This is a genomic window from Roseomonas sp. CAU 1739 (genome assembly GCF_039839775.1).
Classification (GTDB): Bacteria; Pseudomonadota; Alphaproteobacteria; order Acetobacterales; family Acetobacteraceae; genus Neoroseomonas.
The window spans coordinates 1-55,330 of the sequence record NZ_JBDOQQ010000005.1; the positions used below are offsets into that span (position 1 = coordinate 1).

51 protein-coding genes and 1 tRNA gene are annotated in these 55,330 nt (G+C 70.4%); 35 read left to right on the forward strand and 17 right to left on the reverse strand.

Annotation, left to right across the window (positions count from 1 at the left end; translation table 11 throughout):
- Positions 1–156: 156 nt before the first annotated feature.
- Positions 157–627, reverse strand: coding sequence for a hypothetical protein (locus AAFN86_RS10165; RefSeq protein WP_347543195.1), 471 nt, complete (start codon positions 625–627; stop codon positions 157–159).
- Between the two features lie 58 nt (positions 628–685).
- Positions 686–1,915, reverse strand: a complete 1,230-nt coding sequence (locus tag AAFN86_RS10170) for an AMP-binding protein (RefSeq protein ID WP_347543196.1) — start codon at positions 1,913–1,915, stop codon at positions 686–688.
- A 78-nt stretch (positions 1,916–1,993) separates the two neighbouring features.
- On the opposite strand from AAFN86_RS10170, the gene AAFN86_RS10175 reads away from it, so the two are divergent.
- The 4 genes from AAFN86_RS10175 (at position 1,994) to AAFN86_RS10190 (ending at position 7,699) form a co-directional block, all read left to right on the forward strand.
- A complete protein-coding gene (locus tag AAFN86_RS10175) occupies positions 1,994–2,848 on the forward strand; it encodes a branched-chain amino acid aminotransferase (RefSeq protein ID WP_347543197.1) in 855 nt (284 codons plus the stop codon).
- A 517-nt stretch (positions 2,849–3,365) separates the two neighbouring features.
- Positions 3,366–4,745 (forward strand): LLM class flavin-dependent oxidoreductase, encoded by a 1,380-nt coding sequence (locus AAFN86_RS10180; RefSeq protein WP_347543198.1) that lies wholly within the window; start codon positions 3,366–3,368, stop codon positions 4,743–4,745.
- Positions 4,742–6,313: an ABC transporter substrate-binding protein gene (locus AAFN86_RS10185; RefSeq protein WP_347543199.1), complete on the forward strand. Its 1,572-nt coding sequence runs from the start codon at positions 4,742–4,744 to the stop codon at positions 6,311–6,313. The genes AAFN86_RS10180 and AAFN86_RS10185 overlap by 4 nt, the downstream gene beginning before the upstream one ends.
- Before the next feature lie 18 nt (positions 6,314–6,331).
- Entirely contained in the window at positions 6,332–7,699 is a 1,368-nt protein-coding gene (locus AAFN86_RS10190; protein WP_347543200.1) for an LLM class flavin-dependent oxidoreductase, read from the forward strand.
- A 12-nt stretch (positions 7,700–7,711) separates the two neighbouring features.
- Here the strand turns inward: AAFN86_RS10190 and cls are convergent, their stop codons facing one another.
- The 4 genes from cls to AAFN86_RS10210 all read right to left on the reverse strand — a co-directional run bounded on the left by cls (position 7,712) and on the right by AAFN86_RS10210 (position 14,435).
- A complete protein-coding gene (gene cls, locus AAFN86_RS10195) occupies positions 7,712–9,163 on the reverse strand; it encodes a cardiolipin synthase (RefSeq protein ID WP_347543201.1) in 1,452 nt (483 codons plus the stop codon).
- Positions 9,164–9,313: 150 nt separating this feature from the next.
- The gene (locus tag AAFN86_RS10200) at positions 9,314–9,541 is read right to left on the reverse strand and encodes a hypothetical protein (RefSeq protein WP_347543202.1); all 228 of its coding nucleotides are present in this window, start codon (positions 9,539–9,541) and stop codon (positions 9,314–9,316) included.
- Between the two features lie 100 nt (positions 9,542–9,641).
- Positions 9,642–10,967: a FliI/YscN family ATPase gene (locus tag AAFN86_RS10205; protein WP_347543203.1), complete on the reverse strand. Its 1,326-nt coding sequence runs from the start codon at positions 10,965–10,967 to the stop codon at positions 9,642–9,644.
- A gap of 129 nt (positions 10,968–11,096) precedes the next feature.
- On the reverse strand, positions 11,097–14,435 hold the full coding sequence (locus tag AAFN86_RS10210; RefSeq protein WP_347543204.1) for a hypothetical protein: 3,339 nt from the start codon (positions 14,433–14,435) through the stop codon (positions 11,097–11,099).
- Between the two features lie 200 nt (positions 14,436–14,635).
- Between AAFN86_RS10210 and AAFN86_RS10215 the strand changes: the two genes are divergently transcribed.
- The 4 genes from AAFN86_RS10215 to AAFN86_RS10230 all read left to right on the forward strand — a co-directional run bounded on the left by AAFN86_RS10215 (position 14,636) and on the right by AAFN86_RS10230 (position 17,840).
- Positions 14,636–15,592, forward strand: a complete 957-nt coding sequence (locus AAFN86_RS10215) for an acetyl-CoA carboxylase carboxyltransferase subunit alpha (protein WP_347543205.1) — start codon at positions 14,636–14,638, stop codon at positions 15,590–15,592.
- Between the two features lie 176 nt (positions 15,593–15,768).
- Complete coding sequence (gene proC, locus AAFN86_RS10220) at positions 15,769–16,581, forward strand: pyrroline-5-carboxylate reductase (RefSeq protein ID WP_347543206.1); 813 nt, start codon at positions 15,769–15,771, stop codon at positions 16,579–16,581.
- A gap of 25 nt (positions 16,582–16,606) precedes the next feature.
- Positions 16,607–17,218, forward strand: a complete 612-nt coding sequence (locus AAFN86_RS10225) for a TetR family transcriptional regulator (protein ID WP_347543207.1) — start codon at positions 16,607–16,609, stop codon at positions 17,216–17,218.
- 193 nt (positions 17,219–17,411) lie between these two features.
- Complete coding sequence (locus AAFN86_RS10230; protein WP_347543208.1) at positions 17,412–17,840, forward strand: TIGR01841 family phasin; 429 nt, start codon at positions 17,412–17,414, stop codon at positions 17,838–17,840.
- A 129-nt stretch (positions 17,841–17,969) separates the two neighbouring features.
- Here AAFN86_RS10230 and AAFN86_RS10235 read toward each other — a convergent pair whose 3' ends face one another.
- Complete coding sequence (locus AAFN86_RS10235; RefSeq protein WP_347543209.1) at positions 17,970–18,428, reverse strand: type IV secretion protein Rhs; 459 nt, start codon at positions 18,426–18,428, stop codon at positions 17,970–17,972.
- A gap of 140 nt (positions 18,429–18,568) precedes the next feature.
- Between AAFN86_RS10235 and AAFN86_RS10240 the strand changes: the two genes are divergently transcribed.
- Both AAFN86_RS10240 and AAFN86_RS10245 read left to right on the forward strand, forming a co-directional pair.
- Positions 18,569–19,501: a ribose-phosphate pyrophosphokinase gene (locus tag AAFN86_RS10240; RefSeq protein WP_347543210.1), complete on the forward strand. Its 933-nt coding sequence runs from the start codon at positions 18,569–18,571 to the stop codon at positions 19,499–19,501.
- Between the two features lie 316 nt (positions 19,502–19,817).
- Complete coding sequence (locus AAFN86_RS10245; protein ID WP_347543483.1) at positions 19,818–20,369, forward strand: class I SAM-dependent methyltransferase; 552 nt, start codon at positions 19,818–19,820, stop codon at positions 20,367–20,369.
- 217 nt (positions 20,370–20,586) lie between these two features.
- Here the strand turns inward: AAFN86_RS10245 and AAFN86_RS10250 are convergent, their stop codons facing one another.
- Positions 20,587–20,877, reverse strand: coding sequence for a CsbD family protein (locus AAFN86_RS10250; protein WP_347543211.1), 291 nt, complete (start codon positions 20,875–20,877; stop codon positions 20,587–20,589).
- A gap of 133 nt (positions 20,878–21,010) precedes the next feature.
- Here AAFN86_RS10250 and AAFN86_RS10255 point away from each other — a divergent pair, with 133 nt between their 5' ends.
- The 4 genes from AAFN86_RS10255 to AAFN86_RS10270 all read left to right on the forward strand — a co-directional run bounded on the left by AAFN86_RS10255 (position 21,011) and on the right by AAFN86_RS10270 (position 23,346).
- Positions 21,011–21,628, forward strand: coding sequence for a glutathione S-transferase N-terminal domain-containing protein (locus AAFN86_RS10255; protein WP_347543212.1), 618 nt, complete (start codon positions 21,011–21,013; stop codon positions 21,626–21,628).
- The gene (locus tag AAFN86_RS10260) at positions 21,625–22,017 is read left to right on the forward strand and encodes a RidA family protein (protein ID WP_347543213.1); all 393 of its coding nucleotides are present in this window, start codon (positions 21,625–21,627) and stop codon (positions 22,015–22,017) included. The genes AAFN86_RS10255 and AAFN86_RS10260 overlap by 4 nt, the downstream gene beginning before the upstream one ends.
- Before the next feature lie 103 nt (positions 22,018–22,120).
- Positions 22,121–22,768, forward strand: a complete 648-nt coding sequence (locus AAFN86_RS10265) for a glutathione S-transferase family protein (RefSeq protein ID WP_347543214.1) — start codon at positions 22,121–22,123, stop codon at positions 22,766–22,768.
- Positions 22,765–23,346, forward strand: coding sequence for a histidine phosphatase family protein (locus AAFN86_RS10270; protein WP_347543215.1), 582 nt, complete (start codon positions 22,765–22,767; stop codon positions 23,344–23,346). Before AAFN86_RS10265 ends, AAFN86_RS10270 begins: the two co-directional genes overlap by 4 nt.
- A 345-nt stretch (positions 23,347–23,691) precedes the next feature.
- Here the strand turns inward: AAFN86_RS10270 and AAFN86_RS10275 are convergent, their stop codons facing one another.
- Positions 23,692–26,442: a DUF2339 domain-containing protein gene (locus tag AAFN86_RS10275; protein ID WP_347543216.1), complete on the reverse strand. Its 2,751-nt coding sequence runs from the start codon at positions 26,440–26,442 to the stop codon at positions 23,692–23,694.
- A gap of 175 nt (positions 26,443–26,617) precedes the next feature.
- Here AAFN86_RS10275 and AAFN86_RS10280 point away from each other — a divergent pair, with 175 nt between their 5' ends.
- The 5 genes from AAFN86_RS10280 (at position 26,618) to AAFN86_RS10300 (ending at position 30,096) form a co-directional block, all read left to right on the forward strand.
- Positions 26,618–27,292, forward strand: coding sequence for a 50S ribosomal protein L25/general stress protein Ctc (locus tag AAFN86_RS10280; RefSeq protein ID WP_347543217.1), 675 nt, complete (start codon positions 26,618–26,620; stop codon positions 27,290–27,292).
- 138 nt (positions 27,293–27,430) lie between these two features.
- On the forward strand, positions 27,431–28,024 hold the full coding sequence (pth, locus tag AAFN86_RS10285) for an aminoacyl-tRNA hydrolase (protein ID WP_347543218.1): 594 nt from the start codon (positions 27,431–27,433) through the stop codon (positions 28,022–28,024).
- Positions 28,024–28,530, forward strand: coding sequence for a hypothetical protein (locus tag AAFN86_RS10290; RefSeq protein ID WP_347543219.1), 507 nt, complete (start codon positions 28,024–28,026; stop codon positions 28,528–28,530). Before pth ends, AAFN86_RS10290 begins: the two co-directional genes overlap by 1 nt.
- Positions 28,520–29,614 (forward strand): redox-regulated ATPase YchF, encoded by a 1,095-nt coding sequence (gene ychF / locus AAFN86_RS10295; RefSeq protein ID WP_347543220.1) that lies wholly within the window; start codon positions 28,520–28,522, stop codon positions 29,612–29,614. Before AAFN86_RS10290 ends, ychF begins: the two co-directional genes overlap by 11 nt.
- Positions 29,611–30,096 (forward strand): MgtC/SapB family protein, encoded by a 486-nt coding sequence (locus AAFN86_RS10300; protein ID WP_347543221.1) that lies wholly within the window; start codon positions 29,611–29,613, stop codon positions 30,094–30,096. Before ychF ends, AAFN86_RS10300 begins: the two co-directional genes overlap by 4 nt.
- On the opposite strand, the gene AAFN86_RS10305 is transcribed toward AAFN86_RS10300, so the two are convergent.
- Positions 30,097–30,273 (reverse strand): hypothetical protein, encoded by a 177-nt coding sequence (locus AAFN86_RS10305; RefSeq protein ID WP_347543222.1) that lies wholly within the window; start codon positions 30,271–30,273, stop codon positions 30,097–30,099.
- A 66-nt stretch (positions 30,274–30,339) separates the two neighbouring features.
- Here AAFN86_RS10305 and AAFN86_RS10310 point away from each other — a divergent pair, with 66 nt between their 5' ends.
- The 4 genes from AAFN86_RS10310 (at position 30,340) to ltnD (ending at position 34,041) form a co-directional block, all read left to right on the forward strand.
- Entirely contained in the window at positions 30,340–31,218 is an 879-nt protein-coding gene (locus AAFN86_RS10310; RefSeq protein ID WP_347543223.1) for an S-methyl-5'-thioadenosine phosphorylase, read from the forward strand.
- Between the two features lie 217 nt (positions 31,219–31,435).
- Complete coding sequence (locus AAFN86_RS10315; RefSeq protein WP_347543224.1) at positions 31,436–32,377, forward strand: ketopantoate reductase family protein; 942 nt, start codon at positions 31,436–31,438, stop codon at positions 32,375–32,377.
- A gap of 164 nt (positions 32,378–32,541) precedes the next feature.
- Positions 32,542–32,997: a MarR family transcriptional regulator gene (locus AAFN86_RS10320; protein WP_347543225.1), complete on the forward strand. Its 456-nt coding sequence runs from the start codon at positions 32,542–32,544 to the stop codon at positions 32,995–32,997.
- 153 nt (positions 32,998–33,150) lie between these two features.
- Positions 33,151–34,041: an L-threonate dehydrogenase gene (gene ltnD / locus AAFN86_RS10325; protein ID WP_347543226.1), complete on the forward strand. Its 891-nt coding sequence runs from the start codon at positions 33,151–33,153 to the stop codon at positions 34,039–34,041.
- Positions 34,042–34,155: 114 nt separating this feature from the next.
- Here ltnD and AAFN86_RS10330 read toward each other — a convergent pair whose 3' ends face one another.
- Positions 34,156–34,488, reverse strand: coding sequence for a cupin domain-containing protein (locus tag AAFN86_RS10330; RefSeq protein WP_347543227.1), 333 nt, complete (start codon positions 34,486–34,488; stop codon positions 34,156–34,158).
- Positions 34,485–35,831 (reverse strand): amidase, encoded by a 1,347-nt coding sequence (locus AAFN86_RS10335; protein ID WP_347543228.1) that lies wholly within the window; start codon positions 35,829–35,831, stop codon positions 34,485–34,487. Before AAFN86_RS10335 ends, AAFN86_RS10330 begins: the two co-directional genes overlap by 4 nt.
- A 169-nt stretch (positions 35,832–36,000) precedes the next feature.
- Here AAFN86_RS10335 and AAFN86_RS10340 point away from each other — a divergent pair, with 169 nt between their 5' ends.
- The 3 genes from AAFN86_RS10340 to AAFN86_RS10350 all read left to right on the forward strand — a co-directional run bounded on the left by AAFN86_RS10340 (position 36,001) and on the right by AAFN86_RS10350 (position 39,435).
- Positions 36,001–36,558: a hypothetical protein gene (locus tag AAFN86_RS10340; protein ID WP_347543229.1), complete on the forward strand. Its 558-nt coding sequence runs from the start codon at positions 36,001–36,003 to the stop codon at positions 36,556–36,558.
- Positions 36,559–36,945: 387 nt separating this feature from the next.
- Positions 36,946–38,361 (forward strand): DEAD/DEAH box helicase, encoded by a 1,416-nt coding sequence (locus AAFN86_RS10345; RefSeq protein ID WP_347543230.1) that lies wholly within the window; start codon positions 36,946–36,948, stop codon positions 38,359–38,361.
- A gap of 378 nt (positions 38,362–38,739) precedes the next feature.
- On the forward strand, positions 38,740–39,435 hold the full coding sequence (locus tag AAFN86_RS10350; protein ID WP_347543231.1) for a carbonic anhydrase: 696 nt from the start codon (positions 38,740–38,742) through the stop codon (positions 39,433–39,435).
- A gap of 365 nt (positions 39,436–39,800) precedes the next feature.
- Here AAFN86_RS10350 and lipB read toward each other — a convergent pair whose 3' ends face one another.
- A complete protein-coding gene (lipB, locus tag AAFN86_RS10355) occupies positions 39,801–40,460 on the reverse strand; it encodes a lipoyl(octanoyl) transferase LipB (RefSeq protein ID WP_347543232.1) in 660 nt (219 codons plus the stop codon).
- A gap of 30 nt (positions 40,461–40,490) precedes the next feature.
- On the opposite strand from lipB, the gene AAFN86_RS10360 reads away from it, so the two are divergent.
- Positions 40,491–40,576: transfer RNA gene (locus AAFN86_RS10360), tRNA-Leu, on the forward strand.
- Positions 40,577–40,996: 420 nt separating this feature from the next.
- Positions 40,997–43,270, forward strand: a complete 2,274-nt coding sequence (locus AAFN86_RS10365; RefSeq protein ID WP_347543233.1) for an NADP-dependent malic enzyme — start codon at positions 40,997–40,999, stop codon at positions 43,268–43,270.
- 477 nt (positions 43,271–43,747) lie between these two features.
- On the opposite strand, the gene AAFN86_RS10370 is transcribed toward AAFN86_RS10365, so the two are convergent.
- Positions 43,748–45,295, reverse strand: coding sequence for a hypothetical protein (locus AAFN86_RS10370; RefSeq protein WP_347543234.1), 1,548 nt, complete (start codon positions 45,293–45,295; stop codon positions 43,748–43,750).
- Between the two features lie 135 nt (positions 45,296–45,430).
- Between AAFN86_RS10370 and AAFN86_RS10375 the strand changes: the two genes are divergently transcribed.
- Both AAFN86_RS10375 and AAFN86_RS10380 read left to right on the forward strand, forming a co-directional pair.
- Positions 45,431–46,141, forward strand: a complete 711-nt coding sequence (locus AAFN86_RS10375) for a VWA domain-containing protein (protein ID WP_347543235.1) — start codon at positions 45,431–45,433, stop codon at positions 46,139–46,141.
- The gene (locus AAFN86_RS10380) at positions 46,138–46,827 is read left to right on the forward strand and encodes a hypothetical protein (protein ID WP_347543236.1); all 690 of its coding nucleotides are present in this window, start codon (positions 46,138–46,140) and stop codon (positions 46,825–46,827) included. The genes AAFN86_RS10375 and AAFN86_RS10380 overlap by 4 nt, the downstream gene beginning before the upstream one ends.
- A 367-nt stretch (positions 46,828–47,194) precedes the next feature.
- Here AAFN86_RS10380 and AAFN86_RS10385 read toward each other — a convergent pair whose 3' ends face one another.
- Entirely contained in the window at positions 47,195–48,124 is a 930-nt protein-coding gene (locus AAFN86_RS10385) for a LysR family transcriptional regulator (RefSeq protein ID WP_347543237.1), read from the reverse strand.
- A gap of 146 nt (positions 48,125–48,270) precedes the next feature.
- Here AAFN86_RS10385 and AAFN86_RS10390 point away from each other — a divergent pair, with 146 nt between their 5' ends.
- From AAFN86_RS10390 to AAFN86_RS10400, 3 genes are all read left to right on the forward strand, one after another.
- Positions 48,271–49,434 carry a mandelate racemase/muconate lactonizing enzyme family protein gene (locus AAFN86_RS10390; protein WP_347543238.1) on the forward strand — a complete coding sequence of 388 codons (1,164 nt, stop codon included), beginning with the start codon at positions 48,271–48,273 and terminating at the stop codon, positions 49,432–49,434.
- Positions 49,435–49,661: 227 nt separating this feature from the next.
- Entirely contained in the window at positions 49,662–50,069 is a 408-nt protein-coding gene (locus AAFN86_RS10395; RefSeq protein WP_347543239.1) for an META domain-containing protein, read from the forward strand.
- 228 nt (positions 50,070–50,297) lie between these two features.
- The gene (locus AAFN86_RS10400) at positions 50,298–51,245 is read left to right on the forward strand and encodes a hypothetical protein (RefSeq protein ID WP_347543240.1); all 948 of its coding nucleotides are present in this window, start codon (positions 50,298–50,300) and stop codon (positions 51,243–51,245) included.
- Between the two features lie 304 nt (positions 51,246–51,549).
- On the opposite strand, the gene AAFN86_RS10405 is transcribed toward AAFN86_RS10400, so the two are convergent.
- Both AAFN86_RS10405 and aroB read right to left on the reverse strand, forming a co-directional pair.
- Positions 51,550–52,116 carry a DUF2889 domain-containing protein gene (locus AAFN86_RS10405; protein ID WP_347543241.1) on the reverse strand — a complete coding sequence of 189 codons (567 nt, stop codon included), beginning with the start codon at positions 52,114–52,116 and terminating at the stop codon, positions 51,550–51,552.
- A gap of 141 nt (positions 52,117–52,257) precedes the next feature.
- Positions 52,258–53,955, reverse strand: coding sequence for a 3-dehydroquinate synthase (gene aroB, locus AAFN86_RS10410; RefSeq protein WP_347543242.1), 1,698 nt, complete (start codon positions 53,953–53,955; stop codon positions 52,258–52,260).
- Positions 53,956–54,096: 141 nt separating this feature from the next.
- Between aroB and AAFN86_RS10415 the strand changes: the two genes are divergently transcribed.
- Complete coding sequence (locus tag AAFN86_RS10415) at positions 54,097–54,246, forward strand: hypothetical protein (protein WP_347543243.1); 150 nt, start codon at positions 54,097–54,099, stop codon at positions 54,244–54,246.
- The gene (locus AAFN86_RS10420) at positions 54,243–55,145 is read left to right on the forward strand and encodes a tyrosine recombinase (protein ID WP_347543244.1); all 903 of its coding nucleotides are present in this window, start codon (positions 54,243–54,245) and stop codon (positions 55,143–55,145) included. Before AAFN86_RS10415 ends, AAFN86_RS10420 begins: the two co-directional genes overlap by 4 nt.
- The last annotated feature ends 185 nt before the right edge of the window (positions 55,146–55,330 follow it).

Sequence of the window (55,330 nt, forward strand, 5' to 3'; positions counted from 1 at the left end):
GGAATTCGATCATCCGGTCCTGGTCCATGATCCAGCCATTCAGCGTCTGGCCGGACTTGATCCCCTCGACGACCACGACGCCGGCGGAATCGCCTTCGTCGTGTACGCAGAAATGCACGGTCATTGTGTGCCCTCCCCTTAGTACTGGCGGCGACGCTAGGGCGATGGGGTGGGGTGGTCAACGCGGGTCGGGTCTGTTGTGGAGCCGGCGTTCTTCTTGCGGTCGGCGTCGTGCAAAAAAAGCCCGGCCGTGAACAGGGCGCCTCCGACAGCCAGGCTGGCGCCAGTGACAAGCGATGCCCCGGCGGTGAGAAGCAGCCGTGCCAATGGCTCGAACACTGCTGGCCATAGGGCCAGGAGCGGTATCATCGCAAAGCTGGCGATCAGCGGGCCGAAGCTGAGTAGCGCGCCGACAATGATGGCCTTTCCCCTCAAATGAGGCGGGCGCCTGGCCAGCCAAGGGTGAAGGATGTTGAGCAACACGAGGCCCGAGATGAAGCTAATGAACTGATCCCATGGGAAGCCGTTGAACTCGACCGGTACGACGAAATAGGCGATGACGTGCAAGGCCACGTACGGGATCAGCAAGGCGAGCGTCAATCGCTGGACGAGCGGCAGCTTCCTCAACAGCGGCACATCCCTGCTCCTGGCGGGGGCTCGGGGGGCGGCGCCCCCGCTTGCAGCCTCACCCAACCGGCCGCTCATCCGCAATGACTTTCCCATCATTCGGCAGGCTTCCCGGCGGCACCACCTCGACCGCTCCGCGCAGCCGCGTCACGGCCTGCAACGACGCCGCGAGCGCGTCGAGCAGCCCATCCGATGCCGCCGCTTCCGCGCACAGCGTCATCGCGTCCTGCTCGCCATCCCGCGTCACCACCAGCCGCAAGCGGCCGACGCCCGGATGCCGCTGCGCGATCTCCGCCACCTGTTCCGGCCGCACGAACATCCCCTTCACCTTGGCCGTCTGGTCGGCGCGGCCGCGCCAGCCGACGATGCGCGTGTTCGTCCGCCCGCAGGCCGACACGCCCGGCAGCACCGCCGACAGGTCGCCCAGCGCCAGCCGCAGGATCGGATGCGCCGGATCCGGCACGGTGACGACCACCTCGCCGATCTCGCCATCCGGCACCGGGTCGCCGGTGCCGGGGCGGACGATCTCGACGATCACCTGCTCCGCCACCACGCGCCCGTCGCGCGCCGGCGTCTCGTAGGCCACGCAGCCGAGATCGGCCGTTCCGTACATCTGGAAGGCATCGATGCCGCGTGCCTTGACCTCCGCCTGGAGCGACGGCGGGAAGGCGGCGCCGGAGACCAGCGCGCGGCGGATCGACCGCGCATCCCGCCCGGCCTTCTCCGCGGCATCGAGCAGGATCTTCAGGAAATCCGGCGTGCCGGTATAGCCGGCGGGGCGATACGCCTCGATCAGGTCGAGCTGCGCGTCGGTATTGCCCGGCCCGGCCGGGATCACCGCGCAGCCGATCGCCTGCAACCCGTGGTCCATCATCCAGCCGCCGGGTGTCAGGTGATAGGCGAAGGTGTTCAGCGCCACGTCGCCTGCCCGGAAGCCGGCCGCGAAGAAGGCCGACGCCAGGTGCCAAGGGTCGGGCTTGCGGGCCTCGCCCTCGAAGATCGGCCCGGGGGACAGGAACAGCCGGCCGAAGGACCCGGGGGCCGCCGCGACGAAGCCGCCGAAGGGCGGGGCCGCCTTCTGCGCCGCCGGCAGATCCGCCTTCCGCAGCACGGGAATCCGCGCCAGCGCCCCCCGCCCGGTCACCGAAGCCGGGTCGATCCCCGCCAGCCGCGCCGCCTGGGCCGGGGCGCGGGAAGCAGCCGCGACGACAGCGGGCAGCAACCCCGCCAGCTCCGCGTCCCGCGCATCGGCGCTGCGCGTCTCTCGCGCGTCAAAAAATTCTCCCATGGCGTCCTCTCCTGGCAGGCTCTTCTCCGGATGCTGCCTTCGTGGCACATCCTCCGTCACACGGACCTGGAGGAAAAGATGGCCGGCGTGTTCTGGTACGATGGCACATGGACCACCGAGGAGCCGAAGATCGTCGGCCCGATGGACCACGCCTTCTGGCTCGGCTCGGTGATCTTCGACGGCGCGCGGGCCATCAAGGGCTGGGCACCTGACCTTGATCGCCATTGCGCCCGCGCCGTCGCCTCGGCCAAGGCGATGCTGATGAAGCCCACCAAGACGGCGGCCGAGATCGAGGCGCTGTGCCGCGAGGGCATCCGCCGCATGGGGCCTGACGCGGAACTCTACGTCCGGCCGATGTTCTTCATCCGCAAGGGCCTGGGCGCGGCGCGGCCGGACCCGGACAGCACCGACTTCATCCTGTCGATCTATGACAGCCCGATCCCGCAATGGGGCGGCTTCTCCGCCGTGATGGCGCCCTTCCGCCGCCCGACGCCGGAAATGGCGCCGACCGATGCCAAGGCCGCCTGCCTGTATCCGAACGGCGCGCGCGCGTCCGCCTTCGCCGCGACGCAGGGTGCGGACAACGCCGTCATGTGCGACGCGATCGGCCATGTGGCCGAATTCGCCAGCGCCAACCTGTGGTTCGCCAAGGATGGCAAGGTCATCACGCCGGCGGTCAACCACACCTTCCTGAACGGCATCACGCGCCAGCGCGTGATCGGCCTGTTCCAGGATGCCGGCGTGGCGGTCGAGGAACGCTCGGTGAAGCCCGCCGACCTTGAGACGGCAGACGAGATCTTCTCGACCGGCAACTACGCCAAGGTGCAGCCCTGCACGCGCTACAACGGTCGCGACATGCAGATCGGCCGTTTCGCGACGCAGGCGCGGGAGATGTACTGGCGCTGGATGGAAGCGGCACCGAAGGTCGTCTGATACCGACGGTCGCATGACGGCCCGCTGGTGTGCGGATCTTTGTGCTCGATACCAGTCGTGAGGTGATGCGCATCGGTCGAACCGAGAGGGGCCTTGCCCCTCTCGGGCTCTCCCCACCAAAGGCCAGCTCTCCCCACCAAAGGCCAGTGGGCCTTTGGAAACCGATTTCGGGCGCCCGGCATCGCGGTCCATATCGGCGCCGAGACCCAGCCTTGCGCAGGAGCGAGTGTTGAGGCGTAGCCCGGCCACCGTGCCCGGCACCAAGTCCCCGCGGTCCAGGGGGCCGTAGCCCCCTGGTGGGGTGGTCCGGAGGGGCAAAGCCCCTCCGGTCTCTGCCGCATCACCGCTTGCGCACTGCCCACCCCGCACGCATCCTGCACGCCGCACTGCTCACGACTCAATCGCTCGCGTTGTCGCAGCGCATTCTGGGGTCTCGCGGCGGATTGCGCCGTGCCGCCGGCGGGACTTTGCTCTGCGTCACGCAGTGAGTCCGCCTCGCGGCCACGGAGGCTACCGCATGCCCGCTCCACGCAAGATCCGTCTTGGTGTCTCCATGATCGGCATGGGGTATCACCTCGCCGCCTGGCGACACCCGCAATCCTCGGCTGGCGGCAATATGGAATTGCAGCACGCCGTGCGCGTCGCGCAGGTCGCCGAGCGCGGCCTGCTCGACATGGCGTTCCTCGCCGATGGCGTGGGCATCCGCTTCAACGACGTGCCCACCGGCGCGCTGTCGCACACCTGCAAGAATGTGCAGTTCGAACCGCTGACGCTGCTGTCCGCGCTGGCGATGGTGACGCAGCATGTCGGCCTCGCCGCGACGGCATCGACCACCTACAACGAGCCCTATCACATCGCGCGCAAATTCGCCTCGCTGGACCACATCAGCGGCGGGCGCGCGGCGTGGAACGTGGTGACCAGCGCGACCGACATGGAGGCGCAGAATTTCGGCCTGGTCGGCGCCCCGCCCAAGACCGGCCGCTACGACCGAGCCATCGAATTCGTCGATGTCGTGAAGGGGCTGTGGGAGTCCTGGGAGGACGACGCCTTCATCCGCGACAAGGCGGCGGGCCTGAACTACGACCCGTCCAAGGTGCATATGCTGGACCACGAAGGCGCGCATTTCCGCGTGAAGGGCCCGCTCAATGTCGCGCGCACGCCGCAGGGGCGGCCGATCATCATCCAGGCCGGCGCATCGGATCAGGGGCGGGAACTCGCCGCCGCAACGGCCGATGTGATCTATGCCGCGTCACAGACGCTGGAGGATGCGCGCGCCTACTACAATGATGTGAAGGGCCGCATGGCGAAGTATGGCCGCGATCCTGACCAGTTGAAGATCATGCCCGGCATCATGGCGGTGCCCGGCCGCACGCGGCAGGAAGCGCTCGACCGCTACCAGGTGCTGCAGGATCTGGTGCAGCCCATCGTCGGGCTCGGCGCGTTGGCGAACTACCTCGGCGATCTGTCGGACTACGACCTGGATGGCCCGGTGCCGGAACCGGACCCCGCCGACCGGCGCGACCACAGCCGCGGGCAGATCTTCCTGGAGATGGCGCGGCGCGGGAACCTGTCGATCCGCCAGCTCTACCTGTCGATCGCCGGCGGCAACGGGCATCGGCTGGTGATCGGCACGCCCGCGGATATCGTCGATGCCATGGAGGACTGGTTCCATGGCGGCGGCGCGGACGGCTTCAACCTGCTGCCGACCTGGCTGCCGGGTGGGCTTGAGGAGGTGGTCGAGATGGTGATCCCCGAGATGCAGCGGCGGGGGCTCTACCGCACCGCCTATGAGGGGAAGACGCTGCGGGAGAATCTGGGGCTGGCCTGGCCGGAGCATCCGGCGGCCGCGGCGAAACGCGCCGGCATGGCGCAACTGCTCGGGAGTGCCGCACAATGAAGCGCCTGATCCTCGCCGCGCTGGTCGCGCTGGCGGCCCTGCCGGCTGCCGCGCAGACGCTGCGCATTGGCATGAAGGCCACGATCGACGGTTCCGATCCGCATCAGAGCTACAGCCCGAACCGAAACGTGCAGATGCATGTCTATGAATCGCTCGTCTTCCAGGACGCGACGATGCACGCGGTCCCGGGCCTCGCGGAATCCTGGCGGGTGGTCGATGACAACACCTGGGATTTCCGCCTGCGCGAGGGCGTGACCTTCCATGACGGCTCGCCGCTGACCGTCGCCGATGTCGCCTTCTCGATCCGCCGCGCGGCCGATGCGCGGGGCCTGCGCACCTACAGCGCCCAGCTGCGCGCCGTGGCCGGGGTGGAGGAAGTGGACGCGCGCACCGTGCGCATCCGGACCAACGGGCCGTCACCGCTGCTGCCGAACAACCTCGCCTCGGTGATGATCGTCTCCGCCGCCGCGGTCGGGCCGAATGCCACCGAGGATGATTTCAACGGTGGCCGCGCGGCGGTCGGCACCGGCCCCTATCGCTGGGTGCGCTATTCGCCCGGCCAGGATGTGACGCTGGAACGTGCGGCGCGCCACTGGGCGCCGCCGGAACCCTGGCAGCGCGTTGTCTTCCGCTTCATCCCGAACGACAGCGCGCGCGTCTCCGCCCTGCTGGCCGGCGACGTCGACGTGGTGGATGCCGTGCCGCCCGCGCTCTACGGCCGCGTGCGCACCGACTCGCGCAGCCGGCTGGTGACCGACACCTCCGGCTTTAATTTCTACATCTACATCGACAGCGGGCGGGACCGGTCGCCCTTCGTCACCGGCGTGGACGGACAGCCGCTGGACCGCAACCCGCTGAAGGACCCACGCGTGCGGCAGGCGCTGTCGATCGCCATCAACCGCGTGGCATTGGCCGAACGCGCCATGGAAGGCGGTGCGGAACCGGCGGGGCAGATCGCGCCCCCTGGCTATATCGGCAACGTGCCGGACCTCGCCATCCCGCGCTACGACCCGGCACGCGCCCGCGCGCTGTTGGCGGAGGCCGGCTATCCGCAGGGCTTCGGCCTGACGATCCACTGCACGGGCGACCGTTTCGCCGGCGATGCGCGGAGCTGCCAGGCGATCGGCCAGATGTTCACCGCCATCGGCATCAAGACCGAGGTGGAGACGCTGCCCTCCGCCATCTTCTTCCGCCGCGCCAATCGCGGCCCGCCGGGCGAGCCGGAATTCTCCGCCTCCCTGTCGATGTTCTTCACCACCACCGGGGTCGCGCCGGAGGGCATGAGCACCATCCTGCGCACCTGGAATCCCGCGCTGAATCATGGTGCGTCCAACCGCGGCCGCTATTCGGACGCGCTGCTCGATCGCCTGCTGGGTGAGATCGAGACGACGCTGGACGACTCGCGGCGCGAGGCCTTGACGGAACAGGCGGTTCGGCGCGCGATGGAGGATGTCGCGATCATTCCGGTCTTCTTCGTCCGGTCCGCCTGGGGCACGGCGCGCAACATCACGCTCACCCCGCGCGGAGACCAGTACACCATGGCGACGGGCATTCGCGTCGCGCGCTGATATCGAAGGGGGAAACCCATGAAGAAGAAACAGATCAAGCTCGGCGCCTTTCTTTCGGTGCCGGGCAATCACCTCGCCGGCTGGCGGCACCCCGATGCGGTGGCCGAGACGGACATGGATTTCGGCTGGTACATGCGCCTCGCGCAGATGGCCGAGAAGCACCTTTACGACACCATCTTCTTCCAGGACACGGTGGCGGTCGGCGGGTCGGATGCGCTGAAGGCCGGCGACATGACACGCACGCGGCTGTCGCGCATCGTCAAGCTGGAACCGACCGCCTGCCTCGCCGCCATGGCAGTGGGCACGTCGCATATCGGCCTGGTGGCGACGGCGACGACGACCTTCAACGAGCCCTACAACATCGCCCGCCGCTTCGCGACGATCGACCACATCTCCAACGGGCGCTGCGGCTGGAACCTGGTGACGTCACAGATCGAGGACGAGGCCGGCAACTTCAACCTCGACACCCATGTCGACCACGCCGCGCGCTACGAACGCGCCATCGAATTCTACGAGGTCGTCGCCGGGCTGTGGGATTCCTGGGAGATCGACGCCTTCCTGCGCGACAAGGACAGCGGCATCTGGTTCGACTACGACAAGATGCATTTCCTCGACCACCACGGGAAACACTTCAACGTGCGCGGGCCGCTCAACGTCTCCCGCACGCCGCAGGGGCGGCCGGTGGTGGCGCAGGCGGGGTCGTCGGAACCGGGGCGGGAACTGGCTGCGCGCACGGCCGATGTGGTGTTCACCGCGCAGACCGAATTGCAGGCGGCGCGCGAATTCTTCGCCGACGTGAAGGGCCGCACGGCGAAATACGGCCGCCTGCCGGACGACATCAAGATCATGCCCGGCATCACCCCCGTCATCGGCCGCACGATGGAGGAAGCGCAGGAGAAGTACGACCAGCTCCAGGCGCTGCTGCCCGATGACGTCGCACTCGCCGCGCTGGCGCGCTTCACGCGCGGCATCGACATCTTCTCCTACCCGCTCGACGGCCCGATGCCCGACCTGCCGGAAGCGAATTCCGCCAAGTCGCGCCAGAAGCTGATCATGGACATGGCGAAGAAGAACAACATGACGCTGCGCCAGGTGGCGCGGTCGGTCTCCGCCGCACAGGGCCATCGCGTGCTGGTCGGCACCGCCGAATACATCGCCGACGAGATCCAGGAATGGCTGGAGAAGGACGCCGCCGACGGCTTCAACATCATCTGCAACTACTACCCGAAGCCGTTCGAGGATTTCTCGAACCTGGTGATCCCCGAGCTGCAGCGGCGCGGCATCTTCCGCACGGAATACGAAGGCAAGACGCTGCGGGAAAACCTCGGCCTGCGGGTGCCAGAAAACCGCTACACCGCGGCACGGCGGGCGCAGGCGGCGGATTGAGCGTGGCCGGCGCTACAGCACCGGGCTGAACATCGTCAGCGTGTTCTCCCACAGGCGGCGCGGCATGGTCCGGTGCCGCATGCTGTCGGGCAGGATTTCCGTGGCGGCACGCAGATAGGTCTCCTGCCGCTCGCGGATCTGCCGCGCCATGGCCTCCGAGCACAGCAGGATGTTGTTCTCGAAATTCAGGTCGATGCTGCGACGATCCATGTTCGCCGAGCCGACCAGCGCGGCGGCGCGGTCCGACACCAGCGTCTTGGCGTGCAGCAGGCCACCGTGGAATTCGAACACCCTGACGCCGGCGCCAAGCAGTTCGGCATAATACGCACGGCTGATCGCACCGACCGCCCAGGAATCATTGCGGGCGGGCAGGATCAGCATCGTCTCGACCCCGCGCCGGCCGCAGGAAACAAGCGCCGCGAGCAGCGGCGCGTCGGGCACGAAATAAGGGGTGGAGACCACCACCTCCCGCTCCGCCCCGCCAAGCAGCGCGATGAACACATCCGACATCGCGCCGCGCGGCGAATTGGGTCCGGTGCCGAAGGCGATGGCGGGGAAGCCTCCGGGCAGCGCCGCCGGTGCCGGGCCGGCCAGCACCGGGCGCAGATCCTCCCCGGTTTCCGCCATCCAGTCGGTGGCGAACAGCAACTGGTTCTGCACCACCACCGGCCCTTCGAAGGACAGCATGATGTCCACCCAGGGCGCGAAGCGCGCCTTGACGCGGAATTCCGGATCCGCGCAGTTCTGGCTGCCGCAGAAGGTCAGGCGATTGTCGATGACGACGATCTTGCGGTGATTGCGCAGATCGACGCGGCTGCCGAGCAGCGCCAGCGCGCCACGGGCGACGGGCAGCGCGCTTTGCAGGCGTACCCCCGCATCACCCATCTTGCGCCAATGCGATGACCGCACCAGCGGCCGCGACCCGATGCCATCGGCCATGACCCGACAGGTCACGCCGCGCGCCGCGGCCCGGCACAGCGCCTCGACGACCCGCAGCCCGTTGGTGTCCGCCAGCCAGATGTAGAAGGCGATGTGGACGCTGTCGCGCGAGGCGTCGATCGCCTCGACCATCGCGGCGATGGCCGCGTTGGAATCGGTGGCGAGGTGCGCGGCGTTGCCGTCCACGGTCGGGCACAGCGCCAGCGCCTCGCACAGCCGGAAGGCCGGCCGGAAGCGTTCCACCACGACGTCATGCGCCGCCGCCGCGTCCCGGCAGCCGGCCTGCGCCTCGCCGGCGAGCAGTTCAGCCGCGGCAACAGACCGGTGGCGCAAGCGGCTGGCGAGCCGGGGTTCGCCCACAAGCAGGTACAGGCCAACGCCGACGCCCGGCAGCAGCAGCAGCGCGAGCACCCAAGCGGCGCGCGACATCGGGTCCCGCCCGTCCACCAGCAGCGCGCGCAGGATGACCAGGAGGTGGACAATCGCGAAGGCCGCGACCACGAGGAGATGGACCGAGATCAGCATGCCCGTCCCGCGTGCCCGGGATCGGCCGAATTGTCCATCGGTTCCGCCGCGACACCAGCGGCCGGGGCGCCCTTGCGAGGTCCGGCACCACGGCGCGCCGGCCGTAACTGGCCGGCATCGGAATGGCCCGCCGGCATGGGGCCTGGCGCCTCAGCCCACGACCGTCGCCAGCAGCGATCTCAGCGGACCACGCAGGCTCAGCGCGGCGACCAGCGCGACCGCGGTCAGCACGAAGACCGCCAGGCGGCGGACCACGACGTCCTCGTAAAGGTCCTCGATATCGCCGTCCCAGCAGTTGCGGATGGTCCGCGCCAGGCGCCACAGGTTCAGCGCGACCAGTATCGCGAGGCACAGGATCAGGATGGTGTCGGCGTCCATCGGGGCTCCCGGTCACGCATCTGGTCGCCTGGGCCCAGGCCCCGCGGCGTCGCGCGTTCGTGATGCCATCATGGCCCGATCCGCTGGACTCTTTCCAGCATCAGGTGGCCAGCGCCGCGGCCAATGCCCCGAAAGCCTGGTCGGGGTCGCTCGGCTCGGTCCTGGCCTGGGCCAGCACGGCCTCGATCGCCGGGGCCAGGCGCACCGCCTCATCCGCCTGCAGGTCATGGCCGGTGCGATAGGCGCCAAGCCGCACCAGGTCGCGCACCTCGGCATAGGTGGACAGCAGCCGCCGCGCCTCGGCCACCAAGGGGCGTTCATGCGGGTCGAGCACCCCGGGCGCGGTGCGCGACAGCGACCGCTGCACATCGACCGGCGGGTACCGTCCGGACTCCGCGATGCGGCGATCGAGCACGACATGGCCATCGAGGATGCCGCGCACCGCGTCGGCCACCGGCTCGTCATGGTCGTCACCTTCGACCAGCACGGTGAACAGCGCGGTGATCGCGCCCCCGCACCCCTCCGGCCCCGGACCCGCGCGTTCCAGCAGGCGCGGCAATTCGGTGAAGACGGATGGCGGGAAGCCGCGCGTCGCCGGCGGTTCGCGCACCGCCAGGCCGATCTCCCGCAAGGCCAGGGCGAAGCGCGTCACGCTGTCCATCAGCAGCAGAACTTGGCGGCCCCGGTCGCGGAAATGCTCGGCGACGGTCATGGCGGCATAGGCCGCTTCCCGCCGCATCGGCGCCGCCATGTCCGAGGTGGCGCAGACCACCACGGATTTCGCCAGCCGCTCCGGTCCCAGGTCGTCCTCGATGAATTCGCGCAATTCCCGGCCGCGTTCGCCGACCAGCGCGAAGACGATGATATCCGCCTCCACGCCGCCGGCCAGCATCGCCATCAGCGTGGACTTCCCCACGCCTGATGCGGCGAACAGTCCCAGCCGCTGCCCCTGCCGCACCGGCGCGAACAGGTCCAGCGCGCGGACGCCGAGCGCCAGGCGCGGCCCCAGCCGCGCGCGCCGGCCGGCCGGCGGGGCAGGGGCATGCGTCACCCGCGGCGCCGCGCCCGGCGCGGGCGGCGGGCCGCCATCCATCGGCAATCCCATCGGGTCCAGAACCCGGCCCAGCCAGGCATCCGACACCGCCAGCGCCGGGCGCGGCGCGAGCACCGCGCGCACCCCATCCGACAGCCCGGCCAGCGGGCCCATGGCGATCGCCTCCGCCCGTCCGTCGCGGAAGGCGGCGATCTCGGCCAGGGCGGTGACGCCGTTCGGGCCCTCCAGCCGTACCCGGTCGCCGATGGCCGCCAGCGGGCCGAATCCCTCAAGCGTGACGCCAAGGCCACCCAGCCCGGCGACCGACCCGTGGATGGTCTCCCGCGGCAGGAGGTCGATGGCGGCAGCGGCGGCGAGCAGGTCGGCGGGCATCGGGTGGATGATGCACCGCGAGGGCTTGGCGGGGCGTTAATCCCCGGCGGCCAAGGACCCGACCCTTGCCCCGCGCCCGCCACGCCGCATCGGGCCGGACCGGCGCGGCCAGCAAGACCGGCGGGCGGCCTATCCGATCAGCAGGTGGAAATCCGCGACGGTCGCGCCGAACACATGCGCCGTCTCGGTCGTCGAGCCGTCGGTGAAGGCGAAAAGCCCGCCGCCCAGGTCGCTCACGCCGACCGGGCGAACGCCCAGGACCAGCAGCCGATCCCCTTCGGCGGCATCGAAGCCGAGGATGGTATCCCCGTTGATGTTGCCCATCGCCAGGCGGAAGACGTCGGCGTCCGCCCCCCCGCGCATCAGGTCCGCACCCGCCCCGCCATCGATGATGTCCCGCCCGGCGCCGCCCTCGATCGTGTCATTGCCCGCGCCGCCATACAGGCGGTCCGCGTCGCGCCCGCCGACCAGCAGGTCGTTGCCCGCATGACCGAACAGGAAGTCGTTCCCGTCGCCGCCGAACAGGGAATCCTGCCCGCCCTGGCCGGTCATGGTGTCGCGGCCGGCGCCGCCAAGCAGGCGGTCGTCGCCGGCCCAACCGGCGATCAGGTCGTCCCCGGCCTCGCCCCATACCGAATCATTGCCGGCCCCCGCATCGACGCGATCATTGCCCGTGCCCGCGATGACACGGTCGCCATCGCGCCCGGCATGGATGGTATCGTCACCGGTGCCGCCATTGATGGTGTCGGCGCCATCCCCGCCCAGCAGGCGGTCGCCGCCATCGTCGCCGCGCAGGTGGTCGTTGCCGCGGCCGCCATCGACCAGGTCGGCGCCGGCCAGGCCGGCGATCACGTCGCTGCCGTTGTTGCCGAACAGGAAATCCTCGCCGGACTGGCCGACCAGGATGTCGTCGCCGCCGCCGCCGGACAGCGCCCCCCCGGCCGCGTCGGCGCGCCCCGCGCCCGAGACGCTGGCGGCGAACAGCACGTCGGCGACGTTCAGCGTGCCGGTGAAGTTCGCAAGACTGACCTTGATCGTCGTCGACGAACCCGCCGGATCGCTGACGAGGAGGTAGTCGCTGCCGAACTGCGTGTTCGACGCCGTGCCCCCGATCAGCCGAAGGTCGATCAGGTCGCCATCGGCCTGGGTGAAGTCGGTGATGGTGTAGTTGGCGACCTGCGACGACGGCGTGATGGCCAAGATCTGGAACAGGTCCGCCCCGCCCAGGCCGGTGAAGGTGAACGCGCCGGTCGAGATGCCGCCGAGCACATCGGCATTCGGCGATCCGATGAGCCCCGCGGGATAGGCGCCCGCATACTGGAACACGTCGCCCGCCGCGTCGCCGCCGCGCGTCAGCGCGTCATTGACGAACAACTGGACGGTCACGCCTTCGGCCGAGCCGGCGTAGCTCAGGGTCACGCCGCCGGCCGTCGCGTCGATGTAGTCGGCACCCGCCGCGCCTTCGACCGTGCCGCCGGCCGCCGCGCGGATCCAGTCGTTGAGCGAGCCGCCGATGACATTCTCGAAGCCGGTCAGCGTATAGGTATGGTCGGCCGCCGGGCTGAAGGGCGGGTTGCTGCCGACGGGCGGGGACGGGTCGGACGGGGCGGCACGTTCGCCGGCGATGCCCGCGATCAGGTCCACGAAAAGCTGCATGGGTGCGAGGACGTTGCCGTAGAACACGCCGAAGGTGTCCGACCCGGCGCCGCCGTCGAAGATCCCGAAACTGCCGCCGCCCAGGATGGTGTCGTTGCCGTTGCCGCCCGAGAGATCCTCACCGAGGCCGCCGGCCAGGAAGCTGTAGAGCAGGTCGTTGCCGTCACCGCCGCGCAGGATGTCGGCGCCGGCGCCGCCATAGATGATGTCGTCGCCTCCCAGCCCATGCACTTCGGACTGCGTCGTGGTGAAGTCGGTGGCGTTGTTCTCGAGCGTGGACGGGTCCTGGATGACCGGATTGATCGTCAGCACATCGGCGTATTGCGTGCCGACGATGAAGGAGTTGGCGTATTCGCCCGGTTCGCTGTGATAGATCAGGCCGCCGACCGCGCCGAACATCACCACGTCGGTTCCCGTGGGCAGTTGCGCCCCTTGGGGCGGGGTGAAGCCGCCATCCGACATGTAGGCCGACAGGTTGGACAGGGAGGTCAGGTTGCCGGTGTTCGCCTCGATCCTGGTCTTGTTCGACCGCACGAAGTTCAGGATGCGCGTGATGTCGTCGCTGTCCTGTTGCGTCAGGCCGACCGAGGCGAGGAAGTCCGTGCTGAGCGTGACCTCGGCGTAGACCTTCTGGGTATTGTTGTCCGCGAATTCGAGCCCCATCCAGAAGTCGCCGGCGGCGTCGGGGTTGAAGGGCATCGGCGCCGGTTCCGACAGGTCCACGCCCGGTGCCGTCGGCAGCACCAGGACATCCTGGCTCGGGTCGAAGTCGCGGACGACGAGCACATCCTCCTGCGGCGTCACGACGGGCCCCAGGCTTTCGATCCAGCTGAGGAAGCCGGTGACCAGCACCTCGCCCACGCCGCCCAGCGCCGCGGCGACGAAGCCGGTGCCGATCGCCTCCGACCCGTCCTTGAAGATGTTGGCCAGGCCCGTCTTCACCGAACCGCCGGTGATCGTCGACACGTCCGCCTCGAAGAACTTGCCCCAGAAGCCCGACCCGTCATTGGCGGCTTCGGTGTAGCTCAGCATGAAGATGTCGGCGCCGCCGCCGCCCGACAGGATATCGAGGTATCCGGTGCCGCGCGGGCCGCCATACAGAAAGTCCGACCCCGTGCCCCCGGTGACGGTGTCGGACCCGTCGCCGCCGAACAGCTGGTTGCTGCCGGCGCTGGCGGCGATCGAATCGTTGCCGTCGCCGCCGGACAGGATGTTGTTGCCGCCGCCGCCGATGATGGTGTCGTTGCCGTCGAAGCCCGCGATCGTGTCGTCGCCGTCGGTGCCGCTGTAGGGCGCGGGGATGAAGCCGTTGATGGTGGGCCACAGGTAGAAGTAGTCCACCTCGTCGCCATAAAGCAGGTCGTCGAAGGGGGTGGCGTTGATGGAATCGTCGCCGGAGCCGCCATAGGCCGCGATCGCGTTCAGCGATGCGCCGGTGGCGGAGATGACGTCATCGCCGGGTCCACCAAGAAAATACGGAAGCTGGGCGGGTGACGGCGGGGCAAGTTGCTGGGCCACGCTGGCGGTCATCGTATCGTTGCCGCCACCCATCTCGAAGGTGCCGTAGATCTCCGTGAACAGCGTGTCGTTCTGGTCGACCCCGGAATCGACCGTCCAGACGTACCAGTACTGGTAGAAGGTCTCGTAGGGGAACGAGATGTTCTTGATCTGGATGTCGTAGGCGTTGTCGGTTCCCTGCAGGAAAACGGTGGTCAGCCCGCCGCCGGGATCCTCGGACTGAACCTGCTGCCAGTCCCGCGCGGAGATGCTGATGGCCCCAAGAATGGAGGCCTGCGTTTCACTGGCTGGCATGAACGCCTCATTTTTGGATAAATTCGACAATCGTTACTAATAAGTAAACAATATCCCAGCGGCGCCGTAAAGCCGATACGACGCCGCACCAGTCACGCGGTCCGCCAGGCCTTGGCGGTCCATGGGGCGCGGGGCCTCCCCCGCGGCCCCGCGCCAGGGGGGTCGCGCCCGGCGCTGATTTCCGCTAACCCCCCGCGGCCATGCGTCACTTCCTGGACTTCGAAAAGCCGATTGCCGAGCTGGAAGGCAAGATCGAGGAGCTGCGTCGGACCACCGACGCCGGCGGCATCGATGTTGCCGATGAGGTCGGCCGCCTGCGCGACAAGGCGCAGGCGCTGCTCAAGGCCACCTATGCCAAGCTCACGCCCTGGCAGAAGGCGCAGGTCGCCCGCCATCCCGAACGCCCGCATTGCTCCGACTTCATTGCCGCGCTGATCGACGACTACACCCCGCTGGCCGGCGACCGCGCCTTCGCCGACGACGCCGCGGTGATGGGTGGCATGGGTCGCTTCCGCGGCCGTGCGGTGATGGTGCTGGGCACCGAGCGCGGCCACGACACCGACAGCCGGGTGAAGCACAATTTCGGCATGGCGCGGCCCGAGGGCTACCGCAAGGCGCGCCGGCTCATGGAACTGGCCGGCCGCTTCGGCCTGCCGATCCTGTCCTTCGTCGACACCGCCGGCGCCTTCCCCGGCATCGAGGCCGAGGCGCGCGGCCAGGCCGAGGCCATCGCCCGGTCGATCGAAGCCGGCCTCGAAGCCCCGGTGCCCTTCATCGCCACCATCATCGGCGAGGGCGGGTCGGGCGGGGCCATCGCGCTGGCCGCAGCCGACCGCATCATCATGCTGGAACATGCCATCTATTCGGTGATCAGCCCGGAGGGCTGCGCCTCGATCCTGTGGCGCGACGCCGCCCAGGCCTCGACGGCGGCCGAGGCGCTGAAACTCACGGCCGATGACCTACGCCGGCTGAATCTCGTCGACGCAATGGTGCCCGAACCGCTGGGCGGGGCGCATCGCGATGCCGAGGCGACGATCGCCGCGCTGGGCGACCGCATCGCCGAGTTGCTGGCGCCGTTGGTCGAGTTGGACGGTGCGACGCTGCGGGCGCGGCGGCGCGAGAAATTCCTGGAAATGGGACGCAGCGGGGCGCTTTAGGCGGCCCGTGGCTCCTCCCGGGAGGAGACCCCAGCATCGGGACGCAGGCGGCGCCTGCCAAGCCGTCATCGGCGCGGCCCGGCGCCCAACCCCCGCGCGACGGCGGACCAGCAGGGTGCGCCCGGCGGTGCGGTTGAGTCTGGCGGGTTTGTGCCTGTGCTTCTACCGTTCGCCCCATGACCGAGACCCTCCCCGACCTCCTCCTCATCGGCTGTGGCAAGATGGGTGGCGCCATGCTGTCCGGCTGGCTGGAGCGCGGCCTGTCCCGTGCCGTGGTGGTGGAACCCCACGCACCGGCAGCGGCCGCCTTCGCCGGCCGTGCCACCATCGTCGCCGATGCCGCGTCGATCCCGGCCGATTTCCGTCCCGCCGCGGTGATCCTCGCCATCAAGCCGCAGGAAGCGCCGGCGACCCTGCCCGCCTTCGCGCGCTTCGCGACGGGCGACACGTTGTTCGTCTCGATCATGGCCGGCCGATCCGTCGCGTCGATGCGCGCCGCGTTGGGGGACCAAGCGGCGGTGGTCCGCGCGATGCCCAACACCCCCGCCGCGGTGCGTCAGGGCTTCACCGCCGCCTTCGCCGCCCCTGGCGTGACGGCGGCGCAGCAGGCGCTCGCCGATGCCCTGTTACAGGCGGTGGGCGAGGTCGCCTGGGTGACCGAGGAGGACCAGATCAACCCGGTCACCGCCGTCTCCGGTGGCGGCCCGGCCTATGTCTTCCTGCTCGCCGAGGTCATGGAGAAGGCGGCGATCGAACAGGGCCTGCCGGCCGACCTCGCGCGCCGCATGGCCCGCGCCACGGTGGCCGGGTCGGGCGCGCTGCTCGCTGCCAGCAGCCAGGATGCGGCCGACCTGCGCATCGCCGTGACCAGCCCCAAGGGCACCACGGAACGCGCCCTGGCGGTGCTGATGCAGCCCGATGCCTGGCCCGCGGCGATGTCGAAGGCGATCCAGGCCGCGACGGATCGCGCCCGCGAACTGGCGGGCTGACCGTGTCGCCCCATATCCTGCCGTCATGAGCGAGTCCGACGACGAAGCCTTGATTGGCGCGCTGTGGCGCGTCATCGCGGAACATGGCTGGGCCGGCCTGACCATGGGCCGCCTCGCCGCCGAATCCGGCCTGCCGCTTTCGCTGCTGCGCAGGCGCCTGCCCAGCCGGCTCGACGCCTTGCTGCTGCATGGTCGGGTGGTCGACCAGGCCGTGCTGGCCGGCACCATCGCCGGGCAGGGTGGGCTGGCGCGCGACCGGCTGTTCGACGTGCTGATGCGCCGGCTGGATGCGCTCCAGCCGCACCGCGCCGGCATCCTGCGCTTCCTGAAGGACATGCCGCGCGACCCGGGCCTTCTGGCGCTGCTCGCCCCGCCGCTCGCGCAATCCATGCGATGGATGCTCGATGCGGCGGAGATCGAGGCGGATGCCGGGCTGCGCCGCCTGCTCGCACTCGGCCTCGTCGGCGTCTGGCTCGGCACGCTGCGCGCCTGGGCCGAGGATGAGAGCGAGGATCTCGGCCACAGCATGGCGGCACTTGACCGCCTGTTGGACCGTGCCGGGCAGATCGGGCGGACCTTCCGCCTGTTCCCGGCGGCCGCCGACGAACCGGCCGCGACGCCGCCGCCGGACGCCTGAGGGCTGGCTCGGCGCCGGTCCATGATGCCGGCGCGCGGGTCGCACCGGCCGGTGCCGGGTCATGGATCGCGCCGCGGGGCCCATGGTCGGATGGCCGCCGTACCGGCTGCGCGGTGCCAAGCCTTCCGCTGTTCATGATGCGGTGCGGCGGATTTGGGTCTAGGCTGCATCGCGCAACGCTGGGGAGCAGGCGATGTCAGACCATTTCAAGTTCAAGCCCGATTTCGACATGATGAAGGTCCTCGGCGAGTTCCGCATGCCGGCGATGCCCGACATGGAAGCCCTCGCGGCGGCGCAGCGCCGCAACATCGAGGCGCTGTCCACCGCCAACCGCGTCGCCCTGGAAGGGGCGCAGGCCGTCGCCCGCCGCCACATGGAGATCATGCAGGCCTCGGTCGCCGAGATGACCGAGGCGATGCGCGCCTTCTCCGCCACCGATGCACCGCAGGAAAAGGCGGCGAAGCAGGCCGAGATGGCCAAGGCCACCTATGAGAAGGCGGTCGGCAACCTGCGCGAGATCGCCGACCTGATCCAGAAGTCGAACAGCGAGGCGCTGTCCGTGCTGAACAAGCGCTTCGCCGAGGCGATGGACGAGGTGAAAGGCCTGGTTGCGAAGGACTGAACGCCTTTCGCGACGCTGGAGCATGCCGCGTTCGCATGCGCTCGCGGCACATGCTCCAGCCTATTGTTTTGGGAACATCTTCACCCGATCAGGTGATTCCACCTGCCCGGGTTCTGCGCCGGCCACTGCCTATCGGGCCGGTGCCGGCCCGGTGCCGCGCCCGATCAGGCGGCCCTGCGCGTCGTAGCGGCGCCAGCCATCGCCGCTGCGCTCGATCCGTCCGGTCGAGCGGCCCGATGCATCGTACAGCCGCGCCCGGTCGCCCGACCATTCGGTGCGCCCGGTCGCCCGGCCCGAGGCATCGTAATGGCGCAGCGTATCGCCGCGTTGCTCGCTGCGCCCTTCGGACCGTCCGGCGGAATCCATGTGGCGCGTGGTTCCGCCCCTTGTTTCCGATCGTCCCGTGAACCGCCCCGAGGCATCGTAGTGCCGCTGCGTGACCTGGCCTTCCGTACGGCCCACGGAACGTCCCGACGAATCGTATTGCCGCGCGGTCTGCGCGGTGGCGCCGGCGTGGCCCAGCACCGGCGGAAACAGCAGCGCAGCGAAGGCCAGGGCGGATACGGATCCGGCACGGGAAGCGGGCATCAATGGGTCTCCAGGGTGCCAGGATCACAGCGATCTGCGGCAAGCCTGCGGCCATCTGATTTACACAATCGCGTCACGTTGCTACCAACCGCCCGCCTTCCTGCCACCGTCGCCCAGCGGCGCCCGGAGCCCCCCCGGCCATGAAAATCGTCGCCTGCAACAGCAACCGGCCTCTGGCCGAGGCGGTCGCCGCCGCCTGCGGCATTCCGCTGACCAATGCCTCGGTCCGCCGCTTCGCGGATATGGAGGTGTTCGTCGAGATCCACGAGAACGTCCGCGGCGAGGATGTGTTCGTGGTGCAATCCACCTCCTATCCCGCCAACGACAATCTTATGGAGCTTCTGATCACGCTGGATGCGCTGAAGCGCGCCAGCGCGCGGCGCATCACGGCGGTGATCCCCTATTTCGGCTATGCCCGGCAGGATCGGAAGTCGGGCAGCCGCACGCCGATCAGCGCCAAGCTGGTGGCCAACCTGATCACCGCGGCCGGCGCCAACCGCGTGCTGACGATGGATCTGCACGCCGCGCAGATCCAGGGTTTCTTCGACATCCCCGTGGACAACCTGTTCGCCGCGCCGCTGTTCTCGCATGATATCCAGGAACGCTATGCGGGGCGCGAGCTGATGATCGTCTCGCCCGATGTCGGCGGCGTGGTGCGCGCGCGGGCCATCGCGGCACGGCTTGGCGTCGATCTCGCCATCATCGACAAGCGGCGCCCACGCGCCGGCGTGTCCGAGGTGATGAACGTGATCGGCGAGGTCGAGGGCCGCCATTGCCTGCTGGTGGACGACATCGTCGATTCCGGCGGCACGCTGTGCAACGCGGCCGAAGCCCTGTTGAAGGACGGTGCGCAGTCGGTCGGCGTCTATGTGACGCATGGCGTCTTCTCGGGCGGCGCCGTCGCGCGCATCGGCGCCGCGCCGATCGAGATGATGACGGTGACCGACTCGATCCAGGCGACCGAGGCGGTGCGCGTGTCGCGCAACCTCCGCCAGTTGACCATCGCGCCGCTGCTCGCCGAGGCGATGAAGCGGATCAGCGAGGAATCGTCGGTGAGTTCGCTCTTTAATTGACCCTCAGGCGGCGGGCGGCCGGCATCCACCGGCCTGGCCTTCGCGGGCCGATGCCCCTTGCACCGGACTGTTCGGTATGGGTTCAGGCATCGTCGGCAGGCGGGCGGCGGCACCTGCAGACCTTGCCTTCGCGTCCTGCGCCGGGGCATCGGCGGCGAATGACGACCTGGGCGCGGTCGCGCGGTGCGCCCGCGAATCATTCCGTATTGGTTGAGGATCTTCGATCGATCCGGCGGACGCCATCATCGGCCTGTACACTCGCCACGGCCTGGCCTGGGCCGCGGATCGCGGCACCGCGCCGGCCGAAGGCGACTGGATCGCGCGCTTCGCGGCCTGTCTGCCGCCCGGCGGCCATGTGCTCGATATCGGCTGCGGCGGCGGGGCGCCGATCGCCGCGTCCCTGACCGCGCAGGGCTTCGCGGTGACCGGGATCGACGCCTCGGCGCCGCTGCTCGGCCTGTGCCGTGAACGCTTCCCCGATGGCGAGTGGATCCTGGGCGACATGCGGCAGATGGCGCTGGGCCGCACCTTTGACGGGCTGATCGCCTGGGACAGCTTCTTCCACCTGAACCATGACGATCAGCGCGCCATGGTCCCACGTCTCGCCGCCCATGCCGCACCCGGCGCCGCGCTGATGTTCACCAGCGGCCCCGGCCATGGCGTCGCCCTCGGTCGCTATGCCGGCGAGATCCTGTTCCATGCGAGCCTGGACGCCCGGGAGTATCGGGCATTGCTCGCCGCGCAGGATTTCCTCGTCACAGGCCATGCGGTTGAGGATGCAACCTGCGGCGGCCGGACCGTGTGGCTGGCACGCCGCGCCGCCGATGGCCGGACATGTGGCCCGGCACCTGATCGCGGCGACGCCTGAACGGTCAGCCCCGCTGATCGACCCTGCACGCCGCGATGCCGGCAACCGGCGGTGCGCAGCGCGCCGGGCAGCTTGGCGGCGCCGGCCCCGCCGGCGATGCTGCGCGCCGCCCGTGCGGCGCGTCCCGAAAGCGCCGTCGGCAATGACAGCGCTGATCGCCTTTCCCGCCGCGCCGTCCTGCGCCGCGCATGCGGGTTATCGTGAACCCGCTGCCCGCCTACGGTTTGCGAACCGCATCGCGCACCGCATCCTTGGCGCCGCCGATCGCATTCTGCACCTTGCCTTCGACCTGGTCCGCCTGTCCTTCGGCCTGCAGCTTGGCGTCGCCCAGCACCTTGCCCACGACTTCCTTGACCGTGCCCTTCGCCTGCTTGGCGGCGCCCGCGATCCGATCCTTGTCCATAGGGTACCCCTGGTTCTGCCGGCGCCCGGAATGGGCGCCGTTGCCGATGGAACGCCCGAGCCCGATGCGGGTTGCGCCATGGCGCGGCGGCCGGGCGTCGATCATGCGTGTTGCGCCCCCGTGCCCAACGTCGCCCGTCGGCAGGCCGGGCGCGCCCGGCCGGCTTGCCAAGCCCCCCGGGCGGCCCGATCTTCCCGCCGGGCCGCCCTTCCGGCGGCAATGCGGAAGGACACGCGGCATGAAGCTCTACTATTCCCCGGGCGCCTGCTCGGTCGGCATCCATGTGCTGCTCGAGGAAATCGGCGCGCCGTATGAAGCCGTGATGGTCAACCTGCGCGAAGGCGCGCAGTTCAAGCCCGAATTCACCGGCGTGAACCCGAAGTCCAAGGTGCCGACGCTGGAACGCGACGACGGCTCGGTGATGACCGAATACCCCGCCATCGCCTTCTGGCTCGCCTCCCGCTTCCCCACCGCCCAGCTCATGCCGGTCGGCATGGACGCCCAGGCGCGCGCGCTGGAACTCGCCGACTATTGCGTCGCCACGCTGCACATGCAGGGCTTCTCCCGCATGTTCCGCCCGGTCAATTTCGCGCCCTCCGAGGCCGACCATGACGCGGTGAAGGCGCGCGGCGCCGAGATCTTCTCCAAAGGCCTCGCGCTTCTGGACAAGGCGCTGGAGGGCAAGGACTGGCTGGTCGGCAACTACTCCTTCGCCGACAGCGCGCTGTTCTATGTATCCTTCTGGTGGAACGGCCGCATGGGCAAGGAATTGCCGGCCAATATCGCCGCGCACTATGCGCGCATGAAGGCCCGCCCGGCGGTGCAGCGCGTGATGGCGGCCGAAGGCCTGACGTGACCGCCCCCTTCGCCATCATCGGCCACCCAGCCCCCGGTGAGCCGCGCCCATTCAGCCGGGCGACGCGCGCCGGTGGTCTGGTCTACGTGTCGGGGCATTCCGCCCCGCACGATCCGGCCGCCGGTATCCACCGGGGCGCCACCGCCGCCGAGCAGACGCGCAACGCGCTCGCCATGGTCGATGCCATCCTGCGGGAGGCCGGCAGCAGCCTGGACCGCGCCGTGCAGGTGACGATGCTGATCACCGACCCGGCCGACTACGCCGAATGCAACGCGGAATACGTGAAGCACTTCCCGAATGGCCTGCCGGCGCGGCACACCGCGCGCTTCGGCGTTCCCACCGAGGCGAAGGTCGCCTTCGCCTGCATCGCCCTGGACGGGGCCGCATGACCATGGGTCCGCGCGGTCCCGCCCATGCCGTTTTTCAAGCGAGCATCGTTCCCCGTCCGGGTGGTTCCATCCGGACGGCATCTACCCTGGCCGGAGACGCATCATGACCAAGCCGATTCTGTGGACCTCGACCCAGACCAGCGGGACCATCGTTCACCACATGGCAGCGGTGAGCGGGCTCGACCTCGACATCCGCTTCATCAGCCTCCGCAAGGGCGACCACAAGACGCCCGACTACCTCGCCATCAATCCGAAGGGAGAGGTCGCGGCGATCCAGATCCCCGATGCCGGCGTGACGATCACCGAGATCCCGGCCATGGCGCTGTGGCTCGCCGAGGCGGCGCCGGACTCGGGCCTGCTGCCGCGCGACGCGATCGGCCGCGCGAAGGGAATGGAATGGCTCGCTTGGTGCCATTTCCGCATGGCCAACACCTTCTACGTCGCCTTCCAGGCGAAGCGGCTGTTCGCGGATGACGAAGCCGCCGCCGCCACGCTGCGCGCCGCCGCGTCCGCTCGCGCGGGGGAAGCGCTGGCCTTCGCCGACGCAGTGCTGGCGAAGCAGCCGAACGGCACGCTGCTGGGCACGGCGCAGGTCACGGCGCCGGACATCTTCCTCGCCGCGCTGCTCGGATTCGCCGGCTTCCTCGGCCTGCCGACGGAAGGGCTGGTTCACCTGAAGGCGCTCGGGGCAAAGGTCGCCGCGGTGCCCGCCATCGCCGCCGCGACCGCGCGGGAAAAGGAAATCGGATGACCCTCGCGCTGAATCCCATTCCCTTCTGGTTCCTCCGCCACGGGGAGACCGACTGGAACGCCGAGGGCCGCAGCCAGGGGCGCACCGACATCCCGCTGAACACGGTGGGCCTGGCGCAGGCACGCCGCGCGGCGCTGGCGATGGTCGACCGCGACATCGTCACCATCGTCGCATCCCCGTTGTCGCGCGCACTCCGCACGGCGGAGATCGTCGCAGAAGCGCTGAACCTGCCGGTCGGCACCGATGTCGAATTGCAGGAAGTCTGCTTCGGCACCGAGGAAGGCAAGCCGATGGGCGACTGGTACGACGACTGGGTCGCCGGCACCTACACGCCGGACGGCGCGGAAACCTTCAACGGGCTGCACGACCGCGCGGTCGCGGCGATCAACCGCGCGACGGCGCTGCCCGGGCCGGTGCTGGTGGTGGCGCATGGCGCGCTGTTCCGCGCACTGCGCCGCGCGCTGGGGCATGCGCCGAATGTGCGCACGCCGAATGCGCTGCCGACCTTCTGCTCGCCGCCGGCGAGCGGCGCGGTGTGGGAGATCAGCCCGGTGACGCTGCCGCATCTGCCGGCGTGACGGGCGGATGGAGAGGGGCGTCGCCCCTCTCCAGACCTCACCCCACCAGGGGCCAGCGGGCCCCTGGACCGCGGGGAATTGGTGCCCTGCGCGGCGGCAGAGCGGTCATGGCACGGGCCCGGTGCCGGAATTGGCTGTCTCGGCGCTTCGACGCTTCTGCGTAGGCCCTGGGCATCGCGCCTGTTGAAGGTCGATTCCCGGCGCTGGGCCCACTTGGCGCACGGCGTGCCCGAAGGCGGCCCTCGGCGCCGATCCCGACATCCCCGCCCCATACCAGGTGCCGGCATTCCAAAGGCCCCCAGGCCTTTGGCGGGGTGGCTTGGAGGGGCGGTGCCCCTCCAACCTTCAAGCGCCCGCCGGCCGTCCCATCACGAACCGCCGGTAGATCGCCCCCAGCGCGATCAGCGCCAGCCCCAGCCCGAGGAAGGACAGCACGCGCCACAGCCCGACCAACGCGTCCATGTCCACCAGGAACACCTTGAACGTCACCAGCGCGATCACGGCGAGCGCCGCCAGCCGGATTTCCTTCCGCCCGCTGCGGATGCCGATCGCCACCATCACGGCGCCGAGCAGCAGCCAGGCGCCGGAATAGGCGTACATTTCCGCCTCGCCGATCGGCAGCACGCCAATCTTCTCGGGGTGGAAGGCGCGGCGCACTTCCAGCGTCACCCAGGCGAAGGCCGAGACCAGCGCATAGCCGGCCAGTACCTGCGCAGCGCCTGGCGGTTGGCGGGCTTCCGGCGCGCGCGCGATCGCCCAGGCGGCCAGCAGCGCCGGCAGCAGATAGGCCGGCGCCAGCGCATTGAGCAGCGGCCACGCGCCGACATCGCGGTTGGTGGTCCAGGGATTGGCCGCGAGCAGGATCAGCCCGACCAGCAGCCCGACCAGCCCCGCTGCCCGCGCCGCCCACAGCATCGCCGCCCGCCCGCTGCGCCGGTGCAGCAACAGTGCGACGGCGGCGCAGGCGAACAGCGCGCTGCATTGCCAGGCGGCTTCCGCGAAGTCCCAGCGTTCGGCCGCCAGCGCGCCCGGATGGAAGGCGTGGCGGATCTCCAGCAGCACCAGCAGCGTTGCGAACAGCGCCGCGCCGCATTCCAGCAGCCGCACGACGATGCCGTCGCGCTGCCGCAGGAAGATCCGCGCCGCCCACCAGAAGCAGATCGCCGGCACGCCATAGGCCAGCAGCAGCCCGTTCAGCAGCGGCGTCTCGCCCCAGTCATAGCCGAGCACGAAGCCGTTCAGCGTCAGCCGCACCAGCACCAGCGCCGCGACCACGGCGGCGACCCGGCGCAGCGCATCGAGCCCCGTCCGCGCGCAGATCATCGCCAGCGGCGGCAGGAACAGTGCGACGGCGAGCGTCAGCCACTGGTCCCGCAGCACCATCGCGAAACCGAGCGCGAGCGCCGCCGTCGCCGCCGCCGCATGGGCGCCGGCACGCTGCGGGTCCGCCGAGCGCATCCCGCGCGCCGCCGCGCCGACATGCACGGCGGCGAGCGCCGCCGCGACCAACGCCCAGGTCGGATCGGTCGCGAAGCCCCGCACGCGGCCATAGGCGACCAGCAGCGTGACCACCGGCACGGTGGCGGCCAGGCCTGCCCAGGCCAGCGCGCGTGTCTCCAGCACCAGTCCCGCCAGCAGGTGCATCAACGCCAGGATCAGCGCGATGGTCAGGTACCGCGTCAGCGCCTCCGGCACCCAGGCGCCGGGAATGAAGGCCTGCGTCACGCCCTCGACCGTAACCGCCTCCCCAGTGGGCGACCATGGCGGCACCAGCCAGACCAGCAGCATGACCAGGCCGAGTATGGCAGCGATCCAGGGAAGCCGGACCAACCGCTGGTCACGCAGGCCGGCGAGGATGGCGACAGGCGATACCAACAGAATGCCGGCCGCCGAGGCGAGATCGGTTTCGAACATCGCGAGCGGCAGCAGGGCGGCACCGAGGAAGGCCGGCGGCAGATGCGCAAGCCGCCGGCCAAGTGTGCCGGCCAACGCTTCCCGCGGCAGCAGGAACAGGAAGCAGGCCGCCGCCGCCGGCACGAAGATCGCCGGCGCCCAGAGGTCGAGCCCCTTGCCGATCGCCGTGCCTGCCACCACCCAGAGCGCCCCGGCCACCGTCGCGGACCAGCCGAGCCAGCCCCAGGCGGTGGCCCGCACCACCATCATCGCCGCCGCCACGACCACCAGCAGATAGGCGAAGAGGCCGGGCAGGGAGGGGTCGTCGGTGGCGACCAGGGCGGGGGTGAGGAAGGCGCCGACCAGCCCGACCACGGCGACCAGCGGGCCGCGCCGCAGCGACAGCAGCATGCCCAGCGCGCCCGCCGCGGCCATGCCGATGAAGCCGAGCAGCGGCGGCAGGAAGGTGTAGAGCGACGTCGCGGCATAGGTCGCGCCAAACAGCATGGCGACGCCGCCGGCGGCGAGGGCGGGCGGCGCGTAGTCCGGCATCGCGCCCACAGGCGCGTGGTCCGATATTGCGCCGGTGGGCGCGTCATCCGGCGAACCGCCGGCGGGCGCGGGGGCCGTGGACCGCTTCGCCAGCCATTCCCCGGCCAGGATCAGCGCCACGCCGAGCAGTCCGGCCAGCGCGCAGCGCATCGCCGGCCCGAGCCAGCCTTCCTCCACCGCGAAGCGGATCAGGAAGACGCCAGCCAGCAGCAGCGCCCCGGCACCGAGCCAGACGCCCCAGCGTTGGGTGATCAGCTCCTCGAGGTTGCGCTGCGGGCGCGCGCCGCCTGGCCGCGACCAGGGCGGCAATGCGGCGTCCGGGCCGGCGTCGGCCTCGACGGCCTGCGGCGCCTGCTCCTCGGTCGGCGTGCCATCGGCCGCCGGCGCGGGTTCGGGGGGCGGTGCGAAGGTGGGCGCCGCATAGGGCGACGGTGCGTAGACCGGCGATGGCGCGGCGGCAGCCTCGGGCGGGCGGAAGCCGGCCGCGACCAGGGCGCCGGCCATGCCACTCACCTCCGCCCGCAGGGCGGCGAGTTCGGCCCGCAGCGCCTCTGCGTCCCGCCGGGCCCGCCCGGCACGGGCGAAGGCGGCGACGCCCAGCCCCCAGCCGCCGAAGAAGATGATGCCGAGGAGAAGTGCGAGACCTTCCATGCCTGGAACGCTTCCGCGCCGCGCCGCGCCGCGTCAAGGGTTCCGGTGCTTGCGCCTGTGACCCGCATCGCCTAGAAGCGGCCCGCGTCGGCACCCCTGGAGGCCGGCGCTTGTCGTGCTGGCATGTCCGCAAGGCCCCGGCACGGCGACAGCATCAACCTGAAGGAACACGACCATGGTCCAGACCATTCGGATCGAGGCCGAAGCGCGCGAGCAGGCAGGTAAGGGGGCAGCCCGCGCAACCCGGCGTCAGGGGCTCGTCCCCGCTGTCATCTACGGTGCCAAGGCCGAAGCGCAGCTTGCCGCGCTCGACCCGCGCGTGGTGATGAAGGAACTGCACAAGGGCGGCTGGCAGTCGCACCTGTATGAGGTCGCGGTGAAGGGAGGCGCCACCGAGCGCTGCCTGATGCGCGACGTGCAGTTCCACCCGGTCACCGACCGCCCCATCCATGTCGACTTCCAGCGCCTGGCGCCGGGTTCGCGCATCCGCGTGAAGGTCGCCGTGCACTTCCTGAACGAAGAGACCTGCCCGGGCATCAAGGCCGGCGGCGTGCTCAACGTCGTGCGCCGCGAGATCGAGGTGATGGCCGATCCGGAGAACGTGCCGGAAGCCTTCGAGATCGACCTGGGTGAAGCCGCCATCGGTGACGGCATGCGCTGGTCCGCCGTGAAGGACCAGTTCGGCGCCAAGCCGGCGATCGTCGGGCGCGACTTCATGGTCGCTTCGATCGCCGCCCCGACCGTGGTCGAGGAAGCCCCCGCCGCGGCCCCTGGCCCGGTCGAGGCGATCAAGCAGAAGGCGCCCGCCGCCGGTGCAGCCGCGCCGGCCAAGGGCGGCAAGAAGAAGTAAGGAAGTCGGGGGAGGAACACCTCCCCCGAATCCCCCTCCGTTTTTTGATCTCTGGCGCCGGCCCCGCCGGTCAGTCCCCAAAAGACAGAAAAAGGAGGGGGATCGGGGGAGTTCTCTCCCCCGACCTTTCTTGTTCCCATGCCTGCATCTGACGGACCGCTGCTGTGGGTCGGCCTCGGCAATCCGGGGAGCGAATACGCGCGCCAGCGCCACAACATCGGCTTCATGGCGGTCGATGCCATCGCCCGCCGCCATCGCTTCTCCCCATGGCGTAAGCGCTTCAAGGGTGAGGTGAGCGAGGGCACGATTGCGGGGCGTCGCGTCTGGGCGCTGAAGCCCATGACCTACATGAACGCCAGCGGCGACGCCGTGCAGCAGGCCGCGTCCTTCCTGAAGATCCCGCCCGAGGATGTGACCGCCTTCCATGACGAGCTCGATCTCGCGCCCGGCAAGGTGCGGGTGAAGAAGGGCGGCGGCGTGGCCGGGCACAATGGGCTGCGCGACATGCGGCGTGCGTTCGGCAGCCCGGACTACTGGCGCGTACGGATGGGCATCGGGCATCCGGGCCACAAGGATGCGGTGACCGGGCATGTGCTCGGCAACTTCGCCAAGCAGGACCAGCCCTGGCTGGAAAAGTTGCTGGATGCGGTGGCGGATTGCGCGCCGATGCTGGCCGAAGGCAAGCCTGAGGACTTCATGACGCGCGTCGCGCTGCTGACGCAGGAGGGGTGATGGAAGACGAACCACATCCGGATTTCGATTTCACCGGCCCCGGCCCGCAGGACATGGCGAACGGCACGGCGATCCTCGCCGCCGCGTTGGTGCGCGAGGCGGAATGCCTGGCGAGTGCCGCGGCCGGGCTGCGCGCGACGCTCGACCTGTTCACCATCGACGGCTTCTCGCCGGAAGCCGAGGACCGCCGCGTGATGCGCGAGGGCACGCGCGACGCGGCCGCCTTGGCCGGTGCGCTGGTGCTGGTGGCGCGCCATCTGCTGCGCTTCACCGGCGACCCCGCGCGCGCGGCGCATGAGACGGTCGGGCGGCTGCCGCGTGGTTCGCTTTCGGTGGGCGAGGTGGTGGGGCATCTGCGCGCCGCGGCATTGGCGCCGGTGACGGATGACGGCGCGGCGCGCATCGCGGCGGCGACCATCGCCGAGACCTTCGCCGAGGAATTCGAGGCTGCCTGGCACAAGGCAGCGCCCGCCATCGGCGGCAAAGGGGATACCAATGGGCTTTAACTGCGGCATCGTCGGGCTGCCGAATGTCGGCAAATCCACCCTGTTCAACGCGCTGACGCAGACCGCGTCGGCACAGGCGGCGAATTATCCCTTCTGCACCATCGAGCCCAATGTCGGGCGCGTGGCGGTGCCGGACAAGCGGCTCGATGCGCTGACGCGGATCGGCAAGTCGCAGAAGACGGTGCCGACGAGCCTTGAGTTCGTCGATATCGCCGGGCTGGTGCGCGGCGCGTCGAAGGGCGAGGGGCTCGGCAACCAATTCCTGGCGAATATCCGGGAGGTGGATGCGATCGTCCATGTCCTGCGCTGCTTCGAGGACACCGACGTCACCCATGTCGAGGGCAATGTCGATCCGGTGCGCGATGCGGAGACGGTCGAGACGGAGCTGATGCTCGCCGACCTCGACAGCCTGGAGAAGCGGGCGATCGGCCTGGTGAAGCGCGCGCGTGGCGGTGACAAGGAAGCGCTCGCGCAGATGGCGCTGATCGACCCGATCAAGGCGGCGCTGGAAGCGGGCAAGCCGGCGCGCACCGCGGTTCCGAAGGGTGAGGAAGCGGCGGCGTCGCGGCTGCAGCTGATGACGACCAAGCCCGTGCTGTATGTGGCGAATGTCGAGGAAGCCTCGGCCGCCACGGGCAACGCGTTCTCGGCGAAGGTGTTCGAGAAGGCGAAGGCCGAGGGCGCGCAGGCGGTTGTGGTCTCGGCGGCGATCGAGGCCGAGATCAGCCAGATGCCGGAAGGTGACCGCGCGGAATTCCTGTCCTCCCTCGGGCTGGAGGATTCCGGCCTGGATCGCATCATCAGTGCCGGCCACACGCTGCTGGGTCTGATCACATACTTCACCTGTGGGCCGAAGGAAGCGCGCGCCTGGACCATCATCAAGGGGATGAAGGCACCGCAGGCCGCCGGCGTGATCCATGGCGACTTCGAGCGCGGCTTCATCGCGGCCGAGACGATCGGCTACGATGACTACGTCACGCTGGGCGGCGAGCAGGGTGCCAAGGAAGCCGGCAAGATGCGCGTCGAAGGCAAGGAATACGTCGTGAAGGATGGCGACGTGATGCTGTTCCGGTTCAACGTGTGAATGCCGCGCTCGACGCCTGGCTGACCGGGCTGGGGCCGGATCTCGGCACCGCCCTGGTGTTGTGCGCGGCCTTCGTGATCGGCGTCGCTATCGGCATCGAGCGTGGCGTCAGCACGAGCGCGGTCGGCATCCGCACCTGCTCGCTGGTGGCGCTGGCCTCGGCCGGATTTGCCTGCATGGTGGTGTCGCGCGTGCCGGATATCGGCTGGGGCAATGCCTTCGGGGCGGTGGCGACGGGGGTGGGCTTCCTCGGCGCCGGGGCGATCATCAAGGCGGGGCGGTCGGTCACGGGGCTGGGCGATGCGGCGACGATCTGGTGCGTCGCGATGCTCGGCGTGCTGATCGGCGCGCGGGAGTTCACGGCGGCGATCGTCGTGACGGCGCTGGTGCTGACGGTGAACGTGCTGCTGCGGCCGGTGGCGGGGTGGATCGATCGGCACCGGGCGCGGCGGAAGCCGGAGGACGATGTGCTGGACGGGTGATCAAGACCCCGGCAGCGCCGTCCTCGCCGCCCCCGTCACCGGGTCCGGCGGCGGCAGCGCCGTTCCGCGCGGCGCCATCGGCCCGCTGCGCGAATACTGGTCATCGCTGCAGGCCGCCAGCGCCAGCATCACCAACAGCAGGGGTGCTACGAATCGGGCAACCGCAGGTCGAATCATGCTCCCCGCTTAGCACGCGCGCCCCGTCGCGCTAAACCGCCTTCCGCAGCGCGGAGACACCGTTCCATGTCCGACCTCATCACCCCCATGATCGGCTTCATCGGCGGGTCCGGCGTCTACGACCTCGAAGGTCTCGAAGACCGCAGATGGGTCAAGGTCCACACCCCCTGGGGCGATCCGTCGGATGACATCCTCACCGGCACGCTGCACGGCGCGCGCGTCGCCTTCCTGCCCCGCCACGGCCGAGGCCACCCCACGCCGCCCTCCGCGCTGAACTACCGCGCCAATATCGACGCCATGAAGCGCATCGGCTGCACCGAGCTGATCTCGCTGTCGGCCGTGGGTTCGCTGAAGGAGAACCTCCCGCCGGGCCATTTCGTCATCGTCGACCAGTTCATCGACCGCACCTTCGCGCGCGAGAAATCCTTCTTCGGCACCGGCTGCGTCGCGCATGTCTCGGTCGCGCATCCGGTCTGCCCGCGCCTCGGTGATGCGCTGGAAGCCGCGGCCAAGGCCATCGACCTGCCCTACACCCGCGGCGGCACCTACCTGGTCATGGAAGGCCCGCAATTCTCCACCAAGGCCGAAAGCCTGCTCTACCGCCAATGGGGCTGCGACGTGATCGGCATGACCAACATGCCCGAGGCGAAATTGGCCCGCGAGGCCGAGCTTTGCTACGCGACCATGGCCATGGTGACCGACTTCGACTGCTGGCACCCCGACCACGACCACGTCACCGTCGAGCAGGTGGTGAAGGTGCTGTTCTCCAACGCCGACCGCGCCCGCGCGCTGGTGCAGGCGGTGGTGCCGATGCTCGGCGCCCCGCGCGGCCCATGCCCCGCCGGCTGCGACACGGCACTGGAACACGCGCTGATCACCGCGCCGGAACGGCGCGACCCGGACATGCTGGCGAAGCTCGACGTGGTGGCGCGGCGGGTGCTGTAGGGCGGGCGGGGATGGAACCGCGCATCGGGCTTGGCTCCGCGGCGCCGGTCCACATGGGCGCCCTCCGGGCGAAGCACCCAAATCCCGCGGTCCAGGAGCCCGTTGGCTCCTGGCGGGGTGGCTTGGAGGGGCAGCGCCCCTCCAATCTCGCCGCCCCCAATGGTCCCCCGCCCCCCGCCCGGCTAGGCTCTGCCTCACCATCGGTGGGGAAACGACCATGCGTATCCTGGTCCTGGGCGCAGGCGCGCTGGGTGGCTATTTCGGCGGCCGACTGGTCGAGGCCGGCGCGGCCGAGGTCGCCTTCCTGGTCCGCCCCGCGCGCCAGGCGGCGCTGGGGCGCAATGGCCTGGTCATCGACAGCCCCTTCGGCGCCTGGCGCGGCCCTGTTGCCGCGTTGACCGCGGACCAGGTGGCCCCGGGCTGGGACGTCGTCCTGCTGTCCTGCAAGGCCTATGACCTGGCTGACGCCATTGCCGCCATACGCCCGGCGGTGGATGCGCGCACCGCGATCCTGCCGGTGCTGAACGGCCTGGCCCATGTCGATCGCCTGGCGGCCGCGTTTGGCTCGGACCGGGTGCTGGGCGGCCTCGCCAAGATCCAGGCGACGCTGGGGCCGGACGGCACCGTGCGGCAGCTCAATGACTGGCGCTGGATCACCTTCGGCGAACGCGATGGCGGCCTGTCCGACCGGACGCGCGCGATCGAGGCTGCCTTCGCCCCGGCGCGCGGCGTGGTCGCGCAGGCGGTGCCCGACATCATGGCGCGGATGTGGGAGAAGCTGGTGCACCTTGGCACCAGCGCCATCGGCACCGTGCTAATGCGCGCCAATGTGGGGGAGGTCGTGCGTGCCGGCGGCAGCGCCTTCCTGCATCGGCTGCTCGACCGCAATGCGGCGATTGCCGCGGCGCAGGGCTTCCCGATGCGCGATGCCTTCATGGCCGAATACCGCGCCTTGTTCGCTGACCCGGCGAGCGCCTATGGCACCTCCATGCTGCGCGACATCGAAGCCGGCGGGCGGACCGAGGCGGACCACATCCTGGGCTACCTGCTCGATGCCGCCCGACGCGCCGGCGTGGAGGATGAGGCGCATGAGGCCGCGCTGCTGCATGCCCGCGCCTATGAGCAGCGACGCGCCGCCGGTCGCCTGCCGGGGCGGTGATGCACCGTCTCGCCGGTGCCGTATTGCGTGAAAGGTCTTCTAAACCCGCGTGAAGATCGCGTCCTGGTTTCTATTCGGTGTGTATCACGAAATAAATGCACACAATGCAAGACATGGCACCCTCCGGAACGCTAGTGTTCAGCCTTCCAGTCGGGTGACCCGCCATGGACACGAAAATCGCCGAACCAAGGTTCGTGGACGACTACCTCCTCTCGCTACTCGCCCGCGCCTCCCATGTCGTATCAGCGGAATTCCATGACAGGCTGAGGGGCCGCGGGGTCTCGGTGCCGGTCTGGCGCGTGCTCGCCACCTTGTCGGGCGGGCCCGAGACGGTGACCGTCCTCGCCGAGGCCTGCCTGCTGCAGCAGCCGACCATGACCAAGGTGCTCGACCGGATGGAGCGCAGCGGGCTGGTGACGCGCCAGCAGGATGCGCGCGACCGCCGCCTGGTGCGCGTGCACCTGGCCCCGAAAGGCGAGGCGATGCTGGACGACCTGCTGAGCGCCGCCCGTGCGCATGAGGCCGAGGTCGTCGCCCGCCACCCCGACGCCGCCGCCATCAAGGACCTGCTGCGCGCGCTGATCGCCCGGCAGGCGCGCAGGCCCCGCGCCCGGATCTGACCGCGCCACGCCATGCCGCCCATGCATGTCCTGCAGCGCATCGCGCTGCTGCTGATGGCGGTCTTCGCCGTCGTCCAGGTCGTCGTCGCCATCACGCGTTGACCGCCCGCCGCCGCGCCGCCAGCCTGCGGCACTTCATATGGGGGGATCGCCATGAAGGTCGGCGTCATCGGTTTGGGCAGCATGGGCATGGGCGCGGCGCTGAGCCTGCTGCGCGCCGGGCATGACGTGACCGGCTGCGACATGCGCGAGGCCGCGCGGGCGGAATTCGCCGCCTCCGGGGGCGGTGTCGTCGCCAAGGCTTCCGACCTGCCGCAGGGGCTCGACGCGCTGGTCGTCCTCGTGGTGAACGCCGCGCAGACGGAAGCCGCGGTATTCGGCGCGGATGGCGCGCTGCCGCGCCTCGCGCCCGGCGCGGTGATCGTCTCCTCCGCCACCATGGGCCCGGATGCCGCGCGGGCGCTGGCCGAACAGGCGGCGGCGCGGCAGTTCCTGTTCCTCGATGCGCCGGTCTCGGGTGGCGCGGTGAAGGCGCGGGCGGGCGAGATGACGGTGATGGCGTCGGGCAGCGCGGCCGCCTTCGCGGCGGCGGAACCGGTGCTCGGCGCGGTCGCGGCGAAGGTGTGGAACCTCGGCGAGGAGCCGGGCATCGGTGCCACGGTGAAGGTGGTGCACCAGTTGCTTGCCGGCGTGCATATCGCGGTGGCGGCGGAAGCCATGGCGCTCGGCATCCGCGCCGGCGCCGATCCGCAGCAGCTTTATGACGTGGTCACCAGCGCCGCCGGCAATTCCTGGATGTTCGAGAACCGCATGGCCCGCGTGCTGACCGGCGACGACGAGCCGCGCAGCGCCGTGGACATCTTCGTCAAGGATCTTGGCCTGGTGGCGGAGATGGCGCGCGGACTGAACTTCCCGGTGCCGCTGGCGTCGCAGGCACAGCAACTGTTCACCGCGGCGCGGGCGATCGGGCAGGGCGGCAAGGATGATGGCTTCGTCATCCGGGTGTGGCAGGCGATGACGGGGATCAAGCTGCCGGGCGAATGATGTCGGCTTCGATGCCGCGGGGGGCTGGCCCGCAAACGTTCGTGCGTGGCTGGCGGTTCGACGGGGCGGGGCCACTTCGGCCGGAACGCGCCACGGCCTGATCCCCGCGCCCCGTCATCCCGGCGGCAGGTGGACCGCCAGCCAGAGTGTCTCCACCGACGGATCGGTCCAGGCAACGCGATGGCGACAGCCTGCGGGCAGATGCACCCAATCGCCGGGCGCGAGCGCACGCTCGGTCCCATCCGCGAAGGCGAGCCGCGCCGCCCCGCTGGCCAGCAGCACGAATTCGCCCCAACCCTGTTCGTACCAGTCGCCATCACGCACGGCGCGCGACGCGATGCGTTCCACCCGCGCCCCGCCGTCGCGCAGAAGCTCGGCGAAGGTCTCGCCCCCCGCCGCGGCGGGGGCCGGCCCATCGCGCAGGTTGCCGAAGCGCGGCGCGGTCACGCCGCCAGCGCCGCCTCCGCCGCCATCGCCACCTGGAACAGCCTTGCATCGCCCATGTGCTCGCCGGTCAGCATCAGCCCGACCGGGGCTTCGCCTTCAACGTGGCAGGGGATGCTGATCGAACAGCGGTCGAGGAAATTCCCCACGCTGGTATTGCGCAGCAGCATCATGTTGATGCGGTTGTAGTCGGCCTCGGCGTCGACATCGGCGATGCGCGGCGGCACCACCGGGCAGGTCGGGCAGATCACCGCATCGAAGGGCGCGGTGCGCGGCGCGATGGCGGCGATGATGCGCGCGCGCGCCTGCAGCAGTTCAACGTAGTCGGTCGCCGACATCTGTTCGCCGCGGCGGATGCGCTTGAGGATGCGCGGGTCGTAGGCGTCGGCCTTCTCGGCGACCAGGCCATGATGCCAGGCCCAGGCCTCGCTGGCGGCGAAACCCCCGGCGGCATTGGCGGCGGCGATCTGGTCGAGCTCCGGCAGGTCGAATTCGATCACCTGCGCCCCGGCTGCCGACAGCCGCGTCAGCGTGCGCCCGAACACCGCCGCGACCGTGCCGTCCATCCCATCCGTCAGGAAGGTGCCGCGCGGCAAGCCAAGCCGCAGCCCCTTCATCGGCAGCGGCTTCGGCGCGACGGCGTCCTCCGCCCCGGCCATCAGCGCATCGACCACTGCGCAATCCGCCACGCTGCGCGCCAGCGGCCCGGCCGAATCGAGCGAGGTCGCCAGCGGCAGGATGCCGGTGATCGGCACGCGCTTCGCCGTCGGTTTCCACCCCACCACGCCGCAGAGTGCGGCCGGGATGCGGCATGACCCGCCGGTATCGGTGCCGAGCCCCGCAAACCCCATCCCATCCGCCACCGCCACCCCCGCGCCCGAAGACGACCCGCCCGGCAGCCGTCCCACCGCGCGGTCCCACGGGCTGCGCGGCGTACCGTGATGCGGGTTCACGCCGAGCCCCGAAAAGGCGAATTCCACCTGGTTGGTCCGGCCGAGGATCACGAACCCCGCCCGGATCAGCCGCTGCACGGATGGCGCGGTCGCCTTTGCCGCCGGCGCGCCCTTCAGCGCGACGGAGCCGGACCGCGTGGTCACCCCCGCCTCGTCGTACAGATCCTTGATGCTGATCGGGATGCCCGCATAGGCGGACGGCGACCGCCCCGCCGCGCGCAGTGCATCCATCGCGGCCGCCGAGGCGCGCGCCGTCTCGGCATGCACGGTGATGAAGGCGCGCGCGCCTTCCCCGTCCGGCGCGGCGATGCGGGCGAGCGCGGCATCGGTCAGCGCGGCCGCGGTGGTGCGCCCGGCCGCAAGGGCTGCGGCGGCTTCGGCGATCGTCTTCATTGCTGGCGCTGCTCCTCAAACTGCCCGGCATTCTTCCGCCGCCCCGGAGGATCGACAAGGGCACCCGCCCGCGCGAGGATTTGGCGTGCGACCCGGCTGGCGGAGGCGTAACTTCTCGCGCAGGCTCCATGCAGGGATTGCGTTGTCCCGCCACCCCGGAGGCACTCCGATGTTCGACCTCGACCGCTTCATCGCCGATTGCCGCGAGGCCATCGCCCAGGACAGCAGCCACAAATCCGTCCGCGAGGTCGTCGCCCGCGCCGTCGCCGACCACGCCTCGGTCATCAAGGCGCTGGGCGAGCCGACCAAGGCCGGGCTGGTGCCGCTGTATCGGTCCGCCGATCTGACCATCTTGAACCTGTCATGGGGGCCGCTGATGACGCTGCAGCCGCATGACCACCGCATGTGGGCCTGCATCGGCATCTATGGCGGGCGGGAGGACAACATCTTCTGGCGCCGCATCGCCGAAGGCGACGGTCACCATATCGAGGCCGCCGGCGCCAAGGCGCTTTCGACCGGCGACTGCGCAGTGCTGGGCAAGGACATCATCCATTCGGTGACCAACCCGATCCCGCGCCTGACCGGGGCGATCCACGTCTATGGCGGGGATTTCTTCGCCGCCCATCGCAGCGAATGGGACCCGGAGACGCTGGAGGAAGGCCCGTATGATTCGGCCAAGGTGATGCAGCGCTTCGAGGACAGCAACGCGATGCTGGCGCGGCGGTAGGGCGCGACGATCGCAGGCGCCGATGCGCCAGGCGGCCGTGTCGCGCGATCGGGCCATGGCCAGCGCCGCAAGCGGCTGAACCCTTCACGGTTCGGCCCGCCGCGCCACGGGCCGCGGCGCCATCGCCACGCGCGCCTCGATGCTTTTGCTTGTTTTTGCACCCGCGAAGGCCCATACACGGTTCATCGCGCGGGTCCACCGCGCGCCACGCGCCACCCGGCCGCGTGATCGGTCCCCGCCGCTTCGCTCCCCAGGGCAGTGAAGCGCGGTGCGGGCCCGGGTCGGGAACTGGCGCGCCACCCACCGGACTGTCCCTATCCCGCGGGGCTTTCTCACCGCAGCGACGTGCGCCGCGATCATCGCCGCGCGCGTGCCACAGGACGTATCTTGACCAATACCTTCGAGGGCCTGGCCCTCGACACGCGAATCCTCCAGGCCCTGGCCGAGGAGGGTTACACCACCCCCACCCCCATCCAGGCCCAGTCCATCCCGATCGTGCTCGAAGGGCGCGACCTGCTCGGCATCGCCCAGACCGGCACCGGCAAGACCGCGGCCTTCAGCCTGCCGATCCTGCACCGCCTGGCCCAGACCCCCGGCCGGCCGCCCCGTGGCGGCTGCCGCGTGCTGGTGCTGTCGCCCACGCGCGAACTGGCCTCCCAGATCGCCGACAGCGTGCGGACCTATGGCCGCCATCTCGGCCTGTCCGTCGCCGTCATCTTCGGCGGCGTCGGCTTCGGGCCGCAGCGCGCGGCCCTGTCGCGCGGCGTCGACATTCTCGTCGCCACGCCGGGCCGCCTGCAGGACCTGCTCGACCAGAATGCCGGCCGGCTCGACATGGTCACCACGCTGGTGCTCGATGAAGCCGACCAGATGCTCGACAAGGGCTTCCTGCCGGCCATCCGTCGCCTGCTCAAGGCCATCCCGCAGCAGCGCCAGACGCTGTTCTTCAGCGCCACCATGCCGCAGGAAATCAACCGCCTGGCCGCCGAGATGCTGAAGGACCCGGCCCGCGTCGCCGTCGCCCCCGTGGCGACGACGGCCGAGAAGGTCGCCCAGCGCGTCATCAACGTCCCGGCCTCCGGCAAGCGCCGCGTGCTCGCCGAACTCATCAAGGGCGAAGGCGTCGGCCGGACACTCGTGTTCAGCCGCACCAAGCACGGTGCGGACCGCATCGTGAAGCAGCTGGACATGGACGGCATCGCCGCCAACGCCATCCACGGCAACAAGGCGCAGAACGCGCGTGAGCGTGCGCTCGCCGCCTTCCGCGACGGCTCGGCCCCGGTGCTGATCGCGACCGACATCGCCGCCCGCGGCATCGATGTGGATGGCGTCACCCACGTCATCCAGTTCGACCTGCCGGAAGTGCCGGAAACCTACGTCCATCGCATCGGCCGCACCGCGCGCGCCGGCGCGTCGGGCGAGGCGATCGCGCTGTGCAGCCATGAGGACCGCGACAAGCTGCGCGCAATCGAGAAGCTGATCCGCCAGACCATCCCGTCGGAACAGCGCCCGGGTGCCACGGCCGAGGAACTCGCCGCCCGACCGCCCGAGGCCCCGCGGCCCCCGCGCCAGCAGCAGCATCGCAAGCCGCAGCAGCGCCAGCCGCAACACCGCCCGGCCGGACACGGCGCGGCGGCGAAGCAGAACAGCAGCGGCAAGCCGGCCTCCTCGCCCGCCGGCGACCAGGCCCGCCGCCGCCCCGCGACCGCCTCGCATGACACGGCGGGCCGCGACCGGTCGTGGCGCGAAGGCGACTTCCGCGACGGCGCCGCCGCGCCGGCCTTCCTGCGGCGCGGGCGGTGATCTGAACCGGACCGGCGTGGAGCGATCCGCGCCGGTTCAGGGATGAAGACCGGAGGGACCTTGCCCCTCCGGGCCACCCCACCAGAGGCCAGCGGGCCTTTGGAAACCGATACTGGTACGCGGCTCCACGGGCTGGATGGCGCTCTGGTGCCCTACGGAGCCAACCATCCCGCCGGGCACCAGGTCGGGCTGCCCGCGAGCCTTGCGGCCGATATCGCCTCATCGGGTTCAGTCCGGCGCGTGACGATGCCCGCACGAACACGGCGTTGCGGCGGCTTGCACGGGCACGGGCGCATGTGAGCCGCCATAAAGAACTCCTTCACCGCCATCGACGCAGACTTCCCGCTCCGGGCACCAGCCCTTCAGCGGGGAATCCCCATGGCGTCTCGACGATCCACCCTCGGCAGCATCGCCTGCCTCGCCTGTGCCGGACTCTTCGGCGCACCACGCGCCCGCGCCACCACCACCCCCGTCTCACGCACCACCCTCACCCCCGACCAGGCGATCGCGCGGTTGCTGGACGGCAACCGGCGCTTCGTCGCCGATGACCCCACGCCGATCGACGCCGGCGCCGGCAGGCGTGAACGACTGGCCGCCGGGCAAGCCCCCTTCGCCACCATCATCTGCTGCGCCGACAGCCGCGCCCCGCCCGAAACCCTGGTCCAGGCCGGGCTCGGCGAGGTCTTCGTCGCCCGCGTCGCCGGCAACACCATCCCCCCGGTGGACCTCGCCACCGTCGCCTACGGCGTCGAAGCCCTGGGCACACCCGCCGTCATGGTGCTGGGCCACGAAGCTTGCGGCGCCGTGACCGCGGCGGTTGAGGTGGTGACGCGCGGCGCCATCATCCCCCCCATCATGCAACCGATGCTCGGGCCGATCATCTTCGCGGTGAACGCTGTGCGGAACCAGCCAGGCGACCTGGTCGACAATGCGGTGCGGGAAAACGCGAAGGCCGGCGCACGATCGCTGATCCGCAACCCCGATTTCGCAGAGAAGATCCGCGTCGGGACCCTGAAGGTGGTTGCGGCGCGGTACGACCTGCATGCCGGGAAGATCGAGCTGCTGGAGTTGTGACGGGTGAAGGGCGGGGGAGTGAACTCCCCCGGATCCCTGCCCGTCACTAGGGCGGCGCGGCGGGGCTTGCGGGCGCCATGCAGGGCCGAGCGGGACTTGCCGCGGCACCGGCCTGCAACGCGATGTTTGGACTCCGCCCACTCGCTGCCATGCGTGCGCCCTGACGGCCCCGACTATCGCCTTGCGGCCTGGCCCCTTCGCGCACCCCGCCCATTTGTCCAACGCCGCGCGCGATTGTCGGAAAATTCGTTATGAGTCGCGGCCCGAGTCGATTGTGACCGCCCCACTCCACCAGCGCACCAGCCCAACAGCCAAAAAAAGAGGAGGAGGGGTTCGGGGGGAGTTCAACTCCCCCTGACCTCACCTCACCCGAACACGCCCGCCCAGGCCGCTCGAAGCGCGGCATCCGCCTGCTCCATCGTCGCGACCACACCTTGCGCGTGGATGCTGGTCACGCCGAATTCGCTGATCCCGCAGGGTACGATCCCGCCGAAGTGGTCCAGGTCCGGGTCGACGTTCAGTGCCACCCCGTGCCAACTCACCCAGCGTGTCACCCGCACGCCGAGGGCCGCGATCTTGTCTTCCCCGCCCATGCGGTTGGGCACCCACAGCCCGATGCGGCCGGCGCGGCGTTCGGCGCGGATGTTGAAATGGTCCAGGGTGCGGATCAGCCATTCTTCCAACCCGTGGACGTAGGCGCGGATGTCGCGTGCCGGCACCGACCCGTGCGGTTGCTGGAGGTCGAGCATGACGTAGCCGGTGCGTTGTCCCGGCCCGTGATAGGTCCATTGCCCGCCGCGCCCGGCGTTGAACACCGGGAATCGGGCGTCGTGCAGGTCCTCGGGTCTGGCCGAGGTTCCGGCGGTGTAGGTGGGGTCGTGTTCCACCAGCCAGACGCGTTCGGCCGCGGTGCCGGCGCGGATGGCGGCGACGTGGGCCTCCATGCTGGCCAGGGCCTCGGCATAGGGGGTGCGACCGTCGCTGACGATCCATTCGAGGGGGTGTGTTGATGGCGGCGCGGTCATGGGTTATACGCCGCGCCCTCTACCCGGTTTGCGGTCGTGGCGGAATGGTAGACGCGCCAGCTTGAGGTGCTGGTAGGGGAAACCCTGTGGAAGTTCGAATCTTCTCGACCGCACCAGTTTCCGGCGCCTGAAGGCTGCCGGTCGGGCTTGGCCCGAAGGCCCCCGCAGCCAAGCCTGGTAGGATGCCGGGTCGACCACCGCGTCGAGGCGCCCGTCCAGCGCGAGACGCCCGCCCGCCCACAGGTTGACGCAGTCCCACAGCACCGGCGCTCCGTTGGTCGACAGCAATGACGCCGGATAGCTGCGCCACACCCACCAAGTATAGGCGATGCTCGGCAGCAAGCCGGCAATGCCCAGCACCGACAACGGAACACGGTGGTGGCTCGGCATGGATGTCCTCGCAGGGCCCGGTCGCCGCGGCGCGGCGCGCATGGCGCAGCATGGAGCCGGCACGCAAGCGGGCGATGGCCGGAATCGCCCGCCGCCCCTGACATGAGGCGGCGAAAGCCTCTACGCTGCACCGTGGAGGTACCCTGATGGACGAGGATTTCCGCCGCGCCGCACTCGACTACCACCGGCTCCCGCGCCCCGGGAAGCTGGCGGTCGAACCGACCAAGCGCATGGCGACGCAGCGCGACCTTGGCCTGGCCTACAGCCCCGGCGTTGCCGCGGCGTGCGAGGCGATCGCCGCCGACCCGGCCACCGCCTATGACTACACCACGCGCGGCAACATGGTCGCCGTCATCACCAATGGCACGGCCGTGCTCGGCCTGGGCGCGATCGGCGCGCTGGCCTCGAAGCCGGTGATGGAAGGCAAGGCGGTCCTCTTCAAGAAGTTCGCCGGCATCGATTCCATTGACATCGAGATCGAGGAACGCGACCCCGCAAAGTTCATCGAGGTTGTCGCCGCGCTCGAACCCTCCTTCGGTGCCATCAACCTCGAGGACATCAAGTCGCCCGAATGCTTCATCATCGAGCGCACGCTGCGCGACCGGATGAAGATCCCGGTCTTCCACGACGACCAGCACGGCACCGCCATCATCGTCGCCGCCGCGGTGCGCAACGGCCTGCTGGTGCAGGGCAAGCGGCTGGAGGACGTGAAGCTGGTCAATACCGGCGGCGGCGCGGCAGCACTCGCCTGCCTCGACCTGCTGGTCTCGATGGGGCTGAAGCGGGAAAACGTCACGATCTGCGACATCGGTGGGGTGATCCATACCGGGCGCAACGACCTCGACCCGTATCGCGCGCGCTATGCCCGGGAGACGGAGGCCCGGACGCTGGAGGACGTGCTGCCGGGGGCGGACATCTTCCTCGGCCTGTCGGCGCCGCGCGTGCTCAAGCCCGAATGGCTGAAGCACCTTGCACCCAAGCCGCTGGTCCTGGCGCTGGCGAACCCCGAGCCGGAGATCCTGCCCGAGGCCGTGCGCGCCGCCCGCCCCGACGCCATCGTCGCGACCGGCCGCACCGACTATCCGAACCAGGTCAACAACGTCCTGTGCTTCCCCTTCATCTTCCGTGGCGCGCTCGATTGCGGCGCGACCACGATCAATGAGGAGATGAAGATCGCCGCCGCCGACGCCATCGCCGCGCTGGCCCGCGTGGAAGCGAGCGAGGTCGTCGCCGCGGCCTATGGCGGCGTCGCACCGGTCTTCGGCCCCGACTACATCATCCCGAAGCCCTTCGACCCGCGCCTGATCCTGGAAATTGCGCCGGCGGTGGCGCGCGCGGCGATGGAATCCGGCGTGGCCATCCGCCCGATCGCCGATTTCGACGCCTATCGCCGGGAACTGGAGCGCAACGTCTTCCGCTCCGGCAACCTGATGCGTCCGGTCTTCGAATCCGCCCGCAAGAACCCCCGCCGCGTCGTCTATGCGGAAGGCGAGGACGAACGCACGCTGCGCGCGGTGCAGTCGGTGGTCGATGAAGGCATCGCAGATCCCATCCTGGTCGGCCGCCACGACGTCATCGCCGCGAAGGTCGCAGCACTCGGCCTGCGCATGGCGCTCGGCGACAGCGTGCGCATCCTCGATCCCGCGCGCGATGCCGAGATCTTCGACCCGCTGACCGAGCTGTATCGCATCAAGGCCGGCCGCCGCGGCACGCCGCCCGATGCGGCGGAGCGGCGCGTCCATACGCGGCCGGGCGTCGCCGCCTCCCTGCTGCTCGAAGCCGGGCACGCCGATGCGGCGATCTGCGGCGGCACCGGCGACTGGATGGGCCAGTGGAAGCACGTGCTCGACATCATCGGCAAGCGCGACGATGTCGGGCGGGTCTATGCGCTGTCCGGCGTCGTGACCCGCGCGGGCGAGCACCTGTTCGTCGTCGACACGCATCTGTGCCTGGACCCGACCGCCGAGCAGATCGCCGAGATGACGCTGCTCGCCGCCGAACAGGTGCAGGCCTTCGGCATCACGCCCAAGGTCGCGCTGCTGTCGCATTCGTCCTTCGGCGCGTCGAACGCACCTTCTGCGCGGCGCATGCGCCAGGCGCTGACCATCATCCGCAAGCAGAACGCCGCGCTCGAAGTGGATGGGGAGATGCACGCCGACGCTGCGCTGATCCCGGCCATCCGCGGCCGCGCCGTGCCGGACAGCCGGCTGGAAGGGGCGGCGAACCTGCTGGTCATGCCGGGGATCGACGCCGCCAACATCGCCTTCAACCTCGTGAAGGCTGCAACCGACGGGTTGCAGCTCGGGCCGCTGCTGCTGGGGATGAACAAGCCGATCCACGTGCTGGTGCCGAGCGTGACGGCACGCGGCATCCTCAACGTGACGGCGCTGGCGGTGGCGCAGGCGAATGCGGGGCGGTGAGGGGAAGGTTGGAGGGGCCTTGCCCCTCCAAACCACCCCACCAGGGGCCAGCGGGCCCCTGGACCGCGGGATATTGGCGCGGCCGACAGCGTAGCGCGCGACCAGCCCGGATCGAGGCGTGGTGCGGGTAGCGCGAACAGCCGAGTGCTCGACGCTGCGGGGCTTTGGTGGAGTGGTTCGCGGGGCGAGCGCGAAGCTTTGCCGGGACGGCGCGGCGCAAAGAGGCATCGCCCCCCTCGATGCGGCAAATCAGTGCTTCGCCACCCGCCAAAGGCCTACCGGCTGCGGCCCGCCCGACAATCCTCAAGGCCCCGCGCAACACCCGCGTATCCAGGCGAAGGAACACGCCCGGTGCCCAGCACCAAAAGACCGCATTCCAAAGGGCCGTAGCCCTTTGGTGGGGTGGTTTGGAGGGGCAACGCCCCTCCAACCTTCAGCGCAGCCTTCGCGCGCCTGCGGGCAGCGCCCCGCCGATCCTCACCGCGCCGTCGCGCTGATCCCCAGCACACGTTGCATCTCCGCCGGGCTCGGCGGCACCTGCTGCATCTCCGCCATGCCGATCGGCTGCGGCGGGTTCATCCGGATCTGCACCGACTGCGCCTGGCCGCGGATGAAGCTCAGCACCGCGTCGCGGATCGGATCGAGCGCGACCGCCCCCGGCTGGCTCAGCGCGCCGCCGGCCATCGCTGCGAACTGCTCCCGCAACTGCGCTTCGGGCGTACGGGTCTGCGCCGCCTGCATGGCGATGAAGCGACGGAACAGCGAGGCATCGGCATAGCCAAGCGCCGCCGAGATCAGCCGCGCCTGCGAATAGTCCATCGTCTGCACCCGGTCGGGCGTCAGCCCGTCCAGGTTCATCGAGAAGGTCAGCGTGCCGGCCTCCCGCGCTGCGATGGTCAGGTCGCGGATCTCGACCCGCCCGGCGGTCGCGTCATGCGCGGTGGCGGCGGTGATCTCGCCTTCGATCGCCTGGTAGCCGAAGCGCGTCAGCCATTCGGCGATCATCGGCAGCGGTTCGACGCGGATGCCGCGGATCGCGATGGTGCCGCTGCCCGAACCGTTGGCGGCGGTGATGTCGGCCTCGATCCGCGTCTCGGCGATGCCGCCGACGGGCCGGCCGCCAGCCAGCAACTCCATCCGCAGCATCTCGAGGCTCGACCGGCCGACCAGGCTCGGCACGGCTTCGCCGCGGATCAACGCGCCCATCATGCGGGCCGCGTCGAGGCCGGACATGGCGAAACGGGCGATGCGCACGGCATCGACCGCGCCGCCGCCGAAATCGGAGCTTTCCAGCCCTTCGATCGCCAACCGCGCAGGCTTTCCTGCGGCCCAGCCTTCGAGTTCGACGAGCCCGACGCGCAGCGTGGTGGCGCCGCTCGCCTGCAGGTTCTCCATCCGCAGCGAAGCGAGGGTCACCTGCTCGGGCTGCGGCGACGTGCCGGGGGCATCGCGCTGCACCGTCAGCCCGGCCAGCCGCAGCATGGCGATGCGCACGGTCGTGCCGGCCTCGGTGGTGGTGAAGCCGCGCAGCACCGCCTCGGTCACGCCGTCCGCGCGCAGGCCGTTCAGCGTCACCTCATCCATGGTGGCGCGCTTGCCCGGCTTCTCCAGCACCACGCCGGTCAGGCGCACCTGTTCGCCGGCACCATCCAGCACCTGCGCCGAGGCATAGGACAGCCGCGTATCGTCGCCGAACAGCGCGCGCAACCGCGTTACCGCGGCCGGTTCGTTGGGCGGGATGACCTGCGGGGCGGCGAATGCGGGCGGTAGCGTCGGCGCCTGTGCGGCCGGCGGTGGGGCCGGGCGTGCCGGACCCTGTGCAGCCGGCGGCGGGGTCGGCACGGTCGGCGCCGGCCGCGCTTGCATGGGTGCGCCCAGTGGCGGCGGCTTGGCGGTCGGCAGGGCCGGCCGGGCCGGGGCACCGGCGGGCGGCGGCTTTTGCGCTACCGCGGCCGTGGACAGCGCCAGCCCCGCAACCGTCGCGAGCGCGAACGCCCTGAACCCCGTGCTGCGTGAAGCGTGCATCCCGACCCCCGTCCTGTTGCGCCGCCGCAGTAAAGCCCGCGACGGCAATCCTCGCCAGCATGGCGCCGGACCCCTTGGCGTGGCGAGTGAGGCATTTCACATCACGGTCAACGAATGCCAGCATCGGACCCGACCATGCCCCGCCCCCCCGCGCGCCCAGGCCCCACCGCCGAGGTCGCCGCCTTCCTCGACAAGGTGGCGCACATGCCGGCTGTCCGCGCCGGCAGCGCCCGGCCGGGCCGGCTGGTGTTCGCGGTGGATGCCACCGCGTCCCGCCAGCCGGCCTGGGACCGCGCCTGCGCGCTGACCGGGGAGATGTTCCTCGCCACCCGTGACCTCGGCGGGCTGGCGGTGTCGCTGGCCTATTGGCGCGGCTACCTGGAATTCGCCGCGACCCCCTTCCTGACCGATGGGGCGGAACTGGCGCGGCGCATGTCCACCGTCACCTGCCTGGGCGGGCAGACGCAGATCCTGCGCGCGCTGCGCTTCGCCCTGGCCGAGACGCAGCGCGACAAGGTCGGCGCGCTGGTCCTCGTCGGCGATGCGGTCGAGGAGGATGTGGACGCGCTGTGCCAGGCGGCCGGTGAACTCGGCCTGCGCGGCACACCGGTGTTCTGCTTCCATGAGGGCGGCAATGCCGTGGCCGGCAATGCCTTCCGCCAGATCGCCAAGGTGTCCGGCGGCGCCTATGCGCCCTTCGATTCCGCCGCCGCCGAGACGCTGCGGGAGTTGCTGCGCGCCGTCGCGGTCTTCGCGGCTGGTGGCCGGACGGCGCTGGCCCGCCTCGGTGGTCCGGCGGCATCGCGCATCGCAGGGCAATTGCCGGCGCCGAAGGCCGCCCGATGACCTGGCTCGCCCTCGGCGGCCTCGCTCTGGTGCTGGCCATGTCCGGCCTGCGGGCCTTCGCCAATGCGCCGGTCGGCACGGTGAAGGTGGCGCTCGCCTGGATCGCCGGCGGCGTCGGGCTGGTGCTGCTGGCCGCGCTGCTGTTCAGCGGGCGGGGGTTGCAGGCAATCTGGTCGGCCGCCTTCTTCGCCCCGCTGCTGATGCAGGCGTGGCGGTCCTGGCGTAGCGCGCGGACTTTCTCCCGCGGCGGCCAGGCCAGCCCGGGGCAGGAAACCCGGGTCGAGACGGGCATGCTGGAAATGGTGCTGCACCATGACAGCGGGCGGATGACCGGCACGGTGACACGCGGGCGTTTCGCCGGTGCGGATCTCGCCGCGCTGTCCCTGCCGGACCTGCTGGCGCTGCGCGAGGATTGCGCGCGCGACGACCAGGACAGCGTGCCGCTGCTCGAAGCCTGGTTGGACCGCGCCCATCCGGATTGGCGCGAGACCCCGCCGCCGCCGGCCGAGGGCCCGCTCGACCGTGCCGAGGCCCTGGCCGTGTTGGGGCTGGCGGACGGTGCCACGGAGGTGGAGATCAAGGCGGCGCATCGGCGGCTGATGCGCAGCGCGCATCCCGACCAGGGCGGCAGCGCCTGGCTGGCGGCGCGGCTCAACGCGGCGCGGGACCTTTTGCTCGGGGATTGAGGCGGATGCGGGAGATGCGGCGGGACCTAGGCCGGGCCTCAGCGATGGCCTGGCTGCTTCCGCCGTGCGAATTGGAGGGGCTTTGCCCCTCCAAGCCACCCCAGCAAAGGCTAAGGCCTTTGCAAACCTCCACTTGGCGCCGTGCGACACGGGCAGAATGAGTGCCGAAATGTAGTCCGGTGCCCGAAGCACGCGGCAAATAGCAGAACGGTGTGTCGGGCTGGGAGCCAAGTGCCCGCGGTCCAGGAGCCCGTTGGCTCCTGGCGGGGAGGCTTGGAGGGGCGGCGCCCCTCCAATGCGCCGTCACACTGGGTATCGCGACGCCCATCTCGGCCGGAAGCCCCGCAGCATGCACAGGCATGTCGCGTCATGCCCTCGACCGTTCATCCGAAGCCGCCGATAGCGCCGACGCGGCCTTCCAGAACGCCTCGGCCGTGTTCGACTGCCGGCGCAGCGGCCGGAACAGCCGGATCTCGATGGCCACCGAGGCTTCTCCCCCGCCGGCATTGACGAGCCGCCCGCTCGCAAGGTCCTCCGCCGCCATGGTGCGCGGCAGCCACGCAATGCCGTGGCCTTGGCACGCCATCGTCTGCAACGTGGCGGCGAGCGGCGAGGTAAAGACGGGCTCCAACGACAGGGGCCGGTCGAAGGATCGCAGCGTCGCATCCAGGATGCGGCCCAGGCCGGACGCCTCGCTGTAGGCCAGCAGGCGCACCGGCGCCGCCGCGGTGCCGGGCAGTGCCCAGCGCGGCGCGCCTGATGCGTCGGGGGCCGAGACCGGGATGAGGCAATCCGTGCCGACCACCAGGCTGGTGAAGGCATCGGGCGTGATCCGCGTCGGCGCATCGCTGCGCGCATGGCAGAGCAGGAAATCGGCATCGCCCGCCAACAGGATCCGTTCGCAGGCGGCCATGGTGTCGGATACGAGGTTCAGCGTGCCGAGCGTATCCAGCGGTTCGAGGGACCGGATCCAGCCGGGGAAGAAGGTGAAGGACAGGGCGTGCGTCGCGGCGATCGACAAGGCCGCGCCCTCGCGCCCGGCCGCCTTCAGCGTGCCGCGCCGCATCTGATGGAGGTCGCGCGTCAGGACGGCGGCCTGTTCGCGCAGATATTCGCCGGCTGCATTCAGCACCACGCGTTGCGGGGAGCGCAGCACCAGCGGCGTGCCGACCCAGTGTTCCAGCGCCTGGATGCGCCGGCTGAAGGCGGGCTGGGTGACATGCCGCGCTTCCGCGGCGCGGGAGAAGTTCCGGTGCTCCGCCAGCGCCAGGAAGTCCTCGAGCCAGGTCAGGTCCATGGATGATGCCGGATGTGCATGATGAGATCCGCCTTTGGCATTGGATGCAGGCTGCGATCCGACTGTATCCAGCCCCTGCTACATAAGCCACAGGCGGATGACGGCGCGATGGCCGCACCGCTTCATCCCAACAGGAGGTATGCCAGATGCGCATCGTCGATGTCCGGGAGATCACCCAGCCGATCGCCTCCCCGATCCGCAACGCCTATATCGACTTCAGCAAGATGACGACGAGCCTCGTCGCCGTCGTCACCGATGTGGTGCGCGATGGCCGGCCGGTGGTGGGCTACGGCTTCAATTCCAATGGCCGCTACGGCCAGGGCGGCTTGATCCGCGAACGCTTCCGCGGCCGCATCCTCGAAGCCGACCCCGCCAGCCTGCGCGACGATGCGCGCGACAACATCGACCCGGCCAAGGTCTGGGCGGCGATGATGATGAACGAAAAGCCCGGCGGGCACGGGGAACGCTCGGTCGCCGTCGGCACGCTCGACATGGCGATCTGGGACGCGGTGGCGAAGATCGAAGGCAAGCCGCTGTTCCGCCTGCTCGCCGAACGCCATGGCCGGGAGGCCAACCCGCGCGTCTTCGTCTACGCCGCCGGCGGCTACTACTACCCCGGCAAGGACAACACGGCGCTGCGGGCCGAGATGCGCGGCTACCTCGATCGCGGCTACAACGTGGTGAAGATGAAGATCGGCGGTGCGACCATCGCCGAGGACCGCGACCGCATCGAGGCGGTGCTGGCCGAGATCGGCCCGCAGGCCCGGCTCGCCGTGGATGCCAATGGCCGCTTCGACCTCGAGACCGGCATCGCCTACGCCAAGATGCTCCGCGACTACCCGCTGTTCTGGTACGAGGAAGTGGGCGATCCGCTGGACTACGCCCTGCAGGCCGCCCTGTCCGAATTCTATCCGGGGCCGATGGCGACGGGGGAGAACCTGTTCTCCCACCAGGATGCGCGCAACTTGCTGCGCTATGGCGGCATGCGGCCGGATCGAGACTGGCTGCAATTCGACTGCGCGCTGTCCTACGGCCTGGTCGAATACCTGCGCACGCTGGATGTGTTGCATCAGTTCGGCTGGTCGCCGTCGCGCTGCATCCCGCATGGCGGGCACCAGATGTCGCTGATGATCGCGGCGGGCCTCGGGCTTGGCGGCAATGAGAGCTACCCGGACCTGTTCCAGCCCTATGGCGGCTTCCCCGATGGCGTCCGCGTCGAGGACGGCCACGTCGTCATGCCGGAGCTGCCGGGCATCGGGTTCGAGGGAAAGTCGGACCTGATCAAGGTGATGCGTGACTTGTCGGCCTGACCGGATGGCGGGCCGCCTCCGGCGATGCTGGATCGATCCGCGTGAGACTGTGCTGCCGCAATCCACTTCGGATTTTTGCTTGAGCGAGCGTCTTCACGCGCCTGACTGAACAAGGTCGGGCGCGATCCGTTCTGGCGCCGGCGGCGGCATGACCTTGCCCGGGGGGCGTCCGGGTCTGGTCATCTCACTGCCACGCCTTTGCCGCGACCGGCTACGATGCTGCCGCCATGGACATCACCCGATGCCTCGCCCTGCTCGCCGGCCTTGCCATCGCCGCGCCTGCCGCGCAGGCGCAGGACGCCGCTGGCCCGACCGGCGCCTGGGTCGTCGAAGCCATCGGCGCCACAGTGCTGTCCGGTGCTCGCCGCCCTGACATCACCTTCACCGACGAGCACACCGCCCATGGCTCCAGCGGCTGCAACCGCTTCATGGGGGGCTTCACCCTGGAAGGCGCGACGCTGCAATTCGACCCGGTCGCGGGCACGCGCATGGCCTGTGAACCACCGCTGATGGAGCGGGAACAGCGCTTCCACGCGGCACTGGAAGCGGTCCGGGGCTGGCGCATGGATGGCGCCGCGCTGCTGTTGACGGATACCAGCGGTGGGACGGTGCTGCGGCTGCGGCGCGAGCGTTAGAGTCGCTGCCGGGAGCGCGTCGCCCATCGGCGCCGCCTGGCGCTGAAGGCAGCAGCGGCTTCGCGTTGGCGGAGCCCAGCCGACGGCCCGGAGCCGTTGAAGGTCTTGGCTTGGCGCTTTGCCGTCAGGAAGTAGCAAAGCCCCTTCCGGTTCTTTCCGATGGTGCCGGCCCGCCCCCTCCTGCATCGCGGCAAGGCTTTGTTCATCCGATCCTGCCTCCATGCCGCCATGCCCAGAACATCGCGCGGCGAGCACCAGGCCGAGGCCCGCCCCTGGGGGGCGCAGGACGGCCTGCTGCGCCGGGTCGTGGCCACCGGCGCGCGCCTGCTTGGCGGCGCCGATCAGGCATCGCCCGGGCCCGGCAGCGTTGTCGTGCCGCCCCTGGCGGCCGACTTGGCGCCGCCACCGGCCGCTGACATCCCTCCCAACCCGGCCATCGCCCGCGCCGCCTGGGCGGACCGGCTGTGGGGCGACGGCATGGCGATACCGGGCGGCGCCGAGGAAGTGCTGCGCCTGGCCGCGCTGCTGCCGCTGACGCCGGCCCATACCGTGCTGCTCGCGGGCCTCGGCGCCCGTGCTGCGGGTGGGGTGGTGGCGGGGGCTCGCGGGTGCTTCGTCTCGGCCCATGAGGTCGACCTCGTGCCGGCTCCGCCAGGCCGGCGCGCGCTGTCCAGGCGCGTCACCGCCGCCACCCTGTCGCCTGGCGCTCCTTCCTTCCGCGCGGCCTATCACCAGCATGCGCTGCTGCTGGAACCCTTCCGCGCCGGCGGGGCGCCCGAACGCCTGCTGCGCGCCACCGCCGCCGCGTTGCGCGATGGCGGGGAGGTGGTGCTGCTCGACCTGGTCGCCAGCGGGCGCGATGCCGATGCGCGCTGGCTGGCCGCCGAGGCCCGGCAGTCGCCGCCGCCCGAGGCCGCCATGCCCGAGGCGCTGGAGAAGGCCGGCTTCCGAATCCATGTTGTCGAGGATGCCGGCGCGCGGCAGCAACGCGCCGTGATGTTGGGCTGGATCACCCTTCTTGAGGCGCTGCGGATGGAACCCGCCCGCCCCACCCCGCAGGCTGCCGCCGCGCTGGTCGCGGAGGCCGAGGCCTGGCTGCTGCGCCTGCGCCTGTTGCGCGATGGCAGGCTGCGGCTGTTGCGCTGGCACGCCAGCCTGGTGCGGCGGCCCGGCTGATGCCTGGCAGCGGCGGCCACGCCCGGCGCTTGAGGGTCGAAGCATGATCGCCGCAGGTGGACACACCGGAGGCGTAAATCATACCAACGGCCCGAGTTCTTGACTCGGGCCGAGGCCGCGAAGGCGGCCCGTCCGTAGTCCGGCGAAAGCCAAGCAAACCAGAGGTTTGCGCCCGGCGTCGGAGGGCAGGGAAGGCCTCATGCCAGTGGTCCACGGAATGGGCCGCTGGTATCACACGATCAAACAAAGGCATGGAGCGGGAGGAGTGAGCGAAAGCGAACGGATCCTGCTCTGAAGGAAGCGCCTACTCCGCCGCATCCTGCGCAAGCCACGGCCAGCGCATCTTCACCACTGGAGATGACGGTTCATAGGCGAGGCAGGTGCCGATGATCCGCGGCTTCTCGCGCACGCCGGTCACCGCTTCCCGCGCCAGTTCCTTCTCCCGCCGCACGGGGTACATGGTCTGGTAGGCGACGGTCGCCATCTGGGCCAGCATCTCCCGCAGATGGGTGCAGCCGAGCACGCCACCCACGCGTTCCTGCACCGCGCGGTTGAAGCCGGGCCCGATCTTCAGCCCCGCCAGCCGTGCAAAATTCGGCGCCGCCTGCGGGCAGATGGCATAGGGCGTGTGGTCGGACGCCGCCTCGCATTCGTGGATGAGCAGGTCCTCGTCGATGGTCAGGCGGATCCACATGCCGTGCAGCGGCGTGCCGGGCTCGAGCCAGCCCTTTTCCTCATTGTCGAAACCGTAGGCCTTGGTGTCGAGCAGATGGCCCTCGATGTCGAACAACCCATCGGCACGGCGATAGCCCCGCATGTCGATCTGGCGGCGGTGCATCGGCTCGCGGTCGGCGGGTGTGGAAAGTGGCATGGGTCGTTCCGGGGCTTGCTGCGTCGCATCATATTGTCGCAATGCAAGCGCGGGGAACCCGCAGAGGCGAAATTGGGCCGGGGCGACGCGCTGGGCAGCCATGTGCGGATGCACCGGAGGGGTCCAACCCCCTCCATCCCGTCACCCCACCGCGCCCTCATCGCGCAGCAGCGCCCTCACCGCCTCGGTCGGAACCTCGCCGCTGGTGAAGACATCGCCGGGCCTGCGCATCAGCACGAAGCGCATCTGCCCGTCGCGGTTCTTCTTGTCCTTGGCCATGCGACCCATCAGCGCGTCCACCGTGAAGCGGCGGGGCAGGTCGCCAATCCGCGCCGGCAGCCCGCAGGCCGCCAGGTGGGCGATGACGCGTGACGGCCATTCCTGGCTGCAATGCCCCAGTCGTGCGGAGATCGACGCCGCCAGGCCAAGCCCGATCGCCACCGCTTCCCCATGCAGCAGGCTGCCGTCGAAGCCGCATTCGGCCTCCAGCGCATGGCCGAAGGTGTGGCCGAGATTGAGCAGCGCGCGGCCGCCCTCGGGGCTTTCCTCCCGCTCATCCGCCGCCACCACGGCGCCCTTGAGCCGGCACGATTCCAACACCGCATGGGTCAGCGCCGCCGCGTCGCCGGCGACGGCCGCGGCGCCATGCGCCTCGCACCAATCCCACAGCGCGCCCTGCAACAGCCCGTGCTTGGCGACCTCGGCATAGCCGGCGCGCAATTCGCGCGGCGGCAGCGTCGCCAGCGTGTCGGTATCGGCCAGCACGATGCGCGGCTGGTGGAAGGCGCCGGCGAGGTTCTTCCCCGCTCGCAGGTTCACCCCCGTCTTGCCGCCGACCGACGAATCGACCTGCGCCAGCAATGTGGTGGGCACCTGCACGAAGGGCACGCCGCGCATCGCGACCGCGGCGGCGAAGCCGGCCAGGTCGCCGACCACCCCGCCGCCCAGCGCCACCACCGCCGTCCGGCGGTCGAGCCCGGCCGCGAGCATCTGTTCCAGCACGTCCTGCAAGCGGTCGAAGGCCTTGGATGCTTCGCCCGGCGGCACGGCGATCTCGGCCAGCACCTTGATCTCCGCCGCCTCCAGCCCGGCGCGCAAGGTCGGCCCGTGGATCGCGGCGACGGCGGCGTCGCTGACCACCACCACGCGGCGCGCCGGCAGCACCGGGGCGATCAGCCCGCCGGCACGGCCCAGCAGCCCGGGGCCAACCACCACCTCATAGCCGCGATCGCCCAGCTGGACCGGCAGGCGCCGGGGCGGCACCGCACCTTCGACCGCATCCTGCACGCGGCGCGTCGTGACCTCGGGGCTTTCGTCGGTGCAGGTCACGGTCACATCGGCCTCGGCATAGAAGGGGTGGCGCGCCGTCATCAGGCGCTGCAGCACCTCGGCGGGGTCGGCATTGAGGAACATCGGCCGGTGTTCCCGCCCCGCCACGCGGCGCAGCAGGGTCGGCAATTCGCATTTCAGCCAGATCGTCACGGCACCGGAGGATTTGATCGCCTCGCGCGTCGCGCGGTCGGCAAAGGCGCCGCCGCCGGTCGCCAGCACCAGCGCCGGGCCGGCGAGCAGGCGGGTGATGACGCGACGCTCGCCGGCGCGGAAATGCGGTTCGCCATAGCGGGTGAAGATCTCGGTGATCGGCATGCCGGCGGCCGATTCGATCTCGGTATCGGCATCGCGGAAAGGCAGGCCGAGCCGCGCGGCCAGCCGCCGCCCGATCGCAGTCTTGCCGGCGCCGGGCATGCCGACCAGCACCACGGCCCGCCCCGGCGGGGCCGGGACGGCGGCTGTCAGGCGGTCATCACTGGGAATATCGAGGGCGGAGTTGCGCGACACGGGGGCGGAGGCTAGAGCAATATCCGTCCGGATGAAATCGTCCCGACGGATTTCGTGCTCTGGAAAATCGAGATTCTTGAGCATCTTATATCTATTGCTCCGGCACATTGCCCGAGTCCCGCATGGGAGACGCCGCGCCCGATGTCCCGCAGCCCGTTCGCGCTGATCCTGCTGCTGGTCCTGGGCGCCGTCGCCGTCGGGCTGCTGGCGCTGGGTGCCTTTCCCCCCGGCGTCACGCCCCAGCCGGTGGAACGCGCCATCCCCAACGAACGGTTCCAGTCCAGTCGGTGAGCGGCGCATCCCGGCATGTCGAGGCCTTCCTCGAAATGCTGGTGGCCGAGCGCGGCGCGGCGCGCAACACGCTCGCCGCCTACCAGTCGGACCTCGATGATTTCGCGGGCTTCACGGCGGCGCGAGGCATCGCCGTGCATGCCGCCGATGCCGATGCGCTGCGCGGCTGGGTGCGGCAATTGGCCGGCGCCGGCTATGCCGCCCGCACCCAGGCCCGCCGCCTGTCGGCGATTCGCCAGTTCCATCGCTTCCTGGCGCGGGAAGGGATCCGCCCCGACGACCCGACCGAATTGCTGGAAAGCCCGCGCCTGCCCGCCAGCCTGCCCAAGGCGCTGTCCGAAGCCGAAATGGAGGCGCTGATCGCCGCCGCCGCCGGCCTGCCGGGCCGGAAGGGCGCGGCCGCCGCCGCGGCGGTGGAGTTGCTGTACTGTTCCGGCCTGCGCGCCAGCGAGTTGGTCTCCCTGCCCGCCGGTGCATTGCGCGCCGAGGAAGGCCTGGTCGCGGTGCGCGGCAAGGGTGGCAAGGAACGGCTGGTGCCTGTCTCGGCCCGGGCCCGCGACTTGGCGCTGGCCGCCCGCACGGAAGCCGCCGAGCGCGCCGGCCCGAAAGGCGCGCGCTGGCTGTTTCCATCCCGTGCCTCGTCAGGGCATCTGACGCGGCAGTCGCTGGGGCTGCTGCTGAAGGAGGTGGCGCTGGCCGCGGGGATCGACCCGGACCGGGTCAGCCCGCATGTGCTGCGGCATTCCTTCGCGTCGCATCTGCTCGGGCGCGGGGCGGATCTGCGCAGCCTGCAATTGCTGCTGGGGCATGCCGACATCGCGACGACGCAGATCTACACCAAGGTGCTGGAAGGGCGGCTGAAGGCGTTGGTGGAGGCGCATCATCCATTGGCGCGGTGAGGGGGGATTGCTGGAGGGGCGCCGCCCCTCCAGACCTCCCCGCCAGGGGCCAGCGGGCCCCTGGACCGCGGGGACCTGGTGCCCTTGGCGGGGAAGGCGCACCCGATGGGGCCATCACCGGGAATCACGCCGGGCTTGGCGCAATACGCGCCCGAACCCTGCGAATCCGCCCATCGCGCCCGGCG

What these genes read in the sequence shown, in the direction of transcription:
- AAFN86_RS10170 (WP_347543196.1), bottom strand. Translation starts at nt 1,915, where the DNA reads ATGGGAGAATTTTTTGACGCGCGAGAGACGCGCAGCGCCGATGCGCGG.
- AAFN86_RS10175 (WP_347543197.1), top strand. Translation starts at nt 1,994, where the DNA reads ATGGCCGGCGTGTTCTGGTACGATGGCACATGGACCACCGAGGAGCCG.
- AAFN86_RS10180 (WP_347543198.1), top strand. Translation starts at nt 3,366, where the DNA reads ATGCCCGCTCCACGCAAGATCCGTCTTGGTGTCTCCATGATCGGCATG.
- AAFN86_RS10185 (WP_347543199.1), top strand. Translation starts at nt 4,742, where the DNA reads ATGAAGCGCCTGATCCTCGCCGCGCTGGTCGCGCTGGCGGCCCTGCCG.
- AAFN86_RS10190 (WP_347543200.1), top strand. Translation starts at nt 6,332, where the DNA reads ATGAAGAAGAAACAGATCAAGCTCGGCGCCTTTCTTTCGGTGCCGGGC.
- cls (WP_347543201.1), bottom strand. Translation starts at nt 9,163, where the DNA reads ATGCTGATCTCGGTCCATCTCCTCGTGGTCGCGGCCTTCGCGATTGTC.
- AAFN86_RS10200 (WP_347543202.1), bottom strand. Translation starts at nt 9,541, where the DNA reads ATGGACGCCGACACCATCCTGATCCTGTGCCTCGCGATACTGGTCGCG.
- AAFN86_RS10205 (WP_347543203.1), bottom strand. Translation starts at nt 10,967, where the DNA reads ATGCCCGCCGACCTGCTCGCCGCCGCTGCCGCCATCGACCTCCTGCCG.
- AAFN86_RS10210 (WP_347543204.1), bottom strand. Translation starts at nt 14,435, where the DNA reads ATGCCAGCCAGTGAAACGCAGGCCTCCATTCTTGGGGCCATCAGCATC.
- AAFN86_RS10215 (WP_347543205.1), top strand. Translation starts at nt 14,636, where the DNA reads ATGCGTCACTTCCTGGACTTCGAAAAGCCGATTGCCGAGCTGGAAGGC.
- proC (WP_347543206.1), top strand. Translation starts at nt 15,769, where the DNA reads ATGACCGAGACCCTCCCCGACCTCCTCCTCATCGGCTGTGGCAAGATG.
- AAFN86_RS10225 (WP_347543207.1), top strand. Translation starts at nt 16,607, where the DNA reads ATGAGCGAGTCCGACGACGAAGCCTTGATTGGCGCGCTGTGGCGCGTC.
- AAFN86_RS10230 (WP_347543208.1), top strand. Translation starts at nt 17,412, where the DNA reads ATGTCAGACCATTTCAAGTTCAAGCCCGATTTCGACATGATGAAGGTC.
- AAFN86_RS10235 (WP_347543209.1), bottom strand. Translation starts at nt 18,428, where the DNA reads ATGCCCGCTTCCCGTGCCGGATCCGTATCCGCCCTGGCCTTCGCTGCG.
- AAFN86_RS10240 (WP_347543210.1), top strand. Translation starts at nt 18,569, where the DNA reads ATGAAAATCGTCGCCTGCAACAGCAACCGGCCTCTGGCCGAGGCGGTC.
- AAFN86_RS10250 (WP_347543211.1), bottom strand. Translation starts at nt 20,877, where the DNA reads ATGATCGACGCCCGGCCGCCGCGCCATGGCGCAACCCGCATCGGGCTC.
- AAFN86_RS10255 (WP_347543212.1), top strand. Translation starts at nt 21,011, where the DNA reads ATGAAGCTCTACTATTCCCCGGGCGCCTGCTCGGTCGGCATCCATGTG.
- AAFN86_RS10265 (WP_347543214.1), top strand. Translation starts at nt 22,121, where the DNA reads ATGACCAAGCCGATTCTGTGGACCTCGACCCAGACCAGCGGGACCATC.
- AAFN86_RS10270 (WP_347543215.1), top strand. Translation starts at nt 22,765, where the DNA reads ATGACCCTCGCGCTGAATCCCATTCCCTTCTGGTTCCTCCGCCACGGG.
- AAFN86_RS10275 (WP_347543216.1), bottom strand. Translation starts at nt 26,442, where the DNA reads ATGGAAGGTCTCGCACTTCTCCTCGGCATCATCTTCTTCGGCGGCTGG.
- AAFN86_RS10280 (WP_347543217.1), top strand. Translation starts at nt 26,618, where the DNA reads ATGGTCCAGACCATTCGGATCGAGGCCGAAGCGCGCGAGCAGGCAGGT.
- pth (WP_347543218.1), top strand. Translation starts at nt 27,431, where the DNA reads ATGCCTGCATCTGACGGACCGCTGCTGTGGGTCGGCCTCGGCAATCCG.
- AAFN86_RS10290 (WP_347543219.1), top strand. Translation starts at nt 28,024, where the DNA reads ATGGAAGACGAACCACATCCGGATTTCGATTTCACCGGCCCCGGCCCG.
- ychF (WP_347543220.1), top strand. Translation starts at nt 28,520, where the DNA reads ATGGGCTTTAACTGCGGCATCGTCGGGCTGCCGAATGTCGGCAAATCC.
- AAFN86_RS10305 (WP_347543222.1), bottom strand. Translation starts at nt 30,273, where the DNA reads ATGATTCGACCTGCGGTTGCCCGATTCGTAGCACCCCTGCTGTTGGTG.
- AAFN86_RS10310 (WP_347543223.1), top strand. Translation starts at nt 30,340, where the DNA reads ATGTCCGACCTCATCACCCCCATGATCGGCTTCATCGGCGGGTCCGGC.
- AAFN86_RS10315 (WP_347543224.1), top strand. Translation starts at nt 31,436, where the DNA reads ATGCGTATCCTGGTCCTGGGCGCAGGCGCGCTGGGTGGCTATTTCGGC.
- AAFN86_RS10320 (WP_347543225.1), top strand. Translation starts at nt 32,542, where the DNA reads ATGGACACGAAAATCGCCGAACCAAGGTTCGTGGACGACTACCTCCTC.
- ltnD (WP_347543226.1), top strand. Translation starts at nt 33,151, where the DNA reads ATGAAGGTCGGCGTCATCGGTTTGGGCAGCATGGGCATGGGCGCGGCG.
- AAFN86_RS10335 (WP_347543228.1), bottom strand. Translation starts at nt 35,831, where the DNA reads ATGAAGACGATCGCCGAAGCCGCCGCAGCCCTTGCGGCCGGGCGCACC.
- AAFN86_RS10340 (WP_347543229.1), top strand. Translation starts at nt 36,001, where the DNA reads ATGTTCGACCTCGACCGCTTCATCGCCGATTGCCGCGAGGCCATCGCC.
- AAFN86_RS10350 (WP_347543231.1), top strand. Translation starts at nt 38,740, where the DNA reads ATGGCGTCTCGACGATCCACCCTCGGCAGCATCGCCTGCCTCGCCTGT.
- lipB (WP_347543232.1), bottom strand. Translation starts at nt 40,460, where the DNA reads ATGACCGCGCCGCCATCAACACACCCCCTCGAATGGATCGTCAGCGAC.
- AAFN86_RS10365 (WP_347543233.1), top strand. Translation starts at nt 40,997, where the DNA reads ATGGACGAGGATTTCCGCCGCGCCGCACTCGACTACCACCGGCTCCCG.
- AAFN86_RS10370 (WP_347543234.1), bottom strand. Translation starts at nt 45,295, where the DNA reads ATGCACGCTTCACGCAGCACGGGGTTCAGGGCGTTCGCGCTCGCGACG.
- AAFN86_RS10375 (WP_347543235.1), top strand. Translation starts at nt 45,431, where the DNA reads ATGCCCCGCCCCCCCGCGCGCCCAGGCCCCACCGCCGAGGTCGCCGCC.
- AAFN86_RS10380 (WP_347543236.1), top strand. Translation starts at nt 46,138, where the DNA reads ATGACCTGGCTCGCCCTCGGCGGCCTCGCTCTGGTGCTGGCCATGTCC.
- AAFN86_RS10385 (WP_347543237.1), bottom strand. Translation starts at nt 48,124, where the DNA reads ATGGACCTGACCTGGCTCGAGGACTTCCTGGCGCTGGCGGAGCACCGG.
- AAFN86_RS10390 (WP_347543238.1), top strand. Translation starts at nt 48,271, where the DNA reads ATGCGCATCGTCGATGTCCGGGAGATCACCCAGCCGATCGCCTCCCCG.
- AAFN86_RS10395 (WP_347543239.1), top strand. Translation starts at nt 49,662, where the DNA reads ATGGACATCACCCGATGCCTCGCCCTGCTCGCCGGCCTTGCCATCGCC.
- AAFN86_RS10400 (WP_347543240.1), top strand. Translation starts at nt 50,298, where the DNA reads ATGCCCAGAACATCGCGCGGCGAGCACCAGGCCGAGGCCCGCCCCTGG.
- AAFN86_RS10405 (WP_347543241.1), bottom strand. Translation starts at nt 52,116, where the DNA reads ATGCCACTTTCCACACCCGCCGACCGCGAGCCGATGCACCGCCGCCAG.
- AAFN86_RS10415 (WP_347543243.1), top strand. Translation starts at nt 54,097, where the DNA reads ATGTCCCGCAGCCCGTTCGCGCTGATCCTGCTGCTGGTCCTGGGCGCC.